Consider the following 55,487-nt stretch of genomic DNA (forward strand, 5'->3'; position numbering starts at 1 on the left):
CGCGGAGGGCCCGCGCCGGCAGGCGCGGAACAGCCCGTGAGCGAAAACAAAGTAAACATCTGCTGCGTCGGCGACGACGACCAGTCGATCTATGGCTGGCGCGGGGCCGAGGTCGACAATATCCTGCGCTTCGACAAGGATTTCCCCGGCGCCAAGATCATCCGGCTAGAGCGCAACTACCGCTCCACCGCGCACATCCTCGGCACCGCCTCCCACCTCATCGCCCACAATGAGGGCCGCTTCGGCAAGACGCTGTTCACCGAAAAGGTCGCTGAGGACGACGAGAAAGTGCATGTCCACGCCGCCTGGGATTCCGAGGAAGAGGCCCGCGCCGTCGGCGAAACCATCGAAGCCTACCAGCGGCAGAAGCACAATCTCAACGATATGGCCATTCTTGTCCGCGCCTCCTTCCAGATGCGCGAGTTCGAGGACCGCTTCGTCACGCTCGGTCTCAACTATCGCGTCATCGGCGGCCCCCGCTTTTACGAGCGTCTCGAAATCCGCGATGCGCTGGCCTTCTTCCGCGTCGTCGCGCAAGGCGCAGACGACCTCGCTTTCGAGCGCATCGTCAACGTGCCGAAACGCGGCTTGGGCGAGGCCACCATCCGCCAGATCCACGACACCGCACGGGCGCTGCGCATCCCGATGCTGGAGGCGGCGGCAAAACTTGCCGAGAGCGACGAGCTGAAGCCGAAGCCGCGCGCGGCACTGCGCGAGGTATCGGCCAATTTCGAGCGCTGGCAGAAGGCGCTGGAAACCACGCCGCACACCGAGCTCGCCGAGACCATTCTGGAGGAGAGCGGCTACACCGACATGTGGAAGAACGACCGCTCGGTTGAAGCGCCCGGTCGGCTGGAGAACTTAAAAGAACTGATCCGCTCCATGGAGGAGTACGAATCGCTGCGCTCCTTCCTCGAACATGTCGCACTCGTGATGGACGCCGAGCAGAACGCCGAGCTCGACGCCGTCAACATCATGACGCTGCATTCGGCCAAGGGCCTCGAATTCGAGACGGTGTTCCTGCCTGGTTGGGAGGAAGGTCTTTTTCCACACCAGCGTTCCCTCGACGAGGGTGGCCGCTCCGGGCTCGAGGAGGAACGCCGCCTCGCCTATGTCGGCCTGACCCGCGCCAAGAAGAACCTGCACATCTGGTTCGTCTCCAACCGCCGCATCCACGGCCTGTGGCAGTCGACCATCCCGTCGCGCTTCCTCGAGGAATTGCCGGAAGCCCATGTCGAGGTCGCAGAGGGCGGCAACAGCTACGGTGGTTACGGCAATTCCTACGGCGGCGGTTCTTTTGCCCCGGGACGTGGTGGCCGGCAGAACCCCTATGGCGCGTCGCGCTTCGACAATGTGGGCGGCAATACAGGCGGCACTGAGAAATCCGGCGCCTTCTCCAGCACCTATGCGACGCCGGGCTGGCAGCGCGCGCAACAGAACCGCACCGAGGCGACCGACCGCAACTGGGGCTCGCGTTCCGGCCACCAGGTCGAGCGCATCGGCTATGGCGAAACCGACAGTGGCTATGGCGCCGGCCGCACCTCGATCAAGGGCCGCACCATCGACGGCGAGCTGGTCGCCAAATCCGTCGCCGACAAGCCCTCGGCCTTCAATGTCGGCGACCGCGTCTTCCACCAGAAATTCGGCAACGGCAATATTTCGGCCATCGAAGGCAACAAGCTGACCATCGACTTCGACAAGGCCGGCCAGAAACGCGTGCTGGATGGGTTTGTCACCGGCGTGTGAGCGTCGGTCCCGTTCAGCGATAGCGCGCCTGGTTCCACTTGTGCCCGAGCAGCGACAGGATGATGATCAATCCGTTGAAGAACTGGACGTAGAAGCCGCTCAGGCCAGCCGCCACGACGCCGGTCTGGATGAACGACACGGTGACCGCGCCAATCGCACCGCCGACGACCGTGCCGATGCCACCCCAGGTCGGCGTGCCGCCGACGAACACCGATGCCAGCACCGGCAGCAGGTATCCGTCGCCAGCCGTCGGCCACCAGGTGAAGTTGATCATCACCGAAAACGTGCCGGCGATCGCAGCGCCAATGCCAACGAAGACGAACACCTTCACCCTGACGCGCTTGACGTCGATGCCCATCTGCTGGGCGCTGTCGGGATTGTCGCCGACCACCTTGACCTGCGCGCCGAAGCGATGCCGGTTGTAGAGCAGCGCCGACAGCACGACGAAAGCGATGGCCCAGAAGATCTGCACCGGGATGCCATAGAGTTGGCTGGAGAAGATCTGGTAGGCCCAGCTGTCGGCGAGGCTAGTCAGCGCCGTCGACCTGCCCTCATTGATGATCTGGATCAGGCCGCGCAGCAGGAAATTCATGCCAAGCGTGGCGATCAGCGACGACAGCCCGCCATAGACGACCAGCGACCCGACCAGGAAGCCGAGCAGCGTGCCCGTGGCGATGGCGGCGGCAATGCCGAGGAACGGGTCGTAGCCGGCCTGCACGACCAGCGCGAACACCCAGGAAGCAAAGCCCATTGTCGCCGGAAACGACAGGTCGATCTCGCCGCAGGTGACGACGAACACCAGCGGCACCACCACGAACAGCGCCACCGGCAGCGTGGTGAGCACGGAACTATAGAGGTACCAGGTGGTGAAAACGGTCGGATTGGCGATTATGAACACCGCCATCATGACGATGAACACGGCAAGCGTGCCGAGCGCGGCGCGGTTGTCGAGGATGAAACCGCGCAGCCAATTGTCGGATGGATGTCTCCACTCTTTCCCGGCGGCCTCATTATGCGTGCCGCCGAGGGGACTCTTCAGATCGGGTTCCATGGTCTTGCTCATCGCGCCGCCCTCCCCGCATCGCCGGCCTCGTGCAACCCGGGCAATCCGCCGGGGTGGGCTAGGTCTTCCATGAAGTTGATCAGGTCTTCGGCCGACTTGACCTCGCCGCGGCCGGCGGTGAACGCCACCTTGCCGCGGTCGAGCACCACGAAGCGATCGGCAATGTCGAAGACATGGTGGATGTTGTGGCCGATGAACAGGATCGAGCGCCCGCTCGCCCGCACCTGGCGCACGAAGTGGAAGACCTTGGCGGTCTCGGTCAGCGACAGCGCCGTCGTCGGCTCGTCGAGGACAATCAGCTCAGCCTTCTTGTAGATGGCGCGGGCGATGGCCACGCCCTGGCGTTCGCCGCCCGAGAGCTGGCCGACGATCGAGTGCGGCGTGAAGACTTTCGAGGTGAAGCCGATCTCGCGCATCAGCCGGCTCGCCTCCTCGATCTCCTTGTTGACCTTCAGCCAGCCCAGCCAGCCGGTGAGTTCGCGGCCCATGAAGATGTTGCGCACGATCGTCTGCTGCACGGCGAGCGCCCGGTCTTGGAACACCGTCTCGATGCCGGCGTCGCGCGAGCGCGCGGCGCTCCATCCGGTCACCGGCTTGCCGCGCACAAGGATTTCGCCGCTGGTCGGCTTGACCACGCCCGACAGGATCTTGATCAGCGTCGATTTGCCGGCGCCGTTGTCGCCGATCAGGCCGACGACCTCGCCACGGTCGATGCTGAGATTGACCCCGCCCAGCGCGTAGACCTGACCGTAGGACTTGCTGATGTCGCGCAGTTCGATGATGCGTTCGGCCATCGGATCCTCGCTTGATTGTCGCTTACCGGCCTTTTCCGCCGGCGGTCCCGCCGGCCGGGGTCGATCCCGGCCGGCGGCGGCTTGGGAGGTCAGCGCAGCGCCTGCTTGGCGAGTTCGGCGACGATCTCGTAATTCTGCGGCGTGACGAAGCCGGCACCGGTGTCGACATTCATCGGCGCCAGACCCAGCACCACCTGCTGGCAGAGGCTGAGGATCGGCAGATAGCCCTGCAGGAAGGGCTGCTGGTCGGCGGTGAGCTGCACCCAGCCGCCCTTGAAAGCTTCGACGATCTGCGGGCTGGTGTCGAAGCCGAAGTTGAAGATGTCGCCCGGCTTGCGTCCAGCCGCCTGCATGTAGGTGGCGACGTTGCCGAGCATCTGGCCGCCGGGATAGCCGACCGCCTTGACGTCGGGATTGTTGAGCAGTGCCGCCGTGAGCACCGGAATGGCCAGATTGGGATCGGAAGCCCATTCGCCGCTCGGCGGCGAGGGGAGCTGGATGACCTCGACGCCGGCCTCCTTCAACACGGCAACCGTGCCGCGCTCGCGCGCGCCGCGGGCCTCGTTCTCGAAGGGGCCAATCATGATCGCCTTGTCGCCGGCCTTGAGCCCGGCAAGCTTGAGCGCTTCGGCGCCAAGCGCGCGGCCCTGCTGCTCCTGCTGGGCGCCGACATAGCCGCCGCCGAACGCCGCCACCACCTTCGGCACCGGCACGTTCTGGTACATCATCTTGATGCCGTCCTTGTGCGCCTGTTCGGCGAGCGGCATGATCGAGGCGTCACCAGGATGGCCCATCATGGCGATGCCGCCGGGCTTGACCGCGACGGCCTCGCGCAGCTGCTGCACCATCTTTTCGGCGTCCCACTGGGAGAAGATGTAGTCGACCTTCGGTCCAAGATCGGCGGCCGCCTGCTTGGCGCCATTGTAGACGATGGTGCCGAAGGCGTCGCCCTCGGCGCCGCCGACGAAGAAGCGGATATGGACGTCCTTGCACCACTGGGCGTCGAGCGCCTGCGCCGGCAAGGTGGAGATGGCGGCGGCGAGCGCCGTGGCGGCCGCCACGACGGTCGAGCGCAGAACGGTCGTTCTCATCGCGATGCTCATGCACGTTCCTCCCATTGTTCCCTCGCAAGCCGAGGGGTTTCGACGAATGCTTCGGCTTTTCGCCGCAAAGCTTCACTGACCGGCCCTCCCGCCGGCCGGATTCTCAAGCTGGATTTGGCAGGTAGCTGGCACCTCCCCGGCATTGCTTGAGGAAATCCAGCGCCCGCACCTGGCCGGTAATCTCGAGGTCGCCGCGATAGACCGGGTCGTGCCAGCCTTCGATGTCGATGGCACCCTTGTATCCGGCCAGCCGCAATTCGCTGATCACCCGCGTCCAGTCGCTGTCGCCGAAGCCGGGCGTGCGCATCTGCACGAATGGCAGGCGGCCGAACACGCCATGCTCGCGGATCACGTCCCAGCGCACCGTCGCGTCCTTGCCGTGGACATGGAAGATGCGCGGCGCCCATTTGCGGATCTGCGAGATTGGATCGATCAGATAGACGAGCTGATGGCAGGGTTCCCATTCCAGGCCGAGATTGTCATCGGGCAATTCGTTGAACATCAGCTCCCAGGCGTCCGGATTGTGGGCGATGTTCCAGTCTCCATCAGCCCAGTTGCCGTCCATCGCGCAATTCTCGAAGGCGATGCGCACGCCCTTGTCAGCGGCGCGTTTGGCCAGCGGTTCCCACACCTCGCGGAAGCGCGGCAGGCTGTCGGGCAGCGGCTTGCCGCGAATGCGGCCAGTGAAGCCGCTCACCATGCCGGTGCCGAACAGATGCGCATGGTCGATGGCCGTTTCCCAGGCATGAAGCACGCCGCGATCGACATCGCCGCTCTCCAGCGGATTGCCGAACACGCCGAGCGAGGAGACGATGACGTCGGCGTCGCCGATCGCCTCCCGGATCTGGCCGGCCAGCCGAGGAAGGTCCTTGCCGCCCAGTGTCTGCCAGAAGAACGGCTGTATGCTCTCGAAGCCGAGCGGCAGAATCTGTTTGATGTAAGCCGCCGGGTCATCAAGGTTGGCCCGCACCATGGTGCCGATCCTGATGTCGAGCAGCGGGTTTGGCATCATGATCCTTCCTGTGCAGCGATGGCGACCCGGCGCCCGGTCTCGGCGCTCTCGATCGCAGCGAAAACCATGGCCAGGCTCTTGATGTTGTCGGAGCCGCGCGTCTCCGGCTCGGTGCCGGTCTCGACGGCGCGGACGAAATCCTGGATGATGCCGAGATGGCCGCCGACGCGATCGGCCGGGTCGAGCGACGGCACGGCTATCGGTTCGGTGCGGTCGAACAGGCCTTCACGGACCGGCTGCACGATTTCCGCCTTCAGCCCGTCCTCGCCGTCCCAGACAATGCTGCCGCGCTCGGCGACGATCCGCCATGTACTGTCCCAGCTGGTGCGGAATCCGGCCGCGCACCAGCTGCCGGCATAGGTGAACAGCTTGCCGCCGCCTAGGTCGAAGCTTGCGGTTGCCGACGACCCTTGCCGATACCAGGAATTGGCCGGCTCCCACTCCTGGCAATAGACACCGGCCGGCTCGCCGGCCACCATGTAGCGGGCGGCATCGAATGTGTGGATCGCCATGTCGAGCAGCAGCACATGGCGCATCTCCTCGCGAAAGCCGCCGAAATGCGGCGCGACGAAGAAGTCGGCGTGGATGCTGGTCGCACCACCAATGGCGCCGGACTCGAGAAAACGCCTGATACGCCTGACATTGGCGACGTAGCGGCGGTTCTGGATGACGGCGTGCACGCGCTTTGCGCGCCGGGCGGCTTCAACGATGGCGCGCGCATTGTCCGGGCTGTCAGCGAGCGGCTTCTCGGTCAGGAGATGGCAATGATGGGCAAAGGCTGAAAGCGCGACGTCGCGCCGGGCCGCGGGAACCACGACGTCGAACACCGCATCGGGCCGGGTCTGGTCGAGCACGGCGTCGAGGCTGGTTCCGATAACCGCGCCGGCAAGCTCGTATTCGCGCGCCCTTGCCCTCGCCCGCTCGGCGTCAAGGTCGACAAGCCCGACAATGGCGAGCCCGGCGACCTGCCTGGCTGCATCGAGCCAGGCCTTGCTCATCGCGCCGCAGCCGACCAGGACGACATTCATCATCCAGCGCTCCTCCTCCGCTCGGCCCCTCCAGACCGATCGTCACGGCATTCACGGCATGACCGTAAACGTTTTTCCGTAAACGTTTACGAGAACACACCCGAAGGCGTAGAATGTCAATTGGCCGCTCCCGAAAATCACCTTGATCACCTTGGCCCGGAGAGCAGCCGGTGCTAGCCAAGCAAGGGGAGAACTGTCCTTTGGCGTCCAGCATTCACGACCTTGCGCGTCACCTGAACATTTCGATCGGTACCGTGTCGCGCGCGCTCAACGGCCGTGCCGACGTCAATGCCGACACCCGCCAGCGCGTGCTCGATGCAGCGGCAAAGCTGAACTATTCGCCGAACCAGTCCGGCCGCAGCCTGCGGCGCGGCGCCACCCACTCGATCGCCTTCATGCTGCAGCCGCATCCAGGCGACCAGCAATATGGCGAACCGTTCTTCATTCCGTTCCTGACCGGGCTGCAGGCCAAGCTCGCCGAAAGCGGGCTCGACCTGATCGTGGTGATGGGCGCGCCGGGCGACTACCAACAGGAGCGCCTGCGCCGGGTGGTCGAGACGCGCCGGGCCGACGCCGTGGTGCTGGCCTATACGCGTCGCGAGGACGAGCGCATCGATTACCTGACCAGGGTCGGCTTCCCATTCGCGACGCTCGGCCGCAGCCGCTCCGGCGGCAAGACCTATCCGTCGCTCGACCTCGATTTCGAAAAAGCCGGGGCCGACGCGGTCGACCGCCTGGTGGCGCGCGGCCACCGCCGCATCGCCGCCATCCGCCCGTCTCTCAACCTCAATTTCGGCTACCTGTTCCTGGCCGGCTATCGCAAGGCGCTGCGGCGGCACGGCATCGAGGTCGACCCCGGGCTGATCGCGAAAGGCTTCATCAACGAGGCCGGCGGCGACGCGGTGACCCCGCAGGTGATGCGCTCCAAGGACCCGCCGACCGCCATCATCTTCAACAATGACGCCATGGCACTTGGCGGCTGCAAGGCGCTGGCCGAGATGGGCATCAGGCCGGGCCGCGACATTGCGGTGATCGTCATCGTCGACACGCCGCTCTGCCGCTATTTTTCGCCGGCACTGACCGGCTTCCGCCCTCCCCTGGAGCCAATGGGACGGCGCCTTGCCGAAATGTTGCTGGCGTCGATCCCGGCCTTCGCCGGCCCTGAGGGGGCCCGGATCATCCGCGAGGTCTGGCCGCTGGAGCTGATCGCACGAGACAGCGATTGACGATGGCCTTCCCCCTCGTTGTTGTGAAAAGAAATACCTGAACGAAGTGAAGGCGAATGAGGGGTGTTGGAAAAAATCCAACGCATCAACGACAAGGGCGAACTCGGTCGCTTCGGCCTGCACAAAAGCGTTGGGCACCGACCGCAAGAGAAAGATCTCAATTGCCCTCTACATCGCCGCCATCCCGCTGGCCTTCGTCAATCAGTGGATCGGCGTCGCGCTCTATATGCTATGGCGCTGGCCGCACCTCCATCAAGGGCCGCACCATCGACGGCGAGCTGGTCGCCAAATCCGTCGCCGACACGCCATCCGCCTTCAGTGTCGGCGACCGCGTCTTTCACCAGAAATTCGGCAACATTTCGGCCATCGACGGCAACAAGCCGACCATCGACTTCGACAAGACCGGCCAGAAACGCGTGCTGGACGGGTTCGTCGCGGCGGTGTGGGACATTTGCCCAGCCGCCTGAAACGCTCAAAACCCGCTCCGCAATTGGCGCACCATGCACATGATCGAGGACCGGCCGGCTGCCGGCGAGCCGCCGGACAGCGGCCTCGGCGTACCGCGCCAGCGCGCATCTGTCGCCGGAGACGCCGAGCGGCTGAAAGACAGTGCCCAAGCCTTCCCTACAGCCCCTTCGCTCGCCTAGGATGAGCCAGGCACAGCAGGAAGAATCATGGGCAAGGGACGGGTCGAGGCATTTACCGATGGCGTCGTCGCCATCATCATCACCATCATGGTGCTGGAATTGAAGGTGCCGCACGGCGAGGATTTTTCAACCCTGGCGCCACTATGGCCGGTCTTCCTCAGCTATGTCTTGTCCTTCATCTATGTCGGCATCTACTGGAACAATCTGCACAACATGTTCCACACCGTGCAGCGCGTCGACGGCCGCGTGCTATGGGCGAACCTCAATTTGTTGTTCTGGCTGTCGCTGATGCCGGTCACCACTGCCTTCATGGGCGAAAACCATTTCGCGCCGGTTCCGGTCGCCGTCTACGGGGCCGAACTCGCGCTGTGCGCGGCCGCCTACATCATCCTCGCGGTCATGCTGCATCGGTTGCACAGCAACGATACCGCCTTTGCCAGGGCGCTGGGCAGCGACCGCAAGGGAAGGATCTCGCTGGCCCTCTATATCGCCGCCATTCCGCTGACCTTCATCAGCCAGTGGATCGGCGTCGCTATCTACGTCCTGGTCGCCATGATCTGGTTCGTGCCGGACAGGCGCTTCGAACGGGTGATCGAAAAATAGGCCTGCTGGAGCATTTTGCAGCCAAGTGGAATCGCTTGGCGTCGCACAAATGCGGCTAAAACAAACAGATAGAGCGGGATGCGCCATTCAATAAGAATGCGTTCCGCTCTAGCCTCGCATCGCCTTCAGCTTTTCCGCCACCGAGGCCGCAAGGTCGGCATAGCGCTCCTCAAGCCGCTCGGCCGCCTTGATCACCGAAAAATCATGACCGAATTTCTCCAGCGCCATGCGCAGCTTCTCGACAAATTCGGCTTGCTTTTCGAGCGCCGAAAACAGCGTCTTCACTTGCGCTTCGCTGATGTCGGGATTGGCAAGCATTTGCGGCACCTCGCGGCTCATCTGGTCGCCGGTGGCGGTCTGTTCTTTCAGGATCTCGATCCAGTCGGTCAATCGGTAATCTCCTTCTTACGCGGACAGCATGCGCAGCGCCTGCCGATGTGGTCAACCCAAGGACGCCAAAGCGGGCTTGCGCGAGCCCCGCGCCGCGTTAAGTTCGGCGCAACTTGAACGAGGACGCTATAGCCATGACCACCGATGCCGAAATCCAGAGCGCTTTGCCTGCCCTTGCCTCCGGCAACGTTGCCGTCATCACCGGCGGCGCCAGCGGCATCGGCCTTGCCGCGGCCAAGCGGCTGGCGGCGATGGGCCTGAAAATCGTGCTGGCCGATATCGGCGGCGCGCGGCTCGATGAGGCTGCCCGCGCCGTTGCAACGATTGCCGGCGACAGCGCGGTGCTTGCTGTCGCCACCGACGTTTCCAAGCCCGACGAACTCGACCGGCTGGCCGAAAAGGCGTTCGGTGCCTTCGGCGGCGTGTCCCTGTTGATGAACAATGCCGGCGTCGGCAACAATCCCGGCAAGCCTTGGGAAAACCGCGACGCCTGGAAGCGGCTGCTGGACATCAATTTCTGGGGCATCGTTCATGGCGTCGAGGCCTTCACACCGCGCATGCTGGCGACCGGCAGGCCGGGCCTGATCGTCAACACCGGCTCCAAGCAAGGCATCACCACGCCGCCCGGCAACCTTGCCTACAATGTCTCCAAATCAGGCGTGAAGACCTTCACCGAAGGCCTGGCACACGCGCTGCGCAACGAGCCCGGCGCAAAAGTTGCTGCGCATCTGCTCATTCCGGGGTTCACCTATACCGGCCTGACCGAAGGTGCGACCGAAAAACCCGCCGGCGCCTGGACCGGCGAGCAGGTGATCGACTTCATGCTGGCCGCGCTGGTGCGTGGCGACTTCTACATCCTGTGCCCCGATAACGAGGCGACACGGCCCATGGACGAAAAGCGCATGGCCTGGGCGATCGGCGACATCATCGAAAACCGCCCTGCTCTGTCGCGTTGGCACCCGGACCACAAGGAAGCGTTCGCGGCGTTCATGGAAAGCTGACGCTCACGCCGCATGCGTCTTCGAGCCGGGCTTTTGAGCCGCAGCTTTCTTGACCGCCATATCGGCGACCTGCCGGTCATGCCGCTTCGCCGCGCGCTCACATTTTTCGCGGATCTCCTGAACCTCGGATTCGGTCAGATGCTCGATACCGATAAAGCTGTTTTTGGCTTTGCTGACCCGGATCAATTCATCGAGCTTCGCCTGGATCGCGGCGCCATCACGGTTTTGGGTATTCTGGATGAGGAACACCATCAGGAAGGTGACGATCGTCGTGCCGGTATTGATGACGAGTTGCCACGTATCGGAAAACCCGAACATCGGTCCGCTTGCCCCCCACGCAACAATGATCAGGAAACAGACGGCGAATGTCGACGGCAGACCGGCGAGATGGGCAACGTAGTTGGCGATCCTGGTGAAAAGCTTCTCTATCATGGCAGGAGAAACAACCAGCATCCGCTCCGGGTTCCCTTGCACGGAGGGATTTCACGGACATAGCCGTGCACGCGCCCGCAAGATCAGGGTGTTTCGTTATCCCAGACGTCGAGGAAGGCCTCGATGGACAGCGTCTGCATGTCGGGGACTGCCTTGGCCAGTCTCTCGGGCGGCCAGTCCCACCAGGCGAGGCTTTCGATCCGCGCGGCGACGTCCGCCGCGAAGCGTTGGCGCAATTGCCTGGCCGGAACGCCGGCGACAATCGCGTAGGCAGGTACGTCGCGCGTCACAACAGCGTTGGCGCCGACGATCGCGCCATTGCCGATGGTCACATCAGGCATGATCACCGCGCCATGGCCGATCCAGACGTCGTGGCCGATGCTGACGGACTTCGCCCGCCGCCTTTCCCGAAACGCCCCGTCGACGCCCAGCCAGCGAAAATATTCGTTCGGGCGATAGCTGATCTTGTGCTGGGTCACCCGCTCAATCGGATGCTCCAACGCGTTGATGCGGCTGTTGGCGGCGATCGAACAGAACTTGCCTATGGTCGTGTAGATCGCCTCGGCATGACGTTCGAAATAGGAGAAGTCGCCGACCGATACCTCGCGCAGGATGACCCGCTCGCCGATCGAGGCGTAGCGCCCGAGCTTGCACGCCTTCAATTCCGCTGTCGGATGGATGCGCGGCTCAGGATCCTTGGGGACAAGATTTTCGGGACGATCCATCCCCGCGGCTTTACGCCCGAGCGATTGGTCCCGCAAGCGGGACCGATCGTCCGTCAGGGCAATTGCGGTCGCCTATTTCGGCTTGCCGTTGGTCCACACCACGTTCTGCCCGTAGAGCGGCACGGTGGTGACCGACATTTTCGCCGAGCCGTCCTGCACCTGGCGCGAATGCGACAGATAGATCAGGGTGTCGTTTGCCTTGTCGTAGATGCGGTTCACCACCTGTTTCTTCCAGATCAGGCTGATGCCTTGCTTGAACACCTCTTCGCCGGCCTCGCTCATGTCGATCTCGCCGATGGTGATCGGCCCGGTCTGGCGGCAGGAGATCGAGGAATCGGACGGATCTTCGAACCAGTTGCCCTTCTGCAGGCGGTCAATCATCCCGCGTTCGAAATAGGTGACGTGACAGGTCACGCCTTCGACCTTCGGATCCTTGATCGCCTCGACGATGATGTCGTTGCCGAGCCAGTCGACGCCGACCTTGCCGACCTCCTGAGCGGCGGCTGCGCCGGCACCGACGACGAGGCATGCGGCCAAAGCGCCGCCGATCAGTTTTCGCCCAATCAGTCTTTGCAAGGGGAGCCTCCTGCGGTTTCGAGTTTCGCCGATCTCAGGTGGGACGGGCGGAAGCGCTTTGCAAGCGGATCACCTTTTGACAGGAAAGCCGGTTGCGGCAACGCGACATCTTTGCGCGGATGGGATCAAACCGTTAAGTGTTCGCCAAACAAGCTCCATGGCGCCCCAATGAAAATCGCGACGGACACCAATTGATGATGCGTTCAATACTGGTCGGCATTCTCGTCCTGATGGCAGCAGGCATCGGCTGGCTCACCTTCGACTGGTACCGCGGGCATTATGGCGGTGAGCCGTTCGGCGCGCCGTTCACGCTGGTCGACCAGAAGGGCGCCCCGATCACCGAGGCTGCGTTTCGCGGCCACCCTAGCGTCGTCTTCTTCGGCTTCACCCATTGCCCGGAAGTTTGCCCGACCACACTGTTCGAACTGGCCGGCTGGCTAAAGACGATGGGTGACGACGGCAAGAACCTGCGCGCCTATTTCGTCTCGGTCGACCCGGAGCGCGACACGCCGGAAATCATGAACGCCTATATCAGCAACTTCTCCGACCGCATCCTCGGCATCACCGGCGACCCCGACAAGGTCCACGCCATGGCCAAATCCTTCGGCATATATTCGAAGAAGGTCGATACCGGCAACGGCGACTACACGATGGACCACACGGCTTCGGTGCTGCTGCTCAACGACCGGGGCGACTTCGCCGGCACCATCGCTTATGGCGAAAGCTCGGAGACCGCCATCGCCAAGCTCAAGCGGCTGGCGGCGGAAGGCTAGTGCATGATCCCGAAAGTGGGAACCGGTTTTCGGATAAGATCATGCTCAAACAAGACCATCGTTGATGACCCAAACGCGGCTCTATTTCACCACTGGAAAGCTCGAGGCCGACCGTATCTTCGCGGCGTTCGAAGCAGCCTTCGAAGACGAGGGTCTGCCGATTGCCATCCTCGAAATCGATGAGGACCGCGACATCCACGAAGTGTCGCTCTATGCCGACGGCGATGTCGACGCCGTCGAAGCTCGTGTGAGAGAGATCCTTGCCGGGCTTGTCTTGTCGAGGCCGATTGCGCGCGAGCCCGTGCCTGATATCGACTGGGTGACGCGTTCTTTGGAGGGACTGAAGCCGGTGCGTGCCGGCCGTTTCTTCGTCCACGGCGCGCATGACCGCGGGAAGCGCCACAGTGGCGAACTCGCCATCGAGATCGAAGCGGGCCTCGCCTTTGGCACCGGCCATCACGGCACCACCGCCGGCTGCCTCGAAATGCTGGAACAGGTCGTGCGGCGCGAGCGCCCGCGCAACGCGCTCGACCTCGGCACCGGCAGTGCGGTGCTGGCCATCGCGGTGGCCAAGCTCGCCCATATTCCGGTGCTGGCGACCGACATCGATCCGGTCGCCATAAAGGTCGCCGCCGCCAATGCGCGGCTCAACCACGTCAAGGCGCTTGTCGAAACGGTGACGGCGCGGGGATTCCACCATCCCATTTTTGCCGCGCGCGGCCCCTTCGATCTCATCGTTGCCAATATACTGGCACGGCCGCTGATGCGGCTGGCGCCCGAAATGGCAAGGCATATCGCTTTGGGCGGCTCGATCGTGCTGTCAGGTATCCTCGACCGACAGCGCGACGCGGTGATTTCGGCCTATGTCGGCCAGCAGTTCCGTCATGTCAGGACGTTGCATCGCGAAGGCTGGGTGACGATTCACCTTAAGCGGTGAGGCCCAGCACTTTCAAACGCAGGCCGTAAATTCGCTCAGACGTAGCGCGACCTTGCCGCCTTCTTCAGTTCTTCGCGATCGTAGCCGTTCGCCTTCAGCGTTTCGTCGTCAAAGGCAAGCAGAACGCCGCTCACATAGCGGCTCGCTTCGCGCTGGCGTGCTTCGATGAGAGCATTCACAGCGCTTCTGAGAAATCCGCGTCTGGCTGAAATCGTGGACATGATGGTCTCCTTTGCAGGGCAATAAGACTCGTTCCTCCACGTCGAAAACGTAAGGTCTGCTGATTTATTTGAAAATCGCTGATTCTGCATGGCGTCTATGCGCAAAAGCGATGCTCTGACCAAGCCCCACCGATTGTTAGGCGGCTGACGCTGTAGCACTCTGATCTTGCGCTGATTTTCTCCGGATCGAAGATCGGCGTAGCAAAAGTCGATTCCGATTTTCGGGGTCATGCGCTACGGTCGCGCCAACATCCGAGGAGAGGCCATATGTTCCAGACCTTTGATTCCGCCGGCGACCCCGCCGTCGGCAAGCCGCGTGTTGCGTTGCTCCGTCAATGGCTTGCGGCCAACGGGCTGGATGGCTTCATCGTGCCTCGTGCCGACGAGCATCAGGGCGAATATGTCGCCGACCGCTCGGCGCGGCTAAAATGGCTGACCGGCTTCAGCGGCTCGGCCGGCGTCGCCATCGTGCTCGGCGACCGTGCTTTCATGTTCGTCGACGGGCGCTACACGCTGCAGGTTCGCCAGGAGGTCGATCTCGACATCTTCTCGATCGAAAGCCTGGTCGACAATCCGCCCCCCACCTGGATCAAGGACAATCTCGGCAAGGGCGTGCGGCTTGGCTTCGATCCGTGGCTGCAGACGATCGGCGACGTCAAGGCGCTGAAAGCTTCGGCCGAAAAATCGGGGGCGACATTGGTGCCGCTCGAGAAGAATCCAATCGATGCCATCTGGAAGGACCAGCCCGAACCACCGCTGGCGCCGGTCGAGCTCCATCCGATCGCGTTTGCCGGCGAACTGGCCAAGGACAAGCTGGCACGGCTGGCCGAGGCCATCGGCAAGGATGGCGCCACCCATGCCGTGCTGACCGACCCGTCCTCCATCGCCTGGGTCTTCGACATCCGCGGCGGCGACGTGCCGCATACGCCGCTGGCGCTCGGCTTCGCCGTGCTCGCCGCCGACGGGTCGCACCTGCTTTTCATGGACCAGCGCAAGTTTTCGCGGACCGTCGCGGCATATCTGACGCAGCTCGCCGAATTGCACGAACCCAGTGAATTCGAAGCGGCGATCGCAGGATTGGCCAAGGGGGGCGCAAGAATCGCGCTGGACCCGGTGCTGGCGGCGGAGAAACTGAGAATGCTGGTCGAGGACAATGGTGGCACCGTCATCACTGCACCTGATCCTGCCCGCATTCCACGCGCGACGAAAAACCAGGCCGAGATCAACGGCGCCCGCGCCGCGCATCGCCGCGATGGCGCCGCCGTAGCCAAGCTGCTTTGCTGGCTCGACCGTCAGGAACCCGGCAAGCTCGACGAGATCGCAGTCGTCACCAAGCTCGAGGAGTGCCGCCGCAGCACCGGCGAGGAAACGCAGATGCCGCTGCGCGACCTGTCCTTCGACACCATCTCGGGCGCCGGTCCGAACGGCGCCATCATGCACTACCGTGTCTCCCGTGCCACCAGCCGAAAGCTTCAGTCTGGCGAGCTGTTCCTGCTCGATTCCGGCGGGCAGTACCAGGACGGCACCACCGACATCACCCGCACCGTGCCGATCGGCAAGCCGACCGAGGAAATGCGCGAACGCTTCACATTGGTGCTAAAAGGCATGATCGGCATTTCCATGCTGCGCTTTCCGCCGGGCACGCGCGGCTCCGAGATCGATGCTGTGGCGCGCCTGGCTCTATGGAAACACGGTTGCGATTTCGCCCATGGCACAGGCCACGGCGTCGGCTCCTATCTGGCAGTGCATGAGGGCCCGCAGCGCATCGCCAGGACCGGCACCGAAAAGCTGCTGGCAGGCATGATCGTTTCCAACGAGCCGGGCTACTACAAGGAAGGCTCTTACGGCATCCGCATCGAGAATCTCGTCCTGGTGACGCCGGCCGAGCCGATAGAGGGCGGCGACATCGCCATGCACGGCTTCGAGACACTGACACTGGCGCCTATCGACGTCAGGCTGGTGCGATCCGACCTTTTGACGCGCGACGAGCTGCATTGGCTCGACATATACCACGCCCGCGTGCTGGCCGAGATCGGACCAATGCTCGACGGCGAAACGCTGGCCTGGCTGGAAAAGGCAACCGCACCACTGCCTCACGATGCAAAGATCTGAGTTTTGAAAGGCGTCGGGCCACCGGGTTGCCGATCTCGGCAAATTGCCGGCTAGATATTCTCGCGAGTGTATATTTCAAAGGGCAAGATGGTGGTGAAGTTGCCGCTCTCATTCGGGGCGGAGACCGCACGGACCATCCCTGCCAGCGCTTCCTGCGCGATGCGGGCAAGCGGGTGCGAAATGACAAAGGTCAGCGTCCCGTCGAGCAACGCCGGGCGGGTCGAGTCCATCAGCTCATAACCGACGACGACGAGGCTGCCGGCCCGGCCGGTGGAGCGCAGTGCCGCGATAGCGCCAGTGATGCCACCGCCGGCGACATAGAGACCGGAGAGATCCGGATTGTCGTTCAGCAGCTTCTCGGTCATCTCCTGCGCGATGGCGCTCGATTCGAAGGTCAGCAGCGGCTCCAGCAGCGTGAAGCCCGGCGCATGCTCGCGGAAATAGGAGCGAAAGCCGCTCTCGTTCATCTCCTGGCAGCGGTAGCGATGATTGCCGACGAGGATGCCGAGCTTGCCGGGCGCGCGACAGACATGCTCGAAGACCCAGGCCGCGGTGCGCCCGACCTTCCAATTGTCCAGCCCGATATAGCTGGCATGGCCCGTCGCCGATATCTGCGAGATCAGCGCAAAGACCGGCACGTTGCGGGCATTGAGCGTATCCACCGCCTGGGTGACGAGTGGATGGACCGCGGCGACGACGCCAACAGCGTTGCATTCGGCGCCCAAGGCCAGCATGCGCGAGGCGACGTGCTGCGGCGACAAATCGTCCAAAAACTCGGTACGCAGCTCTATTTCGCAGTCGGGCATCGTTGGCACCGCCGCACGCAGCGCCTCGGCAATGTTGCGGTAGAAGGCCCGGCCGGGCTGATGCAGCAGGAAGCCGAACCTGAAGCGCGGCCGGGCGGCCGCCACACGGCTGCGCAGCGCCCCCATGCCATAGAAACCGATCTGCTCCGCGGCCAGCATGACATGCTCGCGCGTACCCTGACGGACGGCGCCCGAACCACTCAGCACCCGGTTGACCGTGGCCACCGAAACATTCGCCTCGGCGGCGACGTCCTTGATCGTTGGCCGCTTGCCTTGATCCATTCCGTCTCATCAGCGTGTAGCAATTGATACAAAGATATCATTCATTAGGCAATCCTGAGATGAATGATACAATCATTTTGGAATAAACATTCTATTCTTGATTCATTTTGGATCAAGATGTTTATCTCAACAAAAGCAAGCAAGGCGGAAGCACCGCCGGCCCAAGGATAGCAACAGCACAGCGCAGAGACGTTCTGACTCTCCGCCGACGGCGGGGAGAGGCCGCGTGCGTGTGCGGGCCATCCCAGGGCGTTGCGAGTGGAGTTCTGGATGGACGATCTCAAATACGGCGTGCGCGACAAGCGCGGCGACTGGAAGCCGAACGGGCGCATCGAGGTCGTTCCGTTCTGGAGCTGGCCGCCTAAGCTGCCGAAGATCCTAGCTTGGCTGCCTGGCTATTTCTGGCCGTGGAATGCCTTCCACATGGCCACCGCCCTCCTCTACTGGTTCTATATCGTCCCTGGCATCGAGACGATAAAGACCATCAATTGGCGCTGGGCGCTGTGGCTCTACGCCGTCAACGCTTGCGCCATCTTCGTCTTCTACGGCATTTTCGAGCTGCGCTATTATATCAAGCGCGCGCAGGCGACGCGCTTCAAATACAACCACAAATTCCCCGCCGATGCGCCCTCCGACGTCTTCTGGTTTCAGAGCCAGAACCTCGACAATTTCCTGCGCTCGTTCTTCATCACCATCCCGTTGTGGACGGTGGTTGAAGTCGTCTTCCTGTGGTGCTTCGCCAACGGATACGTCCCCTGGGTCAGCTGGCAGGATCACCCGCTCTACCTCGCCGCGCTGGTGCTGATCGCGCCGGCCATCCACGAGGTGCACTTCTTCTTCATCCACCGCCTGATCCACTGGGGGCCGCTCTATCGCTGGATCCATTCGGTCCACCACAATTCGATCAACCCCTCGCCCTGGTCGTCGCTGTCGATGCATCCGGTGGAAGGATTCCTCTATCACGCGGTCGCCTTCTGGCAGCTGGTCATCCCGTCCAATCCCATTGTCGCGCTGTTCCAGTTGCATGTTGCCGGCTTCGGCGCGGTCAACGGTCATCTCGGCTTCGACAAGCTAGAGGTGACCGAGGACAAGGCCGTCGAAAGCCATGCCTACGCGCACTACCTGCACCACAAATATTTCGAGGTGAACTACGGCGGCGACGGGCTGATCCCGCTCGATAGATGGTTCGGCACCTGGCACGACGGCACCAAGGAGGGCGACGCCATGATGGACGCCCGGTTCAAGAAAAAGCGGGAGCGTATGAACGCCAGGGCATGACCCGGCGAACCATCGATCACGTCATGCAGCGCGAGCGGGAGAGAGGCGCGCGTGCGGGAGAGGCACAGTTTTCTAAACCCGTCTGAAGACGGCAAATGGGAGGAGAAAGACATGAAGCATATCACGAAACTCTTGGCAGCGATCATGCTGGCCAGCGTGGCGGCGACAGCCGTTACCTCCGCCATGGCGGAGCCCAAGGGAGCGAAAATCTTCGTTATCGGCGGCAAGGCCGACGATCCGTTCTGGTCGAAGGTCAAGAAGGGCGCCGACGACGCTGGCAAGGTCGCGGAATTGACGGGCGGCTCGGTGACCTGGCTCGGTCCGCAGAATTACGACAATCTCGGCCCGGACGCGGCCAAGCTCATCCGCACCGCGCTCAGCCAGAATCCGAGCGCCATCGTCGGCCCGGACTGGGTGCCCGAGGCCATGGATGACGCCTTCAAGGAAGTCGTAGCCGCAGGCGTGCCGCTCATCATCTACAATTCCGGCGGGATGGATGCAGCCAAGCGGCTCGGCGCCATGAACTATGTCGGCAACGAAGAATACACGGCTGGTCTGGGCGGCGGCGAATATTACGGCAGCCACGGCTCAAAGAACGTGCTGTGTGTCAACACCTTGCCGGGCGCCACCAACACCGAAGACCGCTGCAAGGGCATTGCCGACGCCATCGCCAAGAGCGGCGGCAAGTCCAGCCAGCTGCCGCTGCCCTCGTCCAGCTTCGGAAACCCGACCGTGGTGGCGGAGGCGATCAAGGCCGCGGTGCTGAAGGACAACACCATCGACGGCGTCATCACCATCAGCGCCGGCGACGCCAACAGCGCCGCCAACGCAATCGGCCAGGCCAATGTCGGCGACAAGGTCAAGCTTGCTTCCTTCGACATGGACGAAACCGGCCTGCAGCGCATCAAGGAGGGCAAGCAGATGTTCTCCATCGACCAGCAGCCTTATCTGCAGGGCTATCTCGCCGTGTCGCTGCTGAACGGCTTCGTCAACTATGGGCTCGACCTGCCAACGAAGCCGGTGCTGACCGGACCGGGCATCGTCGACGCCTCCAACGTTGACGCGACGTTGGCAGGTGCCGCCGCCGGCGCTCGCTAGCTTGCGCAAAGTGTCCGGCCAGAGGATGCGTCCGAGGGCCGGACATCGCCGGCCGGCGCCTCCGACGGAAGGCCGCGCCAGGCTCCCCATGTTCAAGCCAGGGACACTTCGATGACATCCCAAGCCCATGACCAACCCGCCGTGGCAGCGACTGCGCCCCCGCACTCTTCGATGCCCTCGATCGGGGGGCTCGTTCGGCGCCCCGAGGTCGGCTCGCTGATCGGCATGATCGCCGTGCTGGTCTTCTTCTCGATCTTTGGCGGCGCCAATTTCATGTCGGCCGGCGGCGCCGCGAGCTGGCTCAACGTCGCCTCGGAACTCGGCATCATCGCACTGCCGGTCGGGCTGTTGATGATCGCCGGACATCTCGACCTCTCCGTCGGCTCGATGGTCCCGGCCAGCTCGATGACCATTGCCATCATCTCGGGCCACTACGACCTGCCGATCATCGTCGGAATCCTCGCAGCCCTCGGCCTTGGACTCACCGTCGGGTTCATCAACGGCCTGCTGGTGATCCGCACCAAAGTGCCATCCTTCGTCGTCACCCTGGCAACGCTGTTCGCACTGGCCGGACTGACGCTCGGTCTCTCGGTCATTATGACGGGAAGCACAAGCGTGGCACTGAAAAGTGGGCCGATGGCAAAATTTCTGCTGGGCGATTATCTCGGAGGCAAATTCGAGGTAACGCTGTTCTGGTGGATTGCCGTCATCCTGATCGTCGGCTTCATCCTGAATTTCTCGCGCTTCGGCAACTGGATCCTCGCCATGGGCGGCGACGCCGTGAGCGCCCGCAATGCCGGCATCCCGACCGATCGAGTGACCATCGCGCTATTCATGAGCAGCGGTCTGTGCGCGGCCTTCGTCGGCATGTCGCAGGCAATCCTCTACAACAGCGCCCAGGTGGCCGCCGGCCAGTCGTTCATCTTCAACTCGATCATCGCCGTGGTCATCGGCGGCGTGCTGCTCACCGGCGGATACGGATCGGTGGTCGGCATCGTGCTTGGCACGCTGACCTTCTCGATCGTCAACCAGGGCATTTTCTACACCGGCTTCGACGCCAACTGGGCGAGCCTCATCATCGGCGTCCTGCTGCTCGCCGCCGTGCTGATGAATAACACGTTCCGCACCATGGCGCTGACCTACTCGCCGCGCACCAAATCGAGGGCCCGCTGATGACCACGCCCCTGCTCAGGCTGACCGGAATCAACAAGTCGTTCGGTCCGATCGACGTTCTTCACGACATCTCGCTCGACGTCAACAGAGGCGAGGTTCTGTGCCTGCTCGGCGACAATGGCGCGGGTAAATCCACGTTGATCAAGATCCTCTCCGGTGTCCACAAGCCGACATCGGGGACAATGGAAATGGACGGCAAGGCGCTCGAATTCGGCAGCCCCCGCGACGCCACCGATCATGGCATCGCGACGGTCCACCAGTTCGGCGGGACGTTCCCGCTGATGAGCATCGGCCGCTCCTTCTTCGTCGGCGCCGAGCCGACACGGCGCTGGGGGCCGCTCACCATCTACGACCGCAAGCGGGCCAACGAGATCGCCGTCACCGAGATGCGCCAGCTCGGGATCACCCGCATCGACGACGGCGACCGCCTCGTCGGCGGGCTGTCCGGTGGCGAGCGGCAGGCGTTGGCAATCGCGCGCGCTGTCCACTTCGGCGCCAGCGTGCTGATCCTCGACGAGCCGACCGCCGCACTCGGCGTCAAGGAGGCGGCTCACGTGCTGCGCATTGTGCTGCAGGCGCGCCGCAAGGGCATCGCGGTCATCTTCATCACCCACAATGTCGTCCATGCGCTGACCGTCGGCGACCATTTCGCCGTGCTGATCAGAGGCTCCAAGGCCGCCGATTTCTGCAGGGGCGAGAAAAGCCGCGAGGCGATCACCGACCTGATGGCCGGCGGCGAGCAGATGGCCGAGCTCGAAGCCGAGATCGAGAGCTTCAGCGCAACACAATGAAGACTCCCGCTCTCCTCCACAGGGCATCTTCTCGGGCGGCCGGCGGAATGCGTGTTCCCGCCGGCCGCCTTTCGACCAACCGAAGACAGACAGCAGGCAGACAATGGCGACGTGGATTAATGCGTGTGCGACTGACGATATCGAGGAAGAGGACCTGGTCCGCTTCGATCATGATGGCCGGACCTTCGTCATCTACCGCAGCCCCAATGACGAATTCTTCTGTACCGATGGCCTATGCACGCACGAAAAAGTGCATCTGAGCGGCGGGCTGGTCATGGAATACAGGGTCGAATGCCCGAAGCACAACGGCGTGTTCGATTACCGCACCGGCGAAGCGCTGCGCGCGCCGGTTTGCGTGAACCTTAAAACTTACAACACCAAGGTCGAGGCCGGCCGCGTCTATATCGAGATCTGAGATGAGTGATACGTTCACCCTTGCGGCCTGTGCCGAGATGCTATGGCGCGACCGGCCGATGGAATGGCGCGTCAGGCGCCTCACTGAAATGGGCTTTCATGTCGGCCTCTGGAACTGGCCTGACCATGACCTCGCAATGCTGGAAAAATCCGGCACGACCTTCTCGATCATGAACGGCTATCTCAGGGGCCGGCTTGCCGATGACGACGGCGCCGCCGAGTTGCTAAGGACGGCGAAGGAGACAGCGGCGGTCGGCAAGCGCCTCGGCGTCGCCCGGCTCAATTTGCACGGCACCGGACTGGGCGAAGGCGGCCTGCCGGTCACGCCCTGCGAGACCATCACCGGCGCGATGTGGCTCAAGGCCCGCGACACGCTGACCCGCATCGCCGACCTCGCCGAAGCCGAGGGCGTGATCTTCACGCTGGAGAATTTGAACCTTCCGGTCGACCACCCCGGCGTGCCGTTTGCGCACGCCGAACATACGCTGGCGCTGGTATCGAGCGTGAACCGGCCGGGCCTGCGCCTCAATCTCGATCTTTATCACGCGCAGATCGGCGAAGGGAATCTGATCAAACTCTGCCGCGCCTGCCTGCCGTGGCTCGGCGAGGTCCAGGTGGCCGACGTGCCAGGACGGATGGAGCCCGGCACTGGCGAAATCAACTATCGCGGCATCGCTCGCGCGCTGAAGGACATGGGCTATCGGGGGCCGGTCGGCATGGAGGCCTTCGCCTCCGGCGATCCCGAGGCGGCGCTCGAAGCCTTCCGCAACGCTTTCACCATCTGAGGGAACAGGAATGGTCACCAAGAACAGCCGGCCCACCGTCGCCGACATCCGCGCCATGAAAAGCCGCGGGCAAAAGATCTCCATGCTCTACGTCACCACGTTCGAAGAGGCAGCCGCGGCGGACGCGGCCGGCGTCGACATGCTGTCGATCGAAGGCCGCTTCTTCTCACCGGAGATGCGCGAGGCCGCTGGCCGCTGCTTCGTGCAGGTCGGTCTCCCCTACGGCCCCGCCGGCAATCTGGTGACATCAGAGGACTATCTCAAAGCTGCCTACCACTTCATGCGCCTCGGCGGCGATTGCTTCTATTGCGCAGCCTCGCTCGATATCCAGAAGACACTCTGCGACAATGCCGTGCCGATCGTCGCCCATGTCGGCCTGATCCCCTCGCAATGCACCTGGACCGGCGGCTTCAAGGCTGTCGGCCGGACAGCCGAAAGTGCGCGCGTCGTGTGGGACCATGTGAAGCGACTCGAAACCATCGGCTGCTTCGGCGCCGAGCTGGAAGTGGTGCCTGACCGGATCGGCGAACTGATCACCAGGAATACACCGATGATCATGCTTGGCATGGGTGCCGGGCCACATGCCGACGCGCAGTACCTTTTCAGCGAGGACGTGCTCGGCCACACCGCCGGCCACAAACCACGCCACGCCAAAACCTACCGCAACTTCGCCGCCGAGTTTGAACGGCTGCAGCGCGAGCGGGTCGCCGCCTATCGCGAGTTCATATCCGACGTGCAAACGGGCGCCTACCCCGAGCCGCAGCATGTGGTGCCCGTCACCGACGAAGAGCTTTTCGCCTTCAAGGCAGCTCTAGGCCTCTAGAGCGTTGAAGCGCGCGGCGCCTCGGTCAATCTGATTACCCGATGAACTGCCGCGCCAGGATCAACACCGCGGCGCCCGCCAGGAACATCGCCATCAGCCCGCCGCGCAGCGAGACCAGCGCGGTCACGATCAGCGCCGCCCATTCCGCCGGTCCGGCGGTAAGGGCGGCAGGCGCCACCAGTGTCGTCAGCACCGCCGCAGGCACGGCGTTCAGCCCGGCCTCGACACGCGGATGGATATTTTCGAAACGCGAGATGACCAGATGCCCGCCGATGCGGGTGAGATAGGTCGCGATCGCACCGGCGATGATGATCCACAAGGTTGTGCTCATGGCTTCGCCTCGACGCCGCTATGGTGCGGCGGCAGGATGACCGCCAGCAACACGCCGGCGACGGCGCCGATCGAGACATGCCAAGGCGAACCGACCGTCTTGTAGGCGATGATGGAGGCGGCAGCACTGGCAACGACCACCGGCAACCACAGCGGTCTCTTGCGGAAACCCAGGACCAGGCCGAGGAAATAGATCGGCAGCAGGAAATCGATGCCCAGCGCATGTGTATCGGGAATGAGCTTGCCGAACACCGCGCCAAGCGCGCTTTCGGTCACCCAGAACACATAGACCGGGAGGCCAAGCCCCATATACCAGGCAAAGCCGACGGTTTCGCCGGCCTCCGCCTTGCGCTCGGCCACCGCGAACTGCGGATCGGTCAGGATGAAATAGCCGACAGCCTGTTGCACAAGCGGCCAATGTGTGATGCGCCGGCCGATGCCCGCCGAGTAAAGCACATGGCGGAAGTTCACGGCGAAGATCGACAGCACGATCAGCCATGGCGCGACATGCTGCCCGAACAATTCGATGCCGACCATCTGGCTGGCGCCACCGAAAACCATGGCACTCATCAGGGAGGCTTCCAGCACCGAAAAACCGTTGTCGACGGCGATAGCGCCGAACAACAGCGCAAACGGCGCCGACGCCACCACGACAGGCATCGAGAGCCGCACGCCTTGCCAGAATTCGCTCTTCGCACCGTTTTCGGGGATTGCTTCCACCGACATCAGCCACTCCTTTAGAGCGCCGCTCGTCCTGTTGGACGCGGACGCTCTAACGCTTTGAATCGGATCACCCGAAAATCGATCCCGACTTTCGGGCCGATGCGGGGAAAGGCCGTATGTAGGGAGCGCTGCCAGCCTTGTCACACCAATTCGCTTGAGCCAATGATCAGCGGAAATGATCGCCGCAGCCATGTTGCACGTCAGGCCTGCGCCATCCTTCGGAGATTAATCCACCGGGACCCTGGCTTCGATCGCCCTGCCCCAGTCGAGCAGCGGCTTGGCCCGCAAGGCGAAATCGACAAGCTCGTCGACCAATGCCGGCCCATAGATTCCCGCAGGGTCGATTTCGTGCCGGACGGCGAAATGCCGGTTGCGGATGGCCGCCGCGAGATCGGCCTCCGTGACATGCTCGAAGCCGCGTGGCGCTCGCTTCATGCAACCTTCCGCATCGAGTTCGAGACGGTTTTTCTTCAGCGCCTTGATGAGCGCCCGGAATTCGCCCGGCCGCGTCGCGACGGCGTTGCGCATCGCCAGCAAGAGCGGCGGCCCGGGCTGCCACCAGGCAACGCCGGCAAAGCAGCGCTCAAGCCCGATATGGACGAAGAACACGCCCTGTTCCATCTTGGTGCCGTCAGGCGAAAGGATCGCCGACAAATGCCGGTTGTAAGGTCGTTTGTCCCTAGCGAAACGCACGTCGCGATTGATCCGGAACAGCGACTTCTTGCGATCGCCGCGCAAACCCAGCCCCACCGCCGTGAAGCGATCGGAGAGCGTTTCGATCAAATCGCCGAAGGGATCGCGCAGCTCGCGTTCGAAGAGGTCGCGGTTTTCCAGAAACCACTCCCGGCTCTGATGAAAATCGAGTGCCTTGAGAAAGGGAATAGCCTTTTGGCCGAAACCGTTAAATGCAGCGGCCATCATGCTCCTTTGCCGATCCGCTGCAACCAAGTGTCCTCGTCGATCACCTCGATGCCGAATTTGGTCGCGTCCTTCAGCTTGGAACCGGCCCCTGGGCCTGCCACCACGAGATCGGTCTTCGCAGAGACTGAGCCGGCGACCTTCGCGCCGAGACGTTCAGCCATCGCCTTGGCCTCGGGGCGTGTCATCTTTTCCAGCGTGCCTGTAAACACGATCGTCTTGCCGGCGACCGCACTGCCGGCTGAGACGTTCACAATGTACGGCTTCGGGTGGACCTGCGCGAGCAAGGCTTCAAGCACGTCGTCGTTTCGTTCATTGCCGAAGAAATCGCGAAGCGCGCCTATCACCGTGTCGCCGATGCCATTGATCGATGGGAAAACGGTGTGTGGATCGGCCGCCGCCGCAGTCTCCTTGCCGATGCGGATCAACTCCTCAATGGTTGAGAAGGTTCGGGCAAGTACAGCGGCCGTGGTCTCGCCGATATGGCGGATACCCAGCGCGAAAATAAAGCGATCGAGTTCCGGTTCGCGGCGAGCGTCGATGGCGGCGAACAGCTTGTCGAGACCTTCGTAGTTGCGTTCCTCGACACCACGCACATTCTTGCGCGTCTTGCCCGATGCGGCCTCGCGCTGCCTGGCCTGCTCCTCGCGCCGCTCAGCCAGCGCCTTGGTCACGGCGGGACGGCGATCCCTAAGAGTAAAGATATCGGCGGCTGTTTTGATCAATCCCGCATTGAAGAACAGGTCTATGTTTTCGGCGCCCAGGCCTTCGATATCCATGGCGCCACGTGACACGAAGTGGCGCAATCCTTCCACGGCCTGCGCGGGACAGATCAGTTCGCCGGTGCAGCGTCGGCGGGAATCTTCCTTGCCGGTCTTTTCGTTGATCTCGCGCGTTGCGGGTGAGCCACAGATTGGGCAGGTGTGCGGGAATTCGTAGGGCACGGCATCAGCGGGGCGCTTGTCGATAACGACGCTGACGATCTGCGGAATGACGTCGCCCGCCCGCTGGATGACGACTGTGTCGCCAATACGCACGTCACAGCCGTCGCGGATTGGCTGGCCGTTGCTGTCGAGACCCTTGATGTAGTCTTCATTGTGAAGCGTGACATTTTCGACCACCACGCCGCCAACCGTGACGGGCGCAAGCCGTGCAACGGGCGCCAGGGTGCCGGTGCGGCCGACCTGAATGTCGATCCTGAGCACGGTCGTCATTGCCTGTTCGGCAGGAAATTTATGAGCGATGGCCCAGCGTGGTTCGCCAGTGGCGAAACCCCATCTGCGCTGCAATTCCAACTGGTCCACCTTGTAGACGACGCCGTCGATGTCGTAGCCGAGCGACGAGCGCTGGGCCTCGATCAGGTGATAGTGCGCGACCAGATCGTCGACCGACTTCGCCCGCACCATCAGCGGACTGATCTTGAACCCCCACTCAGCGAATTTTTGCACTGAATCGTATTGCGTCGGAGCGGGATCCTCTGACGTGTAGCCCCAGGCGTAGGCTAAGAACTTGAGGTTGCGGCTGGCGGTAACGGACGGATCCTTCTGACGCAGGGATCCGGCCGCCGTATTGCGCGGATTGACATAGTCCTGGCCGCCAACCGCCGCCGACCGTTCCTTCAAAGCCTCGAACTCCGCATAGGTCATATAGACCTCACCCCGTATCTCGATCACATCAGGCCAGCCCGAGCCTTTCAGGTGCTTGGGGATGTCGGCGATTGTCCTGAGATTGGCGGTGATGTCCTCCCCGACGGCGCCGTCACCGCGCGTTGCCCCCTGCACGAACGCACCGCCTTCATAACGCAGCGAAGCCGATAGCCCGTCGATCTTCGGCTCAGCCGTGAACGCAATGTCCAGATCCTTGTCGCGGTTAAAGAAACGCCGGCCGCGTTCGATGAAGTCGGCGACATCCTGGTCGGTATAGGCCTTGGCAAGACTGAGCATCGGCACCGCATGGCGCACCTTGGCAAAGCCTTCCGCCGGTGGCGCGCCCACTCGGCGCGATGGCGAATCCTCTAGCACCAAAGCGGGGAAGCGCTGTTCGATGGCGAGGTTGCGCTGCGTTAGTGCGTCATATTCCGCGTCCGTTATAACAGGTGCGTCCTCGGTGTGGTAGCGCCGGTCGTGCTCGGCGATCTCCGCCGCCAGCCGCTTTAGCTCGCTTACGGCTTCGCTTTCGCTGAGCCAATCAACTGGTTTTTCGGCCATGCATTGCTCCCTTCCCGGTGGCGCGACACAATAGAACAGGATTCTCCCATGAGGGAGAGACCGGGACGAGAAAATCATTCCTGAACAGCGGGATGGAGCCACATCCTGACTCGATCCACAACGCCGAGCATGAGCTCTGCTATGCTGCGGTGTTCTCCCGCAGCAGACGCTCGGCAGCCGCACGCGCCTCGTCGGTGATGGTCGCCCCGGCGAGCATCCGCGCGATCTCTTCCTGGCGCGCGGCCCGGTCCATCTCGGCAATGCCGGTGGCGACACGATCGGCCCCACCGGATTTGGAGATCAGGAAATGCGTCGCCGCGCGTGCCGCCACTTGCGGCGCGTGCGTAACCGAAAGCACCTGCACGCGCTTCGACAGCCGCGCCAGCCTTTGGCCGATGGCGTCCGCCACCGCGCCGCCAACGCCGGTGTCGATTTCATCGAAGACCAAGGTCGGCGCCGAGCCGCGGTCGGCCAGCGCCACCTTCAGCGCCAGCAGGAACCGCGAAAGTTCGCCACCGGAGGCGACCTTCATCATCGGGCCCGGTCTTGTGCCGGGATTGGTGCGCACCCAGAACTCGACCTGATCGATGCCGTCTTCCATGCGGCTCTCTGCCTCACTTGCCATCTCGACGATGAAGGCTGCCCGTTCGAGCTTCAGTGCCGGCAGTTCGGCCATCACCGCCTTGGTCAAGCCGACCGCCGCCGCATGGCGAAGCGACGAAAGCTGTGCCGCCGAAATGTCGTAGGTCTCGCGCGCGGCGGCAGCTTGCTTCTCCAGCCCGTGCAGGCGCTCCTCGCCGGCGTCGAGATCGGCGAGATCGGCGGCCATCGTGTCTCGCAATTGCGCCAGATCGTCGACCGCCACACTGTGCTTGCGTGAGGCGGCGCGCAGCGAAAACAGCCGCTCCTCGGCCTGTTCCAGCCGCCGCGGATCGTATTCGGTGGCGCGAAGTGCCGCTTCCACCCCCGACTGTGCCGCGTCGAGCGACAGCATCGCCTCATCAAGCGATTTGACCACGTCTTCGAGCAGGCCGGGTGCCTCGGTCACCTTGCGCTGTAGTCGCCGCAACAGGCTGGCGAGTTGCGGCAAGGGCGAGGACGGGCCCGAGAGCACATCTTGCGCGTCATGGATTTCCGAGGCGATCTTTTCCGCGCGCATCATCGAGGCACGCAGTTCGGCAAGGTCGGCTTCCTCGCCGGGCTGGGGGTCGAGCTTCGTCAATTCGGCGACCGCGGCGCGCAGATAGTCGGCCTCGCGGGCGGCCGCTTCCACCTTGGCGCGATGTCGCGAAAATTCCTGCTCGCACGCCCGCCAGTGCCGCCATGCCTCGCCGGTCGCCCGCACAGCGCCGAGATGACCGCCGAAGCTGTCCAGCAATTCGCGATGGGCGCCGGGATCGACCAGGGCACGCTCGTCATGCTGGCCGTGGATCTCAACCAGCGCGTGACCGACGTCGCGCATCAGCGTCACGCTGGAAGGCTGGTCGTTGACGAAGACGCGAGTACGGCCATCCGCCGTCTGCACGCGGCGCAGAATGATGTCGCCATCGTCCTCGATAGCGTTATCGGCAAGCAGCATGCGGGCAGGATGGTTGCGCGGCACGTCGAACACGGCGATGACCTGGCCCTGTGCCGCGCCATGCCGCACCAGCGAGGCGTCACCGCGGGCGCCAAGCGCCAGCGACAGCGCGTCGAGCAGGATGGATTTTCCGGCGCCGGTTTCGCCGGTCAGCACCGAAAGACCGGACGAGAAGTCGATGTCCAGCTTCTCGATCAGAACGATATCGCGGATCGACAGTCTGGAAAGCATGGTGACGCGCCGCTCAGGCGCCGGTGATCAGCTTCCCGGCCTTGGCGATCCACGAGCCCGCATTCTCGCGCGGCTCGAGCCCACCAGTCTGCAGGAGCTTGTAGGAATCCTTGTACCACACGCTGTCGGGATAGTTGGTGCCGAGCACAGCCGCGGCAGTCTGCGCTTCCGATGTCAGCCCCATCGCATAATAGGTTTCGGTAAGGCGCGCGAGCGCTTCCTCGACATGGCGCGTGTTGGAATAGGTCTCCACCACGACGCGGAACCGCTTGACGGCGGCGATGTATTCACGGCGCTCGAGATAGTAGCGGCCGATCTGCATCTCCTTGCCGGCGAGCTGGTCGTTGGCGAAGCGGATCTTTTCCTTGGCGTCGTCGACATATTCGGAATCGGGCCAGCGCGTCACCAGATCCTGCATCGTCTGCACGGTCTGACGCGCTTCCTTCTGGTCCTGGGTGACATCCCTGATTTGCCGGTAGTAGCTGAGCCCGATGATGTACTGGGCATAGGCCGCGTCGTCGGTCGACGGATAGAGCGTGAGATAGCGCTTGGCCGAACCGATCGCCTCGGTATAGTTGCCCTGGCGATAGTCGGCAAAGGCGCCCATCACCATCGATTTGCGGGCGTATTCGGAATAGGGATGCTGGCGGTCGACCGCACTGAATTTGCGGCTCGCCTCCTGCAGGCGCCCGGCATTCAGATTGGCGAGGCCCTGATTGTAGAGAACGTCGGCCGGCTCGGTCTGCTCGACATATGTCGACAGGTCGACATCCTTCTCGGACGACATGCATGCCGACAGGAACAGCGATGGAACAACCACCGAAAGCGCCAGGAAAACAGCCCGATGCGGCGCTTTCGATTGACCAATTCGCTTGAAGAACATGATTGGATTCCGCCCTTTCGGCGTCATTTCAGTCGTCGGCAGCAGGCATAACCACAATCGCCGTGCCCGGCAACGCTATCTCCGGCCAATCGCACATTTTTGTGGCAGCCTGGCGCAGCCCGCACGCTTGCGTGATTTCGCCGGCCAATGGTGCATTCATGCAACACAGGCCGGCGGCCATAAAACCCGAAAAACGTTAAGAATCAGATCATCCAGGGTGCGTAGACAGGTGCATAGACGGCGCTCATCTCGGCGGTACGACCGCGCTCGCGGCGTGTCGTCTCGACGATCTCGAACGCTGAACGGTCCGACAAAAGGCGGCGCAGCGCTGCCGCATTCAGCCTGTGGCCACCGCGATAGGAGCGGAAGCAGCCAATGAACCGGGCGCCGGCCAGCGCCAGATCGCCCATGGCGTCCATCGTCTTGTGGCGCACAAACTCGTTGGGATAGCGCAGGCCTCCCATGTTGATCACGCGGTTGTCGTCGCCGATCACCAGGGAGTTTTCCAGCGAGGAGCCGAGCGCATAGCCGGCTGCCCACAGCCGCTCGACGTCCTTCATGAAACCGAAGGTGCGGGCCCGTGCGATATCGCGGCGGAAAATATCGGCATTCATGTCGGATGCGAAGAGCTGACGGCCGATCGCAGGGCTTTCGAAATCGATCTCGATTTCGAAGCGCGTGCCGTCATAGGGCCTGAACTCCGCCCAGGAGGCACCGTTCTCGATGCGAACCGGCTTGACCAACCTGATATAGCGGCGCTTGACCGGCAGCGACTCGATGCCCGCCTGGTCGATAGCCTCTACGAACGCCATGGCGCTGCCGTCAAGGATCGGAACCTCATGGCCGTCGATCTCGATGACGACATTGTCGATGCCGAGCCCGAAAAGCGTGGCCATCAGATGTTCGACGGTGGCGATGTGCTCGCCTGCCGGATCGCCGAGCATGGTGCACAGATCGGTAGCGCCGACCTCGGAAACGAGCGCACGGAACTCCCGGTCTTCGCTTCCATTCGAAAGCTGGAACACGACACCTGTATCAGCGTCTGCCGGCAGGAAATGAACGGTAACGGAATTGCCGCTGTGAACGCCGGTGCCGGTCAGCGTCGCACGCGATTTAAGTGTCGTCTGATAGTCGTGCAAAACAAACCCCATAGCCCATACTGCCTTCGTCCGCTTCATCAGCCCGAGGGCGCGGCTCTTTGATCGGCAGGCAGGGCCACTTCCCCGAATCCCAGCAAACCGACATTGCTCGGGCGAAGATAGTTGCCCGGCAGGAAGTCTCCAAATCACGGTTTCTTACTCTGTGTAACCGCGATCCGGAGCGGGTATAGTCTCGTAACACCCTGTTTTGCAATCGCTTTTAAGATTAACAGGCAAACAACTTTTTGTCTGCCTGTTAATAACTGTTACGGACCGTTAACAGATCAATTCGCCTGGCGGCGCAGGAACGCCGGAATCTCCAGCTGATCGTCTTCCTGGACAGCCCTGCTCTGCGGCGTCAGCCGGCCCTGGTCGTCCAACTGGCCGCGGCGTGGCGCGTAAAGCTGCGGATCCTGGCTGGCAAGGCGGCGCACTTCGGGTGCCGCCTGGCGCAGTTTCGGCTCGCGCGGCTGCGCCGGCTGCAGTCGTGCGGGCTCTTCTTCGCGGCGGGTAAGGCCGTTCGTCAGGCGCTTGAGCAGTCCCATCGGTCCGCTGTTCTCGTGGTCGGCCGGACGGCTTTTGGCTTCCACCTCGGCTTTAACCACCGGCGGAAAGTCCTCGACGCGCGGCATGCGCTGGGGCGCTGGGGCGGCCGGCTGAAGCACTTCACGCTGCGGGGAAGGCTGCATCGCCTGCTGAACGATTGGCTGCACCATCGGCTGCGGCTGGGCCGGCGGAGCCTGGAAGATCTTGCTCTGCGGACGAAAATCTTCCGCCTGCGCAGCCGGCGCGGAACGCGCCATCGCCGCGGCATTCGCCTCGGCGAGCTGGATTGCCTCTGCTACAGGATCGACGGCGCGTGGCTCGTAGCCCGCCTGCTGGACAGGCGCCGGACGGTTTTCCGTGACCGGAGCGGCCGGGCGACTGACCGGCTTTGGCGGAGCCGTGCGGATGGCGATCGGCGCGGCGGCGATTTCGGCCGCCGATTTGTCGATGCCGGTGGCGACCACCGAGACGCGAATGACGCCTTCGAGGTCCTCGTCGAACGTCGCGCCCAGAATGATGTTGGCCTCCTGGTCGACCTCCTCGCGAATGCGGGTCGCCGCTTCGTCGACTTCGAACAGGGTCAGGTCGCGGCCGCCGGTGATCGAGATCAACAGGCCCTTGGCGCCCTTCATCGAGGTTTCGTCGAGCAGCGGGTTGGCGATCGCGGCTTCGGCGGCGGCCATGGCGCGGCCCTCGCCGGAAGCTTCGCCCGTCCCCATCATCGCCTTGCCCATCTCGCGCATGACCGAGCGGACGTCGGCGAAGTCGAGGTTGATCAGCCCTTCCTTGACCATCAGGTCGGTGATGCAGGCGACGCCGGAATAGAGCACCTGGTCGGCCATGGCGAAAGCGTCGGCGAAGGTCGTCTTGTCATTGGCCAGCCGGAACAGGTTCTGGTTGGGGATGACGATGAGGGTATCGACGCATTTCTGCAATTCCTCGATGCCCAGATCCGCCGTCTTCATGCGGCGCTGGCCTTCGAAATGGAATGGCTTGGTGACGACGCCGACGGTGAGAATCCCCTTCTCACGCGCAGCACGTGCAACGACCGGCGCGGCCCCCGTGCCGGTGCCGCCGCCCATGCCGGCAGTGACGAAGCACATATGGGTGTTGGAGAGGTGGTCGACGATCTCGTCGATGCATTCCTCCGCCGCCGCGCGCCCCACTTCCGGTTGCGATCCCGCACCCAGGCCCTCGGTGACATGCGCGCCGAGTTGGATCAGGCGGTCCGACTTGGACATGGTCAGCGCCTGCGCGTCGGTATTGGCGACCACGAACTCGACGCCGCGCAAGCCAGCAGTGATCATGTTGTTGACGGCATTGCCGCCGCCGCCGCCGACACCGAACACGGTGATACGCGGCTTGAGCTCGGTGATATCCGGCTTCTGCAGATTGATGGTCATTGTCTCCGTCCTTTGCCTTTCCCGCCGCTTCGCCGCTGCGGCCGCCTATGGGGCTGTCCCCGTCAATTTAAAAACTGTCTCTCAACCACTGACTCATTCGATGCAGTTTTCCGCCCGTTCCGGTCATCCTGAGACCAGAAATTCCCTTCGCCGGATGGCTCTCGAAATTCGCCATCTGCGGGTAGATCAGAAGCCCGACCGGCGTCGAGAAAGCCGGCCCCTTGGCCGCCTCCGGCAGGCCCGCCACACCGAGCGGACGGCCGATGCGCACATTGCGTCCGAGAATGCGGCGCGCTGCCTCGGGCAGGCCGGAAAGCTGGCTGGCGCCGCCGGTCAGCACGACGCGCTTGCCGACGGCGTTGCCGTAGCCGGACCTGTTCAGCCGGTCGCGCAACAGTTCGAGCGTCTCGTCGATGCGCGCCCGGATGATGCGCGTCATCACCGAACGCGGTATCTGCAGGGGCACCTCGCCATCCTCGCCGATCGGCTGTATCGAGACCAGGTCGCGGTCGTCGGCACTGCCGGGAAGCGCCGATCCATGCATCACTTTCAGCCTCTCGGCGGCGTCGAGCGAGGTCGACAGGCCCTTGGCCATGTCCAGTGTGACGTGGTTGCCGCCGATGGCGATGGCGTCGCCATGAACGAACTTGCCTTCCGAAAACACCGAGATCGTCGTGGTGCCGCCGCCCATGTCGATGCAGGCCGCACCCATTTCGAGTTCGTCGTCGACCAGTGCGGCAAGCCCGCTGGCATAGGGGGTCGCCACCATGCGCTCGACCGAGAGGTGCGAACGGTTGATGCAAAGCTCCAGATTGCGCAAGGGTGCCGCATCACCCGTCAGCACATGCATGTCGACGCCGAGCTGGTCGCCGACCATGCCGCGCGGATCACGCACGCCGCGCTCGGTGTCCAGCGAAAAGCCGACGGGAAGCGAATGGATCACCTCGCGCTCGGCCCGCAGCGCCTGCTTGGCGCCGGCGGCAAGCACACGCTTGATGTCGGCCTCGTCGGCCTCATGGCCGCCGAGGTTGATGGTTGCCGAGAAGCTTTCGCTCTTCAGCCGGCCCGCCGTCATGTTGACGATCAGTGAATCGACGGTCAGCCCGGCCATGCGCTCGGCGGCATCGACGGCAAGACGGATGGCGTGCTCGGCCCTGTCGAGATCGATGACGACACCCGATTTCACGCCTTGCGATTTCTGGTGGCCGATGCCGATCACCTGTATGCGATGCGAGCGCCCGCGCAGCAGCATGCCGTCCTCGCGCGGCTTGAGCTTGGCCACCACGCAGCAGACCTTGCTCGAGCCGACATCCAGCACCGTCATGATGCCGGACCGGCGCGACGAGGCATCGCTGTTGCCGCCAAGCCAGCTCATATCTTCGTCTCCGCCTTGCGCTTCGGCATTTTCGGCTTTTCATTAAGCGCGGCCTGACGCTGCGTCGCCGCCTCGGGCGTCAACTGGACGACGAGGCGATCGGAAAGGCGCATGTCGACGGCGGCGATATCGCGCGTCAGCAGCCCGTTCTCCCGGTCCATCCTGACCAGATCGGCGATCGCCTGGTCCTCGCCATCCTGGGGAAGCTTGACCGTGATGCCGTTTTCCAGCTTCAGGTCCCAACGCCGTTCGCCGATGCGGATATAGCCCTTGATCCGTGCGGCAAGCTCTGGATATTTCTTGATCCTGGCCAGGAAATCCGGCGCCTTGGCCGGCGCGCCGGTGCCCACAATCAGCGGCAGCAGCGACTGCTTGCCGCCGGAGAATGGCGCGATCACGGCGCCGGACCGCTCGATGACGGAAAGCTCGTTGCCCTGCTGCCAGAGCGCAAAAGGCTCACGCTCCTCGATGCGCACCTCCAGCGTGTGCGGATAGACCTTGCGCACCGCCGCAACCTCGACCCAGGGCAGCGTGGCTATGCGGCCCCGCGCGGCTTCGGCATCGAAGCCGATCAGCGACGTCCAGCCATCGAGCTGCATCCTGTCGAGAATGTCGATCTCGGAGGTTGCGCGGTTGCCGACGACCTTGATCTGGTCGACGGCAAAGCCGGTGCGGGCAGTGATGCCCTGGACGACACCGTCGACATGTCCGCCGAGATAGGCGCCATAGGCACTGCCCGATACGAGCAGCGCCGCCGAGAGCACGGCTGCGGAAAACGGCGGCACCTCGAAGTCGCCCTCGCCCAGGCGCGCCAGCACGCGCGCCGGCCGGCGAAGCAGACGCGGCAGCACAAAATGGTCGAACGACAACGGCACACCGAACAGCGTCGGCCCGGCCGCGCCCTTCCCCTTGCCCTGTCCCCACTTCAACGCAGACACGAAGCGTCCTCCACCATCCAACTCAACAAATCGCCGAACGAGTGTCCCGCCTGCGCGGCGATTTCAGGCACCAAGGATGTCGGCGTCATGCCCGGCTGAGTGTTGATCTCGAGCCAGACAATTTCACCGTTCTCGGAGTGTCGATCATCATAACGGAAGTCCGACCGGGAAACGCCCCGGCAGCCGATAGCTTGGTGAGCCTTGAGCGTCAGTGTCTGTATTTTTTGGTAAATATTCGGTGAAATTTTTGCAGGGCATTCGTGTTTTGATCCGCCCGCGACGTATTTTGAATCATAGTCGTAGAAGGAATGGCCGGTCGGTATGATCTCGCAAACCCCGAGAGCCACGTCGCCCATTACCGCGCAGGTCAATTCCCGCCCGTGCACATAGCGCTCCACCATGACGGCATCGCCATACTTCCAGTCGGACGACCCGATGACCTGCGGCGGATGCGACTGACCTTCGTGCACGATGACGACGCCGAAGCTCGATCCCTCATTGACCGGTTTGACGACATAAGGCGGCTTCATCGGGTGCTTGTTCTGGATGGCGAAGCGATTAACCACCTTCGATTCGGCAACCGGGATGCCGACGGACTTGGCGATCTTCTTGGCTTGTTCCTTGTTCATGGCAAGCGCCGAGCCGAGCACGCCGGAATGGGTGTAGGGGATGGCAAGATATTCGAGGATGCCCTGGATGGTGCCGTCCTCGCCGAAAGGGCCATGCAGCGCATTGAAGGCAACATCAGGCTTGAGCTCAGCCAGCACCGATCCGACATCGCGAGAGACGTCGACGCGAGTGACCTGGTAGCCTTCCCTCTCGAGCGCGTCAGCACAGGCTTTCCCCGAAGACAAAGACACGGGCCGCTCGGACGAGAATCCACCCAGAAGGACGGCCACGTGCTTGCTTTTCATTTCCCGTCATTCCCTCTCACGGCGGGCCCTCTTTCGGTGGGTCTGCATCTCACATGCCCCCAAAAGGGCCACACACTCAAACGCTCGGAGCAGTCCCTGCCCCCATGATTTCCGCAACATCGAGTCCGCGAGCCTCCCGGCAGGTTGCCCTGACGAAAAAAACGCTGGTGACGCGTCGAAACGACTCAAATCAGGAAACGCTTCAGGGCAGAGAATCAGAGAGTTGAATCGCTGGCAAGTCCTTACGATTCCGAGAGATTCACTTTCCGCAAAAAGGGCAGCGAAAACTGTGTTGTGAGCCCTTAGAGCAACTGTCCGAGGAATTCCTGGACCTCATGCCCCGGCCGAAAATTACCGATGCGCTTGATTTCCCAATGCAGCCGGATGCCCGACCGTTCGAGCACGCGCGTGCGCACGGTCTCTCCGAGATATTCGAGGTCGTAGCCGGTCGCGGTTCCCGTGTTGATCATGAAGTTGCAATGCATCGGCGACATCTGCGCGCCGCCGATCATCAGCCCCCGACAGCCCGCCCTGTCGATCTCCTTCCAGGCCGAGGTGCCCTCCGGATTCTTGAAGGTCGAGCCGCCGGTCTTTTCGCGGATCGGCTGCACGGTCTCGCGATGGTGCTGGACGGCGTCCATTGCCGCCTTGATCGCGGCCTTGTCTGCCAAGACCCCTTCAAACACAGCCGATGTGAAGATCAGCCCGGCAGGGGCTGCCGAATGGCGATAGGCGTAGCCCATATCGGCGTTGCTCAGCGTATGCAGGTCGCCCTTGCGATCGAGCGCCCGCACCTCGACGACGCGCTCCCGCGTCTCGACGCCATTGGCGCCGGCGTTCATCCTCAGCGCACCGCCGACGGCACCCGGAATGCCGTGGTAAAATTCAAAGCCGCCTATACCAGCCTGATAGGCGACAGCGGCAAGGCGCTTGTCGGGCGTGGCGGCGCCCGCCTTGATCGTGGTCGGCGCAATCACTTCGGCTTCGCCAAAGCCCTTGGCCGAAAGCCGGATGACGAAGCCAGTAATGCCACCGTCGCGGACAAGCAAATTCGAGCCGATGCCGACGATGGTCAGCGGTATCTCCTCGGGCACCGCCCTCAGGAACGCGGCGAGGTCGTCCTCATCGGCCGGCTGGAACAGTGCGTCGGCCAGCCCGCCGGCGCGGAACCAGGTGATCTTGTCCATCTCGGCATTGGGCGTAATGCGGCCGCGCAGGCCGTCAAGCCGGCCGCCGAGCTTGTCGATCAATGCCTGGCCACGCATCATGAGGCGGTACCGCCGAGTTCCCTGGGCAGCGCGTAAGCCCATTGCGTGATGTTGCCGGCGCCGAGGAAGACGATGAAATCGCCTGGTTTCGCCAGGTCGCGGATAACCGGCGCAATCGCCGCGGGGCCTTCGATGTAGCGCGCGTCGCGATGGCCGCCGGAGCGGATGCGCGACACCAATGCCTCGGACGTCACCCCGTCGATCGGCTCTTCGCCTGCCGCATAGATCGGCGCCACCATCACCGTGTCGGCGTCGTTGAAGCAGGCGGAAAACTCGCCGAACAGATCATGCAGCCGGGTGAAGCGGTGCGGCTGGGCAATGGCGATTACGCGGCCCTTGGTGGCGTCGCGCGCCGCCCTCAGCACCGCCGCGATCTCGACCGGATGGTGGCCGTAATCGTCGAACACATCGACGCCGTTCCACGAACCGGTACGGGTAAAGCGCCGCTTGACGCCGGCGAAGGACGACAGGCCCTTCCTGATCGCCTCGGCGGAAAGGCCGAGCTCATGCGCGACGGCGATCGCCGCCGTCGCATTGGCGACATTGTGACGGCCGGGCATCGGCAGGCGCAGGCCTGATATCGTCGACTGGCCGCGGGTCTTGCGGTCGCGGATCACCACGTCGAATTCCGAGGTCGGGCCGTCCATGCGGTGATTGGTGAAACGCACATCGGCCTGCGCGTTCTCGCCATAGGTGATGACGCGACGGTCCTCGATGCGGCTGACCAGTGCCTGCACTTCCGGATGGTCGGTGCACATGACGCCGAAGCCGTAGAACGGCACGTTCTCGACGAACTGGCGAAAGGCCTCGCGCACCTTGTCGAAGGAGCCGTAATGATCGAGATGCTCGGGATCGATGTTGGTGACGACGGCAATCTCGGCCGGCAGCTTCAGGAAGGTGCCGTCGCTCTCATCGGCTTCGACCACCATCCATTCGCCGTCGCCCATCCGGGCGTTGGTGCCGTAGGCATTGATGATGCCGCCATTGATCACTGTCGGATCGAGCCCGCCGGCTTCGAGCAGCGTCGCCACCATCGAGGTCGTCGTCGTCTTGCCATGCGTGCCGCCGATGGCCACCGCCTGCCGGAAGCGCATCAGTTCGGCCAGCATCTCGGCACGGCGGACAACGGGAAGCAGTTTCTCGCGCGCCGCCTTCAGCTCCGGATTGGATTTCTTGATCGCCGTCGAGACGACAACCACTTCGGCTTCGCCGACATTATCGGCGTGATGACCGACAAAGCACTCGATGCCCTTGTCGCGCAGCCGCTGCACATTGGCGCTGTCCGCCTGGTCGGATCCTTGCACCTTATAGCCGAGATTGTGCAGCACCTCGGCGATGCCGCTCATGCCGATACCGCCAATGCCGATGAAATGCACGAGGCCTATCGTCTGCGGCATCTTCATGCGTGCGTCTCCTTCCTGAATGCCGATACGCTTTTCTTCGACGCAATAGCCTCTGTCAGATCGGCGAGCAACCGTGCCGCGTACGGTTTTCCGGCCGATTTCGCCGCCGCTGCCATTGTGGTCAGCCGCTCCGGATCGTTCATCAACGCGCCGACGAGCGCAGCGATGCGCTCGGGCGAGAGCGAGGATTGCGGATGCACTTCGGCGCCATCTGCCGCTGCTAATGCCGCGGCATTGGCTGCCTGGTCGTGGTCGAGCGCGTGCGGATAGGGCACCAGCAGCGCTGGCCGGCCAATCACCGCGATTTCCGATACGGTCGATGCGCCGGACCGCGACATCACAAGATGCGCCGCAGCCATGCGCGCCGCCATGTCGGTGAAGAAGGGCGATACCTCAGCCTCGACGTTAAGGGCGGCATAGGCCGCCTTCACCCGCTCGACATCGTCGGCACGCGCCTGCTGGGTGATCACCAGCCGCTTGCGTTGCGCGTCGGAAAGCTTTCCAATCGCAGCCGGCATTGCGTCGGAAAAGAACTGTGCGCCCTGGCTGCCGCCAAACACCAGGAAGCGGAACGGCTGCTTCCCGGTCGACGCCGCATAGGGCATCTTTGCCGCCTCAAGCACTTGCGGCCTGACCGGGTTACCTGTCGTCACTGTCTTGGCGCCTGCAGCGCTCGAATCTTCCGGCAAGAACCCGCCAGCGATGGCATCAACGCGGCCGGAGAGCGCCCGGTTGGCACGCCCCATCACCGCGTTCTGCTCGTGGATCATCGTCGGCACTTTGCGCCGCGTCGCCGCATAGAGCGGCGGCAGCGTCGGATAGCCGCCGAAACCGACCACGACGGCTGGCTTGATCCGGCCGATCACGGCGGATGCCTGCCGCACGCCACCCCAGATTTTCCAGAAGGCGGCAAGCACGGCAAAAGGATTTTTCGAACTCATCGTCGCCGACTGGATCGGATGGATGCCTGCGGCCGGAAACTGGCCGGCAAAACGCTCGGCACGAGCATCGGTGGCGAGATGCACCGTCCAGCCGCGCCTGATCAGCTCATGCGCCAGCGCCTCGGCCGGGAAGAGATGCCCGCCCGTGCCGCCGGCGGCCAGAAGGATCGAGCCTTTCGACATTTCACTCCGCCGGCATGGCGCGCTGCGACGGTGCGAAGCCCAACTGCTTGCGCTTTTCCGGCCGCTTGCGGGTCAGCGCCAGCACCATGCCCATCGAGATTGCGATGGCGATCTGCGAGGAGCCACCATAGGAGATGAACGGCAAGGTCATGCCCTTGGCAGGCATCAGCTGCAGATTGACGGCCATGTTGATGACAGACTGCAGACCGAAAACGGTGACCAGGCCGCCAACCGCATAGCGGGTGAAATCGTCCTGCTCCTTGAGCGCGGTGCTGAGGCCGCGCAGCACGATGAAGGCGAAGATGGTCATGATGAAGAAGCACATGATCAGTCCGAACTCCTCGCCGGCCACCGAGAAGACGAAATCGGCATGGCTGTCGGGTATGACCCGCTTGACGGTGCCCTCGCCCGGCCCGACGCCGAACCAGCCGCCATTGATCAGCGCATCGCGGCCCATGTCGACCTGGAACGTGTCGCCCTCGCCGGTCATGAAGCGATCGATGCGGCCGGCGACATGCGGGAACACCGTATAGGCGGCAAACACGCCGCCGATGCCGGCAGCGCCCAGCGCGATGATCCACAGCCATGGCAGTCCGGCCATGAAGAACATCACTCCCCAGGTGCCGAGCACCAGCATTGTCTGGCCGAAATCAGGCTGCGCCACCAGCAGCGAAATGACGAGGGCCAGCAGCAGCATGGCGAACAGATTGCCTGGAATGTCGGGCTGGCGCTTGTGTTCGGCAAACAGCCAGGCGCAGATGACGACGAACGCCGGCTTCAGGAATTCCGACGGCTGGATCGACACGCCGGCGAGCGACACCCAGCGCCGCGCGCCCTTCACCTCGACGCCGATGTAGAGTACCGCCACCATCAGCACCAGCATGACGCACAGCATCGCCAGGGCCATGCGTCTGATCTGCCGCGATTCCAGGAAGGAGACGGCCAGCATCACGCCAAGTGCGGGAATGGTGAAGATGATCTGCCGTGTGGCGAAGTGGAAACTGTCCAGGCCGATGCGCTGGGCCACCGCCGGGCTTGCCGCGAAAGACAGTACGATGCCGAGTCCCATCAGCGACAGGAACGCAGCCAGGAACCAGCGATCGACCGTCCACCACCAGGTGGCGACCGGGCTTTTGTCGAGACGGCTTTGCATTATCGTGCCCCTCCGATGAGCTTCACGCCATCAATAGTGCTCGCAGCTTGCCTGAAGGCTTCGCCGCGCACTTCGAAATTCTTGAACTGGTCGAAACTGGCGCAGGCCGGCGAAAGCAGCACCACCACCTCGCCGTTGTCATCATCCTTGGCCGCGTCGCTTGCGGCATGCTCGACTGCTGCGGCCAGCGTGCCGGAGATCTCGTAAGGCACCGCCTCGCCGAGCGTCGCCGAGAAGGCTGGTGCGGCCTCGCCGATCAGGTAGGCCTTGGCGATGCGCGGAAAGAGGCCCCGCAACGGCTCGATGCCACCCTCTTTCGGCAACCCGCCGGCAATCCAGTAGATGCGCGGAAAGCTGGACAATGCGGGCGCTGCCGCATCGGCATTGGTCGCCTTGGAATCGTTGATGAACAGCACATGGCCCTTGCGGCCGACCTGCTCCATACGGTGCGCCAGCCCGGGAAAGCTCTCCAGTCCCGACTGGATCTCGCCCAGCTCGAGCCCGACCTTAAGGCAGGCGGCGATAGCGGCCAACGCATTCTGCGCATTGTGCTGGCCGCGCAGCGAGCCGATGCCTTCGAGAAAGGCAACGCGGCTGTAACGGCCATGCACCGCCTCCATCAGATCGGTGCCGTCGGCAAAATAGCCATCGGTCAGCGGCAGGCGTTTGGAAATGCGGATGACGTGCCGGCCCGCCCGCTCCAGCCGGTCGGCGAGCTGGGCGCACCAGGAATCGTCGACACCGACGATTGCCGTTTCGCTGCCGGCCGCCAGCCGTTCCTTGATCGCGGCGTAGTGCTGCATCGTGCCATGACGGTCGAGATGATCCGGCGTCAGATTGAGCAGGACGCCGGCGGTCGGATTGATCGAGGGCGCCAGGTCAATCTGGTAGGACGAGCATTCCACGACATAATGCCGCCCAGGCTCCGGTGGATCGAGCGTCATCACCGCGCGGCCGATATTGCCGCCCATCTGCGTGTCGCGTCCGGCCGATTTCAGGATATGCGCCGTCAGCGCCGTCGTCGTCGATTTGCCGTTGGTGCCGGTAATGGCGATGAAGGGCGCTGCCGGCGCCAGCAACGTCCGCTGCCGGCAGAACAGCTCGATGTCGCCAATGATCTCGACGCCTGAAGCGCGCGCCAGTTCCACTGTCCAGTGCGGCTTCGGATGCGTCAGCGGCACGCCGGGCGACAGCACGAAGGCCGAGAACTTCGCCCAGTCGGCGCCGCGCAGATCGCCGGTCGCGATCCCGACGGCCACGGCATTGGCGACACTGCCGGGATTGTCGTCCCAGGCGAGCACCTCCGCTCCGCCCTCGATCAGCGCGCGCGCCGTGGCGATCCCCGAGCCGCCGAGCCCGAAGAGCGAAACGCGCTTGCCTGCGAAGGATGTGGCGGGGATCAAGCGGCCTCCTATCGGAGCTTCAGGGTCGACAGGCCGACCAGCGCCAGGATGACGGCGATGATCCAGAAGCGGATCACCACCTGACTTTCGGTCCAGCCGAGCTTTTCGAAATGATGGTGGATCGGGGCCATCAGGAACACCCGCTTGCCGGTCATCTTGAAGTAGCCGACTTGGATGATGACCGACAGGATCTCGACGACGAACAGGCCGCCGACGATGACCAGCACGATCTCGTGCTTGGTGGCAACTGCGACCGTGCCGATCAGGCCGCCCAGGGCCAGCGAGCCGGTATCGCCCATGAAGATCGCCGCCGGCGGTGCGTTGAACCACAGGAAGCCGAGGCCGGCGCCGATCACTGCGCCGAGGACCACCGCCAATTCACCGGTACCAGGCACGAAATGGATCTGCAGATATTCGGCGAACACCGCATTGCCGGAGAGATAGGCGATGACGCCGAAGGACGCCGCTGCAATCATGATCGGCACGATCGCCAGCCCGTCGAGGCCATCGGTCAGGTTCACCGCATTGCCGGCGCCGACGATGACGAAGCACGAGAACGGGATGAAGAACCAGCCGAGATTGATGAGAAATTCCTTGGCGAAGGGGAAAGTCAGCGACGACGAGAACGGCGCCTGGCCATTGTGCATGATCACCCAGGCGGCGATGCCGGCGATGACGAATTCAAGCCCCAGCCGCGCCCTGCCGGAAAACCCAAGATGCGATTGCTTCGTCACCTTGAGATAATCGTCGTAGAACCCGATCGAGCCGAAACCCAGGGTCACCAGCAGCACCACCCAGACATAGATGCTGGACAGGTTCGCCCACAAAAGCGACGAGCCGATGATGCCGCACAGGATCATCAGCCCGCCCATGGTCGGAGTGCCGGCCTTCTTGAAATGCGTCTGCGGCCCGTCGGCGCGGATCGGCTGGCCCTTGCCCTGCCGCAGCCTCAGCGAATTGATGATAGCCGGCCCGAAGATGAAGACGATCAGCGCCGCGGTGATCAGCGCGCCGCCGGTACGGAAGGTTATGTAGCGAAAGACGTTGAAGACCGAGATCTTGTCCGCGAATTCGACGAGCAGTGTGAACATGCGATTCGGTCCCCGGACCTGGCTCTAGGCCTGTTTGGCGGTTGTGGCTACCGCCGGAAATTTGCTGAGCAATGCGTCGACCAATTTGGAGAACCCGATGCCTTTCGACGATTTGATCATCACCACGTCGCCAGGCTTCAGCGCCGACAGAAGCACCAGTTTCAGATCCTCTGCGCCGGCGCGATACTCCGTCTCGATCTCATCAGGAAGGGTGTCGGCCAGCGCCCGCATTTCCGGGCCGGCGAGAAAGACCGTGCGCGTTTCGGTGCCGGCGATGAGATCGGCAAGGGCTGCGTGCAGCTTCGCGGAATGCTCGCCGAGTTCTAGCATGTCGCCGAGCACCGCGATGCGCCTCCCTTCGCCCGACACCGGCGTCGCGTTGAGCAGCGCCATTGCAGCGCTCATCGACGCCGGATTGGCGTTGTAGCTCTCGTCGATCAGCGTGATCGGACCTTTCGGGTGACGCAGCACGTGGCGCTTGCCGCGTCCGCGTTCGGCCGAAAGATCGGCCAGCGCCGTCGCCACCCTGGCGATGTCGGCGCCGACCAGATGCGCGGCGCCCAGCACGGCCAGCACGTTCTGCACCATATGTCGGCCCGGCGCGCCAACCCTGGTGGTGATTTCCTGACCGCCAATTTTGGCGGTGATGATAGAATGATCGGCATGCAGCGCGCATTCGAGCAGTTTGAATGTCGCCCGGGCATTCTCGCCAAAGCCGTAAATGTGCTCGACGCCGGCGGCTCTTGCCATCTTGTCCAGAAGCTTCCAGCGCGGGTCGTCGCGGTTGAGAAGGACAGCACCATCCGGTTCCAGCCCCTCGAAAATCTCGGCCTTGGCCCTGGCGATCTCGTCCAGATTGCGGAAGAAGCCGAGATGTGCCGCGGCGATCAGCGTGACGATGGCGACATGCGGCCGGACCATCTTGGCCAGCGGCCGGATCTCGTCGGGATGGTTCATGCCGATCTCGAACACGGCATAGTCGCAGTCCACCGGCATCCGCGCCAGCGTCAGCGGGACGCCCCAGTGGTTGTTGAACGACTGGGCCGATGCGTGCACCTTGCCGACCGCGGACAGCACATGGCGCAGCGCTTCCTTGGTGGTGGTCTTGCCCGCCGAACCGGTCACCGCGATGATCTTGGCGTTCGAGCGCGCGCGGGCGGCCAGCCCGAGCTTTTCCAGCGCGGCCAGCACGTCCTGCACGACGATCATCGGCGCGGTTAGCCGCCCGAGCGACGGCAGCTTGCCCTCGGCGACGACCAGCACGCCGGCGCCGGCCTTGATGGCGGCGGTCGCGAAATCATGGCCGTCCATCGCCTCGCCTTTGATGGCGAAGAAAGCATCGCCCGGCTCAAGGCTGCGGCTATCGATCGAGATGCCGCTGATACCCTCCGGCATCGGGCCAAGGGGTCGTCCGCCCATGGCGGCGACGAGATCCTCGGAGGTCCACAGAAAGCTCATGCGGCGCGCTCCTGAAGCGCGGCGCGGACTTCCTCATGGTCGGAAAAATGCAGTGTCTCGGCGCCGATGGTCTGGCCTTCCTCATGGCCCTTGCCGGCCACGATCAGCGTGTCGCCGGCATGGAGCATGGCGACTGCCTCGTGGATCGCCTTGCGCCGATCGCCGATCTCGATAGCGCCGGGTGCTGCGGCAAGGATCGCGGCACGGATCGTTTCAGGCACTTCCGAACGCGGATTGTCGTCGGTGACGATAACGACATCGGCGAGCCGCGTAGCGATTTCACCCATGATCGGACGCTTGCCCCGGTCGCGGTCGCCGCCACAGCCGAACACGACGATGACGCGGCCGGTGGTGAACGGCCGCACCGACGCCAGCACGTTTTCCAGCGCGTCCGGCTTGTGCGCATAATCGACATAGACCGGCGCACCATGGGATGTTGTCCCAACGAGGTCGAGCCGACCCGGCGCGCCCTTCAATTTCTCCAACGCCAGCAGGGCTTTGGCGGCTGGCGTTCCAGTAGAAATAGCGAGGCCAGCCGAGACCAGGGCATTGGCGATCTGGAAATCCCCGGCCAGCGGCAGGTCGACCTCGTGGAGAACGCCATCGACTTCCACTTCGGCGCGCTGGCGGTGGCGCTCGTGCTCGACCCGCTTCAGTCTCAGGAACTCGCCGTGGCGGCCGACCGTCAGCACATCCAGTCCTGCCGCCCTCGCCGCCCGGATCGTCGGCTCCGACCACGGATCGTCGGCAAAAATGACGGCCGGCGCGCCCTTCGGCAGCAGCGCGTCGAACAGGCGCAGCTTGGCGCGATGATAGTCCTCGACTGTCGGATGATAGTCCATGTGGTCCCGGCCGAGATTGGTGAACCCGCCGGCTGCGAGCTTCACGCCGTCGAGCCGGCGCTGGTCGAGGCCGTGGCTGGAGGCCTCCATCGATGCGTGGGTGACGCCGGCATCCGCCAGTTCCCTCAGCAGCCTGTGCAGATCTACCGGGTCGGGGGTGGTCAGCGAGCCATATTCGTTGCGGCCCGGCGCCACCACGCCGGTCGTGCCTATTGAAGCAGCGGCAAACCCTGACTGCTCCCATATCTGCCTTGTGAAGGCCGCAACCGATGTCTTGCCGCTGGTACCGGTCACCGCGACCATGGTTTGCGGCTGCCTGCCGAAGTAGCGGGCGGCACTCAGCGCCAGCGCAAGGCGCGGATCGTCGACGGCGAGAACCGGCACCGGCAGTCCGGCGACGGCGCTGCCCTTGCCGGCCACGATCGCCACTGCGCCGCGACTGGCGGCATCGGCGGCATAGGCCGTGCCATCGGCCTTGGTGCCAGTGAGCGCGAAGAAGACCACGCCCGGTGCTACCTGGCGGGAATCCGACGAAATCCCGGTAACCTCCGTATCGAAGGAAGCTGTCCCTTCGACAGACAGGATACCGGCTAGATCTTTCAGCTTCATCGAACCCCGTTCATAGCAACAAAATAGCGCGCAGTTGCCGGCGCGCCCCAAGAATCACTGATAGGAAACCAGCGTTGCGCCATTTTCATGGCTGAAATCTGGCTTCACGCCAAGCATGGAAGCCGAACGTCGGATAATGTTTGCAGCCATGACACCAGCATTCGAGGCGGCCGTTGCACCCATGCCGGGTTTTTCCGGCTTCGGTTCGTCGGCGATCGTAAGCACGATGTATTGCGGATCGTCCATCGGGAAAGCCGCGACGAAGGCGTTGAAATTCTTGTCCTTTGAGTAGCGGCCGTTGACAACCTTCTCTGCCGTTCCGGTCTTGCCGCCGACGCGATAACCAGGAACCCTGGCGTTCCTGCCTGAGCCTTTCTCGGCGTTCAGCGCGTAGAGATAGCGCATGCTCTCGGAGGTCTTGTCGCTGACAACTTTCTTGGCCACCGACATCGCCTGTTCCTGCGCGCGCCTCAGGAATGTCGGCTGGATCAGATAGCCGCCGTTCACCAGCGCGGCACAGCCGACCGCCGTCTGCAGCGGCGTCGTCGACACGCCGTGACCGAAGGCGATGGTGATCGAATGGACCTGCTTCCAGACTTTGGGCTCGGTCGGGCGGGCGACTTCAGGCAGTTCCGTCTGCATCTTCTCGAGGATGCCCAGGCGATGCAGGAATTCGCGGTGCCCCTCGATGCCGACCGCTTCGGCTTCCTTGGCCGAACCGATGTTGGACGAATAGATGAACACTTCGGGCACCGACAGCACCCGGGCCTTGCCATGAAAATCATGGATGGTCTGGCGGCCGATCCTGATCGGGCGCGAAGCGTCGAAACGGCTTTCCAGCGTCACTTTCCCGGAATCGAGCGCCATGGCGGTGGTAAAGCTCTTCAAGGTCGAACCCATTTCGTAAAGGCCGGCCGACATGCGGTTCAAGCGGTCCTTGTCCTGCGCATTGTACGGGTTGTTGGGATCGAAATCCGGAACCGAGGCCATCGCCATCACTTCGCCGGTCTTGATGTTGAGAACGACGGCGCCCGCAGCGATTGCGCGGTATTTCTCCATGCCGGCGGCGACCTCGTCACGCACGATATGCTGGACGCGCAGGTCGATCGAGAGCTGCACCGGCTTCAGATCCTTGGCCACCGCAAGTCCCGACGCCTGAAGGTCGCTCAGCCCCTGTTCGTCGATGTATTTCTCCATGCCGGAGATGCCCTGATTGTCGATGTTGGTGAGCCCGACGATGTAGGACGAGGTTTCGCCGGCCGGATAGAAGCGGCGCTTTTCGGTGCGGAAGCCGAAGCCGGGAATGCCGAGCTGCATGATATCCGATTGCTGCTTGGGCGTCAGTTGCCGCTGCAGCCAGACGAAGCCGGCGCCGCTCTTCAGCTTATGGTAGGTCTGTTCGTAGTCGATTTCGGGAAGCACCGTCGCCAGCTTTTCGATCGCCTCGTCGGCGTCGACAATGCGGCGCGGTTCGGCAAATAGCGACGCCGTCTTGATGTCCGTCGCCAGAACTTCGCCGTTGCGGTCGACGATATCGGGCCGAGACGCAGTCACCCGGCTCTGCGGACCGCCGGACAGGTCGGGGTTCTGGAAACCCAGATAGACCAGCCGCCCGGTGATGATCGAATAGATGCCGAAGAACACCGCCATCGTCATCACGATGCGGGTCCTGCCCTTGCCGCCGGTCGCTTTGCGGGCGCCTTCGACCACAATCGATCCGTCTTCCGACTTGGCGGGGCGCTTCAGCAGTCTGGCGATCAATGGAAGTCTGGGAATCATTGGACGATGCCTCCGGTGACCACAGGGTCCTTGCCACCCAAGGGTCCTTTGCCAGAATTGTCGGCCATGCCACCCAGTCGCTCGGACGAAAGGTCCTCGATGGTGAGGGGTTTTGCCGGCAGATCGTCCAGCCCGATGATCTGGCGGGCGCTGACCGGCTCGAGCTCGAGTTGCGATTTATAGATCTCGGCCAGCTTTTGCAGGCGCGACGGCTGGGTCAGCAGGCTCCAGTCCGCCTTCAGGAGATCGATCGTATCCTCCTCGTAGCGGATCTGCGCCTGGATCTTGTGCACCGCCGCCAATTGTTCTTCGGCCTCGCGCTTGGTCTTGTAGGTCAAGGCCGCAGCCGAAACCATGACGGCGATCAGGACTATGTCGCTGGTACGAAACACGTGCTCACCTCTCTCCCGGCCAATTGACGCCGGGAAGTTTTGGCTCAGGAAGCTTTGGAAGCCCGAAAATCGAAAAGTCGCCAGTGCGCGGCGGTGCGTCGGTGCGGATCGCAGCGCGCAGCCTTGCCGAGCGCGCCCGCGGATTGGCTGATATCTCGGCCTCATCAGGCGTCACGCCGCTGCCCACCTTTTTGAAGGTGGCGCTGCGCGCCTGCGCCTCGGGCAGGTGCCGCGATCCGGATGCCGCATCGGCGCGATCGGCGATGAAGCGTTTGACGATGCGGTCTTCCAGGGAGTGGAACGTCACGACGGCCAGCCGCCCGCCCGGTTTCAGCACGCGTTCAGCCGCAAACAGCGCTTTGGCCAGTTCGCCGAGTTCGTCGTTGACGAAAATGCGCAGCGCCTGGAAGACGCGGGTCGCCGGATGGATCTTGTCCTTCGGCGCGCGGCCGACATGCGTCTCGATGGCATCGGCAAGGTCGAGCGTGCGCTCGAACGCATGTTTTTCGCGACGGCTTTCGATCATGCGGGCGATGCGGCCGGCATGGCGCTCTTCGCCAAGGAACCCGAAGATGCGGGCAAGGTCGCCCACTTTGAAGCTGTTGACGACATCGGCGGCGCTGAGACCAGCCTGGGCCATGCGCATATCGAGCGGTCCGTCGGCCCGGAACGAAAAACCGCGCTCCGCCTGGTCGATCTGCATGGATGAGATGCCGATGTCGAGCACGACGCCTTCGGCGCTTTCGACATGCTCGTCCAACGTCGAGAATGGCGCCTGAACAAGCCGGAGCCTGCCGCCCGATTGTTTTTCGAGGGCACGACCGGTAGCAATCGCATCCGGATCGCGGTCTATAGCGACGACCGAGGCGCCGCATGCCAGAATGGCTTTGGTGTAGCCGCCGGCGCCGAAGGTGCCGTCGACGATCACCTCGCCCGCTTTAGGCAAAAGCGCCCCCAGCACTTCGGCAAGGAGGACCGGAATGTGACGGGCCGGTCCGCCAGCGGCGTGAGGGTCATCGCCGTAGCCCGCCATCATTCCGGCCGCTCCCCAGGCCTCGTCCCCTGCCGAAGCTGCAAAAGCCGGGCGCGTGCTTCCGCCCCATAGGCGGCGAGCCGTCCAGGTTCCCAGATCTGAAAGAAATTGCCGCGGCCGACAAACGCTGCTTCCGCGGAAATGCCGGTGTGCTCGCGGATGAAATCGGTCATCGAGATGCGGCCGTCCTGATCGAGCTTGAGAAAGGTTCCATCGCCATGGCAGAAGAACGACATGTCGTCCGCCGCCTGCAGGAAAGGATCTTCCTGCGCGATGCGCTGCTCGTAGCGGTCGAGCAGGTCGAGCCCGCCGACATCCATCGCCGGACGGTCCAGGCAGCGCAGCGCATAGAGTTCCGAATAGCCGCGTTTCTGCACAACCGCACGGAAATGCGCTGGAACGGACACCCGCCCCTTCGCATCGATCCTGTTCACCGCGCTTGACAGAAACCGGTCCATTACGCGTTACGGCCGCTTGCGCCGCCGCACCCCTCTGCATCTTCCCGCCCGCGCCGCCGCGGCGCGGTCCCTGCCCAAAACTCACTTCGTTCTGAAAGGCGAAAACAGGCGAACGCGCAGCCGCCGCGGCTGCCCGATTGGCGTACGCTTCACCCTGACGCGGAACGAAGGCTTGAATATCGAAATGGGATATCATGGGGCGCTATGGGCGTCAACGGGAATAGGCTTCACAAACGCGCGCGCCACAACCGATGAGAGCAGCTCTGACGGCACTCCCGTCTTTATGCTCCATTAAGCCTAACGAAGCGTTTAGAGCGCCTGGCCTACCGGAGGCGGCTTGCCGCGGATCGCCACCGCGCATAGCGTCAGCCCGTGTTTTCCCGGTCAGAAACAGATTCTTTTCTCGGTCAGAAACAAGGTTGAAATCCATGTCCGAAACAGCCAGATCGCGCGCCGCGGCACTTTCCCATCTGCGTCGCGGCAGGCTCGCCATGGGCGACCCAATTCCCCTGCCGCTAACTATGGCCGCCATTTATCATGCACCCGGCGACGCCACCGGGTTCGATCAATATGGCCGCTTCAGCAATCCGACCTGGGACGCGGTCGAAGACATGCTGGCGCATCTGGAAGGGGCGCCATGCGTCGCCTTCCCCTCTGGAATGGCTGCAATCTCGGCGGTGTTTTTTGGATTGCTCAAATCCGGCGACCGTATCCTGCTGCCGTCGGACGGGTATCACACCACGCGGGCCCTGGCGGAGGGTTTCCTAAAACCTTTCGGCGTCGCCCACGATGTCCGGCCGACATCGACTTTCCTCGACGGCGGCTTCGATGGATATCGACTGGCCTTCGTCGAAACTCCCGCCAATCCGGGACTGGATATCTGCGACATTACGGCTGTCGCCGAAGCGGCGCACAAAGCGGGGGCGATTCTGGTGGTCGACAACACGACAATGACGCCCTTCGGCCAACGCCCGCTCGATCTCGGCGCCGACATCGTCATTGCCGCCGACACGAAGGCACCCAATGGCCATTCCGACGTGCTGTTCGGCCATGTCGCCAGCCGCAATGCCGACATCATCGCCGCCGTGTCCGGCTGGCGCGAGACGTCGGGCGCCATTCCCGGGCCGTTCGAGGCGTGGCTTGTGCATCGCGGCTTGGAAACGCTCGACGTGCGTTTCGATCGCATGTGTTCTTCCGCCGAGGTGATAGCGCGGCGTCTGGAGAGCCATCGTGCGATCAGCGGCTTGCGCTTTCCGGGTCTGGTAGGCGACCCTTCGCACAATCTCGCCCGCGCCCAGATGGAGCGCTTCGGCTTTCTCATCTCGTTTGTGCTGGCATCGGAGGACAAGGCCGAGGATTTCATCAACAACTGCTTATTGATGCAGGCGGCGACGTCGTTCGGAGGCGTGCATACGTCGGCGGAACGGCGAGCAAAAAGAGGAGACGCTGTTCCGCCCGGCTTCGTTCGCCTGTCGGTCGGCTGCGAACCGGTGGAAGAGCTTTGGCAGGCGATCGAAGCGTCGCTGGACGGTATCAGCGGCTGAACGAACCGATCACGAAGCCAGATCGTCGGCTTCGATTTTGCGCCGGCCATGCGGCACGCGCAGGATCTCGACTGCATCCTCGCTGACGCGATACAAGGTGAGATACTCGCCGACGACCAGATGGCGGATGCCGGGCGAATGTCTTCGCGCGGTGCGCCTGAGAGGGATAAGTCGCCAGTAGTTGCTGCCAGCGGGCTTCCGGTCCGAGCAGCCGGTCCGCTACAGCCTCGTCGTCTCGCGCGACATGGAGCCAGGTCGCGATCTTAAATCCTCTTCTGCATTGCAGTTCGGATGATGGGCAGCAAATTCATGCCGCGTTATCGGATTTCAATCGTCTGCGCGCTTCGGCCTCGATTTCGTCGATCGACGCAAACCGACCCGGTCCGCTGTCAATTCCCTCCTGCACCAGCTTGCGCAACTCCTCGACCGTATAGCCGTGCAGGTCGCGGCGGTCCTTCCATTGCCTGAGCGCGTCGCGGATCACCTCGTTCGCCGAGCATATTCGCCGGCGGCGACCACAACGTCGACCGCCGCCGCCAGTTCCGGCGAAAGCGTGATGCTGCGTTTGTCGACCTGACCCATGATGCGCTCCTGATATTGCCCGCGCCTATATGGTGCGATTAATCGCACCGACTTCAAGAAACGCTTGTTACGCCCACTGCCCAGAAAGCCGGTTCAGTAGTAAAGCGCCTGAACCAGCAGGCGCCCGATGACGCAACCTGCTGATATCAGGGGATTTCCTTGTAGTATCTGGAAGAAATTGCCAGCTGGCCTGTAAGCCGGGTTCTGTATGGCCCTCGCCCCTTGCGGCGCGAGAACGTGGCGGCCATTCATCTTGGGCGCATGTTGCCATGCACCTCACGCAACCTACCCGGACGGTGAGCCGGAAACAGCCCTCGAGGGTTTCCCCTCGCACCGTCCCTATTCGGTCTTGCTCCCGGTGGGGTTTACCGTGCCGCTCCTGTTGCCAGTCGCGCGGTGGGCTCTTACCCCACCCTTTCACCCTTACCACGGTAAAACCGTGGCGGTTTGCTTTCTGTGGCACTTTCCCTAGGGTCGCCCCCGCCGGCCATTAACCGGCACCGTGTCTCCATGGAGCCCGGACTTTCCTCACCCGCAGCCTTTCGGCTTCGCGGGTGCGGCCGCCCGGCCAGCTGGCAAGGCGTATAAAGGGGTTCAAGGCCGAAAACGCAAGAAAAAAGCAGGTTCGGGCTTATTACGCCGGCGCTCCAAGCGCGGCCAACTGCACCTTGACCTTGCCGCAATAGGCCGCGGAAATCGGGTTCATCCGCTTGGCGCCATGGCCGGCATTGTATTTGAGGATCGTGCCGCAGGTCGTGCCGCCGCCGAGGTTCTGCGCCATGGCGAGGTATTTCATGCCGTATTTGATGTTGGTCTCGGGATCGTAGAGGCCGCTGATCGAGCCGCTGTAACCCATCATCCGCGCCGTCGACGGCTTGATCTGCATCAGGCCGATCTCACCGGCGCTGCCGACCTGGTTCGGCCGGAAGCTGCTTTCGATCATGATGACGGCCTTGGCGAGCGAGACCGGCACACCATTGCTGGCGGCATGACGCTCGATGATCGCCGAATACTGGCCACTGCCGCCAGCGGCCGCCGCGTTCGGCGCCGCCGCCCGGCTTTTCCCGCCGATCGACGCCGTCGTCGCCTCGTCGATGCGGGTCCTGTTGCGCTTCACGTGCCGTTTGGAGACTGCATTTTTTGCGGAGGCTGGCTTGTTTACCTTTACCCCAGCTTTTTCCGCCTTTGCGGATGCTGGCTTTTTCACCTTTACCGCAGCAGCTTTTACCGCCTTTGCGGAGGCTGTCCTTTTTTCCTTTGCATCTTGGCCGGCTTTCGGCGTGGCGGTTTTATCGGACACGGTAATGAAACCCTGGTCGGCCCGCTGGCTCAGCGGCGCGCCATTGGCGGCACCGATGGCAAAAGTCATTACGCCGGCAGCAACAGCTGCCGTTAAAACGGTCAATTTCTGCATGGGATCCTGTTCTGTTTGAACCGCGCGAAGAACTTCACGCAGCTACGCTAAATCAACATCGGAACATCTGGGGCTGAAGGTCCGACAATTTGCACGGATCGCCTTTGACGGCCGAATTGGCGGCAAAAAAGGCGAGGCAAGTCACTTTGAGTGACAGGCTGTAACTGAACAGCTAGGAAAAGACTACTTGGGCGGAACTGCCCTCACGGAAGCAAGCAGCCTTTCCAGCGTGCGGATTGTCGATCCGTCGGCCACGCCATCCACTTTGCGTTGGCGGAAGTGCCGTTGAAAAGCCTCGACCACGATTTCGGTATGCCGGTCAAAATTGCCTGATATTTCTACGCCATAACCGTAGAGCGCCAGCATCGATTGCAACATCTCGACCTCGGCATTCGCATCGCCGGCCTTCAGCACCGCGCCGCGCCTGAGGGGTGCCGCTTCGACGAGATGGCCGACACCGGCCTCGAACAGCGCTTTCCAAGGGAATTTCTCGCCGGGGTCGATCTTGCGTCCCGGCGCCACGTCGGAATGGGCGAGCACCCGTTGGGCTGGAATCGTATGGCGCTGAACAATTCCCTTGCACAGGCCGATGACGGCATCGATCTGCGGTTTCGGAAAATTCCGATAGCCCAGCGAATGCCCCGGATTGACGATCTCGATGCCGAGCGAACAGGAGTTGATGTCGCTGCGTCCGAACCAGGAACTCTTGCCGGCATGCCAGGCACGGTCGCTTTCCCTGACCATCTGGACGATGCGGCCGTCCTCATGGACGAGATAATGCGACGAAACCTCGCTGGCCGGATCGCACAGCCATGCTTCGGCGCCAGCGCCAGTCTCCATCCCGGTGTAGTGCAGCACGATCATGTCGGGCTTCTCGCGTCGTGGACCGAAATTCGGCGATACCCTTAC

At 63.2% G+C, this 55,487-nt stretch carries 53 protein-coding genes, 1 other RNA gene and 1 pseudogene (2 of these 55 cut by a window edge); 17 read left to right on the plus strand and 38 right to left on the minus strand.

What is annotated here, in order from left to right:
- Window positions 1-1,746: the 3' portion of an ATP-dependent helicase gene (locus tag ACWTU7_RS13825; RefSeq protein WP_455840334.1), read on the plus strand. The gene continues 924 nt to the left of window position 1, outside the view; 1,746 of the gene's 2,670 nt are visible here — the last part of the coding sequence; its start codon lies off the left edge, out of view; its stop codon occupies window positions 1,744-1,746.
- A 13-nt stretch (window positions 1,747-1,759) separates the two neighbouring features.
- Here ACWTU7_RS13825 and ACWTU7_RS13830 read toward each other — a convergent pair whose 3' ends face one another.
- The 5 genes from ACWTU7_RS13830 to ACWTU7_RS13850 form a co-directional block, all read right to left on the minus strand.
- Window positions 1,760-2,809, minus strand: a complete 1,050-nt coding sequence (locus ACWTU7_RS13830) for an ABC transporter permease (protein ID WP_455840333.1) — start codon at window positions 2,807-2,809, stop codon at window positions 1,760-1,762.
- Complete coding sequence (locus ACWTU7_RS13835) at window positions 2,806-3,603, minus strand: ATP-binding cassette domain-containing protein (protein ID WP_455840332.1); 798 nt, start codon at window positions 3,601-3,603, stop codon at window positions 2,806-2,808. The genes ACWTU7_RS13830 and ACWTU7_RS13835 overlap by 4 nt, the downstream gene beginning before the upstream one ends.
- 89 nt (window positions 3,604-3,692) lie before the next feature.
- Complete coding sequence (locus tag ACWTU7_RS13840; RefSeq protein WP_095518637.1) at window positions 3,693-4,706, minus strand: substrate-binding domain-containing protein; 1,014 nt, start codon at window positions 4,704-4,706, stop codon at window positions 3,693-3,695.
- 103 nt (window positions 4,707-4,809) lie between these two features.
- Window positions 4,810-5,718 (minus strand): sugar phosphate isomerase/epimerase family protein, encoded by a 909-nt coding sequence (locus tag ACWTU7_RS13845; RefSeq protein WP_455840331.1) that lies wholly within the window; start codon window positions 5,716-5,718, stop codon window positions 4,810-4,812.
- Window positions 5,715-6,749, minus strand: a complete 1,035-nt coding sequence (locus tag ACWTU7_RS13850) for a Gfo/Idh/MocA family protein (protein WP_455840330.1) — start codon at window positions 6,747-6,749, stop codon at window positions 5,715-5,717. The genes ACWTU7_RS13845 and ACWTU7_RS13850 overlap by 4 nt, the downstream gene beginning before the upstream one ends.
- Window positions 6,750-6,946: 197 nt before the next feature.
- On the opposite strand from ACWTU7_RS13850, the gene ACWTU7_RS13855 reads away from it, so the two are divergent.
- From ACWTU7_RS13855 to ACWTU7_RS13870, 4 genes and pseudogenes are all read left to right on the plus strand, one after another.
- Window positions 6,947-7,972, plus strand: a complete 1,026-nt coding sequence (locus tag ACWTU7_RS13855; RefSeq protein WP_455840329.1) for a LacI family DNA-binding transcriptional regulator — start codon at window positions 6,947-6,949, stop codon at window positions 7,970-7,972.
- A gap of 230 nt (window positions 7,973-8,202) precedes the next feature.
- Window positions 8,203-8,439, plus strand: a pseudogene (locus ACWTU7_RS13860) (hypothetical protein); the annotation flags it as partial.
- 33 nt (window positions 8,440-8,472) lie between these two features.
- Entirely contained in the window at window positions 8,473-8,619 is a 147-nt protein-coding gene (locus ACWTU7_RS13865) for a hypothetical protein (RefSeq protein ID WP_455840328.1), read from the plus strand.
- 27 nt (window positions 8,620-8,646) lie between these two features.
- Entirely contained in the window at window positions 8,647-9,222 is a 576-nt protein-coding gene (locus ACWTU7_RS13870) for a TMEM175 family protein (protein WP_065010296.1), read from the plus strand.
- Window positions 9,223-9,330: 108 nt separating this feature from the next.
- On the opposite strand, the gene ACWTU7_RS13875 is transcribed toward ACWTU7_RS13870, so the two are convergent.
- Window positions 9,331-9,612, minus strand: coding sequence for a hypothetical protein (locus ACWTU7_RS13875; RefSeq protein ID WP_029351415.1), 282 nt, complete (start codon window positions 9,610-9,612; stop codon window positions 9,331-9,333).
- Between the two features lie 134 nt (window positions 9,613-9,746).
- Between ACWTU7_RS13875 and ACWTU7_RS13880 the strand changes: the two genes are divergently transcribed.
- Window positions 9,747-10,613: an SDR family NAD(P)-dependent oxidoreductase gene (locus ACWTU7_RS13880; protein WP_287104904.1), complete on the plus strand. Its 867-nt coding sequence runs from the start codon at window positions 9,747-9,749 to the stop codon at window positions 10,611-10,613.
- A gap of 3 nt (window positions 10,614-10,616) precedes the next feature.
- Here ACWTU7_RS13880 and ACWTU7_RS13885 read toward each other — a convergent pair whose 3' ends face one another.
- From ACWTU7_RS13885 to ACWTU7_RS13895, 3 genes are all read right to left on the minus strand, one after another.
- Window positions 10,617-11,045 (minus strand): low affinity iron permease family protein, encoded by a 429-nt coding sequence (locus ACWTU7_RS13885; protein WP_165778411.1) that lies wholly within the window; start codon window positions 11,043-11,045, stop codon window positions 10,617-10,619.
- 83 nt (window positions 11,046-11,128) lie between these two features.
- On the minus strand, window positions 11,129-11,770 hold the full coding sequence (locus ACWTU7_RS13890) for a DapH/DapD/GlmU-related protein (RefSeq protein WP_455840327.1): 642 nt from the start codon (window positions 11,768-11,770) through the stop codon (window positions 11,129-11,131).
- Window positions 11,771-11,842: 72 nt separating this feature from the next.
- Window positions 11,843-12,337: a CreA family protein gene (locus ACWTU7_RS13895; protein ID WP_455840381.1), complete on the minus strand. Its 495-nt coding sequence runs from the start codon at window positions 12,335-12,337 to the stop codon at window positions 11,843-11,845.
- Window positions 12,338-12,540: 203 nt separating this feature from the next.
- On the opposite strand from ACWTU7_RS13895, the gene ACWTU7_RS13900 reads away from it, so the two are divergent.
- Window positions 12,541-13,119 carry an SCO family protein gene (locus ACWTU7_RS13900; protein WP_455840326.1) on the plus strand — a complete coding sequence of 193 codons (579 nt, stop codon included), beginning with the start codon at window positions 12,541-12,543 and terminating at the stop codon, window positions 13,117-13,119.
- A gap of 64 nt (window positions 13,120-13,183) precedes the next feature.
- Window positions 13,184-14,056: a 50S ribosomal protein L11 methyltransferase gene (locus ACWTU7_RS13905; protein ID WP_455840325.1), complete on the plus strand. Its 873-nt coding sequence runs from the start codon at window positions 13,184-13,186 to the stop codon at window positions 14,054-14,056.
- 35 nt (window positions 14,057-14,091) lie between these two features.
- Here ACWTU7_RS13905 and ACWTU7_RS13910 read toward each other — a convergent pair whose 3' ends face one another.
- Window positions 14,092-14,277, minus strand: coding sequence for a hypothetical protein (locus ACWTU7_RS13910; RefSeq protein WP_455840324.1), 186 nt, complete (start codon window positions 14,275-14,277; stop codon window positions 14,092-14,094).
- Window positions 14,278-14,544: 267 nt separating this feature from the next.
- Here ACWTU7_RS13910 and ACWTU7_RS13915 point away from each other — a divergent pair, with 267 nt between their 5' ends.
- Entirely contained in the window at window positions 14,545-16,389 is a 1,845-nt protein-coding gene (locus ACWTU7_RS13915) for an aminopeptidase P family protein (RefSeq protein WP_455840323.1), read from the plus strand.
- Between the two features lie 50 nt (window positions 16,390-16,439).
- On the opposite strand, the gene ACWTU7_RS13920 is transcribed toward ACWTU7_RS13915, so the two are convergent.
- The gene (locus ACWTU7_RS13920) at window positions 16,440-17,477 is read right to left on the minus strand and encodes a LacI family DNA-binding transcriptional regulator (protein WP_455840322.1); all 1,038 of its coding nucleotides are present in this window, start codon (window positions 17,475-17,477) and stop codon (window positions 16,440-16,442) included.
- Between the two features lie 270 nt (window positions 17,478-17,747).
- Here ACWTU7_RS13920 and ACWTU7_RS13925 point away from each other — a divergent pair, with 270 nt between their 5' ends.
- The 7 genes from ACWTU7_RS13925 (at window position 17,748) to ACWTU7_RS13955 (ending at window position 23,839) form a co-directional block, all read left to right on the plus strand.
- On the plus strand, window positions 17,748-18,755 hold the full coding sequence (locus tag ACWTU7_RS13925) for a sterol desaturase family protein (protein ID WP_455840321.1): 1,008 nt from the start codon (window positions 17,748-17,750) through the stop codon (window positions 18,753-18,755).
- A gap of 111 nt (window positions 18,756-18,866) precedes the next feature.
- On the plus strand, window positions 18,867-19,853 hold the full coding sequence (locus ACWTU7_RS13930; RefSeq protein ID WP_455840320.1) for a sugar ABC transporter substrate-binding protein: 987 nt from the start codon (window positions 18,867-18,869) through the stop codon (window positions 19,851-19,853).
- A gap of 171 nt (window positions 19,854-20,024) precedes the next feature.
- On the plus strand, window positions 20,025-21,026 hold the full coding sequence (locus tag ACWTU7_RS13935; protein ID WP_455840380.1) for an ABC transporter permease: 1,002 nt from the start codon (window positions 20,025-20,027) through the stop codon (window positions 21,024-21,026).
- Entirely contained in the window at window positions 21,026-21,817 is a 792-nt protein-coding gene (locus ACWTU7_RS13940) for an ATP-binding cassette domain-containing protein (protein ID WP_455840319.1), read from the plus strand. Before ACWTU7_RS13935 ends, ACWTU7_RS13940 begins: the two co-directional genes overlap by 1 nt.
- A gap of 103 nt (window positions 21,818-21,920) precedes the next feature.
- On the plus strand, window positions 21,921-22,232 hold the full coding sequence (locus tag ACWTU7_RS13945) for a MocE family 2Fe-2S type ferredoxin (RefSeq protein ID WP_455840318.1): 312 nt from the start codon (window positions 21,921-21,923) through the stop codon (window positions 22,230-22,232).
- Window position 22,233: 1 nt separating this feature from the next.
- Window positions 22,234-23,016 (plus strand): TIM barrel protein, encoded by a 783-nt coding sequence (locus ACWTU7_RS13950; protein WP_455840317.1) that lies wholly within the window; start codon window positions 22,234-22,236, stop codon window positions 23,014-23,016.
- A 10-nt stretch (window positions 23,017-23,026) separates the two neighbouring features.
- The gene (locus tag ACWTU7_RS13955) at window positions 23,027-23,839 is read left to right on the plus strand and encodes a 3-methyl-2-oxobutanoate hydroxymethyltransferase (RefSeq protein WP_455840316.1); all 813 of its coding nucleotides are present in this window, start codon (window positions 23,027-23,029) and stop codon (window positions 23,837-23,839) included.
- A gap of 34 nt (window positions 23,840-23,873) precedes the next feature.
- Here ACWTU7_RS13955 and ACWTU7_RS13960 read toward each other — a convergent pair whose 3' ends face one another.
- The 23 genes from ACWTU7_RS13960 to mraZ form a co-directional block, all read right to left on the minus strand.
- A complete protein-coding gene (locus tag ACWTU7_RS13960) occupies window positions 23,874-24,170 on the minus strand; it encodes an AzlD family protein (protein ID WP_455840315.1) in 297 nt (98 codons plus the stop codon).
- Window positions 24,167-24,895, minus strand: a complete 729-nt coding sequence (locus ACWTU7_RS13965; RefSeq protein WP_455840314.1) for an AzlC family ABC transporter permease — start codon at window positions 24,893-24,895, stop codon at window positions 24,167-24,169. The genes ACWTU7_RS13960 and ACWTU7_RS13965 overlap by 4 nt, the downstream gene beginning before the upstream one ends.
- 222 nt (window positions 24,896-25,117) lie before the next feature.
- A complete protein-coding gene (locus ACWTU7_RS13970) occupies window positions 25,118-25,810 on the minus strand; it encodes a DUF2461 domain-containing protein (protein ID WP_455840379.1) in 693 nt (230 codons plus the stop codon).
- Window positions 25,810-28,017: an NAD-dependent DNA ligase LigA gene (ligA, locus tag ACWTU7_RS13975; RefSeq protein WP_455840313.1), complete on the minus strand. Its 2,208-nt coding sequence runs from the start codon at window positions 28,015-28,017 to the stop codon at window positions 25,810-25,812. The genes ACWTU7_RS13970 and ligA overlap by 1 nt, the downstream gene beginning before the upstream one ends.
- Before the next feature lie 139 nt (window positions 28,018-28,156).
- Entirely contained in the window at window positions 28,157-29,827 is a 1,671-nt protein-coding gene (gene recN, locus ACWTU7_RS13980; protein WP_455840312.1) for a DNA repair protein RecN, read from the minus strand.
- 13 nt (window positions 29,828-29,840) lie between these two features.
- Complete coding sequence (locus tag ACWTU7_RS13985; protein ID WP_023798747.1) at window positions 29,841-30,710, minus strand: outer membrane protein assembly factor BamD; 870 nt, start codon at window positions 30,708-30,710, stop codon at window positions 29,841-29,843.
- Between the two features lie 203 nt (window positions 30,711-30,913).
- A complete protein-coding gene (gene lpxC, locus ACWTU7_RS13990; RefSeq protein ID WP_455840311.1) occupies window positions 30,914-31,861 on the minus strand; it encodes a UDP-3-O-acyl-N-acetylglucosamine deacetylase in 948 nt (315 codons plus the stop codon).
- 272 nt (window positions 31,862-32,133) lie between these two features.
- The gene (ftsZ, locus tag ACWTU7_RS13995) at window positions 32,134-33,798 is read right to left on the minus strand and encodes a cell division protein FtsZ (RefSeq protein WP_455840310.1); all 1,665 of its coding nucleotides are present in this window, start codon (window positions 33,796-33,798) and stop codon (window positions 32,134-32,136) included.
- A gap of 67 nt (window positions 33,799-33,865) precedes the next feature.
- Window positions 33,866-35,173, minus strand: a complete 1,308-nt coding sequence (gene ftsA, locus ACWTU7_RS14000) for a cell division protein FtsA (protein ID WP_455840309.1) — start codon at window positions 35,171-35,173, stop codon at window positions 33,866-33,868.
- Window positions 35,170-36,111 (minus strand): cell division protein FtsQ/DivIB, encoded by a 942-nt coding sequence (locus ACWTU7_RS14005; protein ID WP_455840308.1) that lies wholly within the window; start codon window positions 36,109-36,111, stop codon window positions 35,170-35,172. Before ACWTU7_RS14005 ends, ftsA begins: the two co-directional genes overlap by 4 nt.
- Window positions 36,099-37,025 carry a D-alanine--D-alanine ligase gene (locus tag ACWTU7_RS14010; RefSeq protein ID WP_455840307.1) on the minus strand — a complete coding sequence of 309 codons (927 nt, stop codon included), beginning with the start codon at window positions 37,023-37,025 and terminating at the stop codon, window positions 36,099-36,101. The genes ACWTU7_RS14005 and ACWTU7_RS14010 overlap by 13 nt, the downstream gene beginning before the upstream one ends.
- Window positions 37,026-37,327: 302 nt before the next feature.
- Window positions 37,328-38,293 carry a UDP-N-acetylmuramate dehydrogenase gene (gene murB, locus ACWTU7_RS14015; RefSeq protein ID WP_127211344.1) on the minus strand — a complete coding sequence of 322 codons (966 nt, stop codon included), beginning with the start codon at window positions 38,291-38,293 and terminating at the stop codon, window positions 37,328-37,330.
- Window positions 38,290-39,696: a UDP-N-acetylmuramate--L-alanine ligase gene (gene murC, locus ACWTU7_RS14020; protein WP_455840306.1), complete on the minus strand. Its 1,407-nt coding sequence runs from the start codon at window positions 39,694-39,696 to the stop codon at window positions 38,290-38,292. Before murC ends, murB begins: the two co-directional genes overlap by 4 nt.
- The gene (gene murG, locus ACWTU7_RS14025; RefSeq protein ID WP_455840305.1) at window positions 39,693-40,820 is read right to left on the minus strand and encodes an undecaprenyldiphospho-muramoylpentapeptide beta-N-acetylglucosaminyltransferase; all 1,128 of its coding nucleotides are present in this window, start codon (window positions 40,818-40,820) and stop codon (window positions 39,693-39,695) included. Before murG ends, murC begins: the two co-directional genes overlap by 4 nt.
- A 1-nt stretch (window position 40,821) precedes the next feature.
- The gene (gene ftsW, locus ACWTU7_RS14030; RefSeq protein WP_029351459.1) at window positions 40,822-41,973 is read right to left on the minus strand and encodes a putative lipid II flippase FtsW; all 1,152 of its coding nucleotides are present in this window, start codon (window positions 41,971-41,973) and stop codon (window positions 40,822-40,824) included.
- The gene (murD, locus tag ACWTU7_RS14035; protein ID WP_455840304.1) at window positions 41,973-43,376 is read right to left on the minus strand and encodes a UDP-N-acetylmuramoyl-L-alanine--D-glutamate ligase; all 1,404 of its coding nucleotides are present in this window, start codon (window positions 43,374-43,376) and stop codon (window positions 41,973-41,975) included. The genes ftsW and murD overlap by 1 nt, the downstream gene beginning before the upstream one ends.
- Before the next feature lie 8 nt (window positions 43,377-43,384).
- Window positions 43,385-44,467: a phospho-N-acetylmuramoyl-pentapeptide-transferase gene (mraY, locus tag ACWTU7_RS14040; protein ID WP_029351461.1), complete on the minus strand. Its 1,083-nt coding sequence runs from the start codon at window positions 44,465-44,467 to the stop codon at window positions 43,385-43,387.
- 24 nt (window positions 44,468-44,491) lie between these two features.
- Complete coding sequence (locus ACWTU7_RS14045) at window positions 44,492-45,925, minus strand: UDP-N-acetylmuramoylalanyl-D-glutamyl-2,6-diaminopimelate--D-alanyl-D-alanine ligase (RefSeq protein WP_127211748.1); 1,434 nt, start codon at window positions 45,923-45,925, stop codon at window positions 44,492-44,494.
- Complete coding sequence (locus ACWTU7_RS14050) at window positions 45,922-47,376, minus strand: UDP-N-acetylmuramoyl-L-alanyl-D-glutamate--2,6-diaminopimelate ligase (protein ID WP_455840303.1); 1,455 nt, start codon at window positions 47,374-47,376, stop codon at window positions 45,922-45,924. The genes ACWTU7_RS14045 and ACWTU7_RS14050 overlap by 4 nt, the downstream gene beginning before the upstream one ends.
- Window positions 47,377-47,430: 54 nt before the next feature.
- Window positions 47,431-49,155 (minus strand): peptidoglycan D,D-transpeptidase FtsI family protein, encoded by a 1,725-nt coding sequence (locus ACWTU7_RS14055; RefSeq protein WP_287152298.1) that lies wholly within the window; start codon window positions 49,153-49,155, stop codon window positions 47,431-47,433.
- Window positions 49,152-49,547, minus strand: a complete 396-nt coding sequence (gene ftsL / locus ACWTU7_RS14060; RefSeq protein WP_455840302.1) for a cell division protein FtsL — start codon at window positions 49,545-49,547, stop codon at window positions 49,152-49,154. Before ftsL ends, ACWTU7_RS14055 begins: the two co-directional genes overlap by 4 nt.
- A 4-nt stretch (window positions 49,548-49,551) precedes the next feature.
- A complete protein-coding gene (rsmH, locus tag ACWTU7_RS14065) occupies window positions 49,552-50,583 on the minus strand; it encodes a 16S rRNA (cytosine(1402)-N(4))-methyltransferase RsmH (RefSeq protein ID WP_455840301.1) in 1,032 nt (343 codons plus the stop codon).
- On the minus strand, window positions 50,580-51,038 hold the full coding sequence (gene mraZ / locus ACWTU7_RS14070) for a division/cell wall cluster transcriptional repressor MraZ (RefSeq protein ID WP_455840300.1): 459 nt from the start codon (window positions 51,036-51,038) through the stop codon (window positions 50,580-50,582). Before mraZ ends, rsmH begins: the two co-directional genes overlap by 4 nt.
- 428 nt (window positions 51,039-51,466) lie before the next feature.
- On the opposite strand from mraZ, the gene ACWTU7_RS14075 reads away from it, so the two are divergent.
- Window positions 51,467-52,582 carry a cystathionine gamma-lyase gene (locus ACWTU7_RS14075; protein ID WP_455840299.1) on the plus strand — a complete coding sequence of 372 codons (1,116 nt, stop codon included), beginning with the start codon at window positions 51,467-51,469 and terminating at the stop codon, window positions 52,580-52,582.
- A gap of 307 nt (window positions 52,583-52,889) precedes the next feature.
- Here the strand turns inward: ACWTU7_RS14075 and ACWTU7_RS14080 are convergent, their stop codons facing one another.
- The 4 genes from ACWTU7_RS14080 to ACWTU7_RS14095 all read right to left on the minus strand — a co-directional run.
- On the minus strand, window positions 52,890-53,066 hold the full coding sequence (locus ACWTU7_RS14080) for a ribbon-helix-helix domain-containing protein (RefSeq protein WP_455840298.1): 177 nt from the start codon (window positions 53,064-53,066) through the stop codon (window positions 52,890-52,892).
- Window positions 53,067-53,341: 275 nt separating this feature from the next.
- Window positions 53,342-53,740, minus strand: an RNA gene (rnpB, locus tag ACWTU7_RS14085) — RNase P RNA component class A.
- A 58-nt stretch (window positions 53,741-53,798) separates the two neighbouring features.
- Window positions 53,799-54,578 carry a lytic transglycosylase domain-containing protein gene (locus tag ACWTU7_RS14090; RefSeq protein WP_455840297.1) on the minus strand — a complete coding sequence of 260 codons (780 nt, stop codon included), beginning with the start codon at window positions 54,576-54,578 and terminating at the stop codon, window positions 53,799-53,801.
- A gap of 183 nt (window positions 54,579-54,761) precedes the next feature.
- On the minus strand, window positions 54,762-55,487 hold the 3' portion of the coding sequence (locus tag ACWTU7_RS14095; RefSeq protein WP_455840296.1) for an N-acetylmuramoyl-L-alanine amidase. The gene runs 36 nt beyond the window's last position; only the last 726 of its 762 coding nucleotides appear in the window; the start codon falls outside the window, past its right edge; it ends in the stop codon at window positions 54,762-54,764.

This window comes from Mesorhizobium sp. BHscii (assembly GCF_053848065.1).

What these genes read in the sequence shown, in the direction of transcription:
- ACWTU7_RS13830 (WP_455840333.1), bottom strand. Translation starts at nt 2,809, where the DNA reads ATGAGCAAGACCATGGAACCCGATCTGAAGAGTCCCCTCGGCGGCACG.
- ACWTU7_RS13835 (WP_455840332.1), bottom strand. Translation starts at nt 3,603, where the DNA reads ATGGCCGAACGCATCATCGAACTGCGCGACATCAGCAAGTCCTACGGT.
- ACWTU7_RS13840 (WP_095518637.1), bottom strand. Translation starts at nt 4,706, where the DNA reads ATGAGCATCGCGATGAGAACGACCGTTCTGCGCTCGACCGTCGTGGCG.
- ACWTU7_RS13845 (WP_455840331.1), bottom strand. Translation starts at nt 5,718, where the DNA reads ATGATGCCAAACCCGCTGCTCGACATCAGGATCGGCACCATGGTGCGG.
- ACWTU7_RS13850 (WP_455840330.1), bottom strand. Translation starts at nt 6,749, where the DNA reads ATGATGAATGTCGTCCTGGTCGGCTGCGGCGCGATGAGCAAGGCCTGG.
- ACWTU7_RS13865 (WP_455840328.1), top strand. Translation starts at nt 8,473, where the DNA reads ATGCACATGATCGAGGACCGGCCGGCTGCCGGCGAGCCGCCGGACAGC.
- ACWTU7_RS13870 (WP_065010296.1), top strand. Translation starts at nt 8,647, where the DNA reads ATGGGCAAGGGACGGGTCGAGGCATTTACCGATGGCGTCGTCGCCATC.
- ACWTU7_RS13880 (WP_287104904.1), top strand. Translation starts at nt 9,747, where the DNA reads ATGACCACCGATGCCGAAATCCAGAGCGCTTTGCCTGCCCTTGCCTCC.
- ACWTU7_RS13885 (WP_165778411.1), bottom strand. Translation starts at nt 11,045, where the DNA reads ATGATAGAGAAGCTTTTCACCAGGATCGCCAACTACGTTGCCCATCTC.
- ACWTU7_RS13890 (WP_455840327.1), bottom strand. Translation starts at nt 11,770, where the DNA reads ATGGATCGTCCCGAAAATCTTGTCCCCAAGGATCCTGAGCCGCGCATC.
- ACWTU7_RS13900 (WP_455840326.1), top strand. Translation starts at nt 12,541, where the DNA reads ATGATGCGTTCAATACTGGTCGGCATTCTCGTCCTGATGGCAGCAGGC.
- ACWTU7_RS13905 (WP_455840325.1), top strand. Translation starts at nt 13,184, where the DNA reads ATGACCCAAACGCGGCTCTATTTCACCACTGGAAAGCTCGAGGCCGAC.
- ACWTU7_RS13910 (WP_455840324.1), bottom strand. Translation starts at nt 14,277, where the DNA reads ATGTCCACGATTTCAGCCAGACGCGGATTTCTCAGAAGCGCTGTGAAT.
- ACWTU7_RS13915 (WP_455840323.1), top strand. Translation starts at nt 14,545, where the DNA reads ATGTTCCAGACCTTTGATTCCGCCGGCGACCCCGCCGTCGGCAAGCCG.
- ACWTU7_RS13920 (WP_455840322.1), bottom strand. Translation starts at nt 17,477, where the DNA reads ATGGATCAAGGCAAGCGGCCAACGATCAAGGACGTCGCCGCCGAGGCG.
- ACWTU7_RS13925 (WP_455840321.1), top strand. Translation starts at nt 17,748, where the DNA reads ATGGACGATCTCAAATACGGCGTGCGCGACAAGCGCGGCGACTGGAAG.
- ACWTU7_RS13930 (WP_455840320.1), top strand. Translation starts at nt 18,867, where the DNA reads ATGAAGCATATCACGAAACTCTTGGCAGCGATCATGCTGGCCAGCGTG.
- ACWTU7_RS13935 (WP_455840380.1), top strand. Translation starts at nt 20,025, where the DNA reads ATGCCCTCGATCGGGGGGCTCGTTCGGCGCCCCGAGGTCGGCTCGCTG.
- ACWTU7_RS13940 (WP_455840319.1), top strand. Translation starts at nt 21,026, where the DNA reads ATGACCACGCCCCTGCTCAGGCTGACCGGAATCAACAAGTCGTTCGGT.
- ACWTU7_RS13945 (WP_455840318.1), top strand. Translation starts at nt 21,921, where the DNA reads ATGGCGACGTGGATTAATGCGTGTGCGACTGACGATATCGAGGAAGAG.
- ACWTU7_RS13950 (WP_455840317.1), top strand. Translation starts at nt 22,234, where the DNA reads ATGAGTGATACGTTCACCCTTGCGGCCTGTGCCGAGATGCTATGGCGC.
- ACWTU7_RS13955 (WP_455840316.1), top strand. Translation starts at nt 23,027, where the DNA reads ATGGTCACCAAGAACAGCCGGCCCACCGTCGCCGACATCCGCGCCATG.
- ACWTU7_RS13960 (WP_455840315.1), bottom strand. Translation starts at nt 24,170, where the DNA reads ATGAGCACAACCTTGTGGATCATCATCGCCGGTGCGATCGCGACCTAT.
- ACWTU7_RS13965 (WP_455840314.1), bottom strand. Translation starts at nt 24,895, where the DNA reads ATGTCGGTGGAAGCAATCCCCGAAAACGGTGCGAAGAGCGAATTCTGG.
- ACWTU7_RS13970 (WP_455840379.1), bottom strand. Translation starts at nt 25,810, where the DNA reads ATGGCCGCTGCATTTAACGGTTTCGGCCAAAAGGCTATTCCCTTTCTC.
- ligA (WP_455840313.1), bottom strand. Translation starts at nt 28,017, where the DNA reads ATGGCCGAAAAACCAGTTGATTGGCTCAGCGAAAGCGAAGCCGTAAGC.
- recN (WP_455840312.1), bottom strand. Translation starts at nt 29,827, where the DNA reads ATGCTTTCCAGACTGTCGATCCGCGATATCGTTCTGATCGAGAAGCTG.
- ACWTU7_RS13985 (WP_023798747.1), bottom strand. Translation starts at nt 30,710, where the DNA reads ATGTTCTTCAAGCGAATTGGTCAATCGAAAGCGCCGCATCGGGCTGTT.
- lpxC (WP_455840311.1), bottom strand. Translation starts at nt 31,861, where the DNA reads ATGGGGTTTGTTTTGCACGACTATCAGACGACACTTAAATCGCGTGCG.
- ftsZ (WP_455840310.1), bottom strand. Translation starts at nt 33,798, where the DNA reads ATGACCATCAATCTGCAGAAGCCGGATATCACCGAGCTCAAGCCGCGT.
- ftsA (WP_455840309.1), bottom strand. Translation starts at nt 35,173, where the DNA reads ATGAGCTGGCTTGGCGGCAACAGCGATGCCTCGTCGCGCCGGTCCGGC.
- ACWTU7_RS14010 (WP_455840307.1), bottom strand. Translation starts at nt 37,025, where the DNA reads ATGAAAAGCAAGCACGTGGCCGTCCTTCTGGGTGGATTCTCGTCCGAG.
- murB (WP_127211344.1), bottom strand. Translation starts at nt 38,293, where the DNA reads ATGATGCGTGGCCAGGCATTGATCGACAAGCTCGGCGGCCGGCTTGAC.
- murC (WP_455840306.1), bottom strand. Translation starts at nt 39,696, where the DNA reads ATGAAGATGCCGCAGACGATAGGCCTCGTGCATTTCATCGGCATTGGC.
- murG (WP_455840305.1), bottom strand. Translation starts at nt 40,820, where the DNA reads ATGTCGAAAGGCTCGATCCTTCTGGCCGCCGGCGGCACGGGCGGGCAT.
- ftsW (WP_029351459.1), bottom strand. Translation starts at nt 41,973, where the DNA reads ATGCAAAGCCGTCTCGACAAAAGCCCGGTCGCCACCTGGTGGTGGACG.
- mraY (WP_029351461.1), bottom strand. Translation starts at nt 44,467, where the DNA reads ATGTTCACACTGCTCGTCGAATTCGCGGACAAGATCTCGGTCTTCAAC.
- ACWTU7_RS14045 (WP_127211748.1), bottom strand. Translation starts at nt 45,925, where the DNA reads ATGAGCTTTCTGTGGACCTCCGAGGATCTCGTCGCCGCCATGGGCGGA.
- ACWTU7_RS14050 (WP_455840303.1), bottom strand. Translation starts at nt 47,376, where the DNA reads ATGAAGCTGAAAGATCTAGCCGGTATCCTGTCTGTCGAAGGGACAGCT.
- ACWTU7_RS14055 (WP_287152298.1), bottom strand. Translation starts at nt 49,155, where the DNA reads ATGATTCCCAGACTTCCATTGATCGCCAGACTGCTGAAGCGCCCCGCC.
- rsmH (WP_455840301.1), bottom strand. Translation starts at nt 50,583, where the DNA reads ATGATGGCGGGCTACGGCGATGACCCTCACGCCGCTGGCGGACCGGCC.
- mraZ (WP_455840300.1), bottom strand. Translation starts at nt 51,038, where the DNA reads ATGGACCGGTTTCTGTCAAGCGCGGTGAACAGGATCGATGCGAAGGGG.
- ACWTU7_RS14075 (WP_455840299.1), top strand. Translation starts at nt 51,467, where the DNA reads ATGTCCGAAACAGCCAGATCGCGCGCCGCGGCACTTTCCCATCTGCGT.
- ACWTU7_RS14090 (WP_455840297.1), bottom strand. Translation starts at nt 54,578, where the DNA reads ATGCAGAAATTGACCGTTTTAACGGCAGCTGTTGCTGCCGGCGTAATG.